Source organism: Ochrobactrum sp. Q0168 (assembly GCF_016427605.1).
Taxonomy (GTDB): domain Bacteria; phylum Pseudomonadota; class Alphaproteobacteria; order Rhizobiales; family Rhizobiaceae; genus Brucella.
In genome coordinates, this window is sequence record NZ_JAELXQ010000014.1 from 1 (window position 1) to 57671 (window position 57671).

Sequence of the window (57671 nt, forward strand, 5' to 3'; positions counted from 1 at the left end):
ACGTCTTCGCGTTCTCACCATGGGTCTATCGCCAGAGAAACCTGGTCGAACGCTTCTTTAACCGCATCAAGCACTATCGTGGTATTGCCACACGTTATGATAAGAACCCGGCCAATTTCCTCGCTGCTGTCAAACTCATCGCTATCCGCATCTGGTGCATCACTTTATGAGTCTACGACCTAGTAGGGTATGCGTGTTCGAAGAAAGATCTCTTTTCTGTTCAATCCCGATGGATATGACGACATAGGTTGTGACGTACTATGTCTAACGACAACGTCCTTCGCCGTAAACGGAGTGCCCTAGCCGCGGCCGTTGGTGATGTGCTGATTGCCAGTCAAGAATCAAGTTAATGACCTAGTCTTGCGATCCTTACAAAGCTCCTCAAGTCACTTAGCGTGAACTCGATTTCTAATGTAAATTTAAGATTCTTCAATATGGCGACGAATGTCCAATCGCTGTGATCTAATCACTAGTGTACTTTCAATTATTCTCTACAGCGTTGTGCTGTTCGCGGACGTCTCACCACCCCAAATTTGATCTCCTGGACTTTGCGAACTTGGCATGGTCCGGCCGCTCCGTTAATTTTGTTGATAGCCGTTTCATGACCATCAAATATTGCGCAACTTACATTGAAGGCTGGCGCACTTCTGCTCGGCGGACATCGAAAAGCGTTCCGTTATCATTCCAAAGATGAAGAAATATAATCTACTATTTTAATAGACAATAGAAAGACTGGTCATTCTCAATCTGCGGTATTTCGTTAAGCTCTCACAATCACTTTCAAGAGAGGGAAATGCCCAAAATGACTCGCGTAGTGAATGTTTCCGGCAGGCTGAAACTCAAACTGGCCGATGGTATAGTCGATGTCGAGAGAGCTAGCGATGGACGTTTTTCCTCCGACCCGCAACGTATCTACGAGCACTGGGACGCCTTCATTGACTGGGCTTCGTCGAATAAGCGAAAAGCTGATGAACCCCATCCTGAAGCAACATTGATAGGAACTCCTGTACCAAACCCTCGGCAGATCGTAGCAGTGGGATTGAACTATCATTCCCATCTTCAACATTCCGGCCTTGTGGCACCTGAAGAGCCGGGAGTTTTCGCCAAATTCATCACGTCGCTTTCTGGTCCATACTCGAATATAGAAGTGCCAAGCGATTTTGTCTTTACGGAAGCGGAGCTGGCAATCGTCCTGAAACGCGAAGCTTATCGTGTCAATAAAAGCGCCGCACTCGATTATATTGCTGGCATCACGGTGGCTCAGGATCTTTACGACCGCAACTCGGTCGTAAAGGTCGCCGCAGCTGACGGTTCCTCCGCAGTGGTTTATATCAACCCCTCGAAATCCCGCGCGAGCTTTACACCACTTGGTGCGGAGGTGGTGTCGCTCGATGAGGTCGGCGATCTGGCCAATCTTTCTATCGAACTCGACGTCAATGGAGTGCCGATCCAGCGCGGCCATACGTCCGATCAGGTGTTTTCTGTACCTGCGCTCATTTCGCGATTGTCCCATAAAATGCGTCTTTTACCGGGGGATGTCATTCTGACGGGCAGCCCAGCTCGCGTGGAGGGCACGGAAGCCCAAAATCTGCGCCCGGGCGATGTGGTTCGCGCATCCATCCCAGGCATCAGCGAACAGCGCACTGTCGCCGTCTTGCCGGATTTCGTGCAAGAATCTCTGGTGGCCTAACTCCTGCGCGAAGGGTTTGCCAATGAGCAATCTATACGACAGCAACAGGATCGGCGGTCTGTCAAAATTAGTGACGCTCATCTGGCCCTTGAGTGCGCCGGATACTGAATTGGCTCTCCAACTGAATGCGCGAGTGATCGCTCAATTGAATACGCCTTGGGGGTTGGGGCTCAACGCCTATCGGCAACCGCCGTTTCAGCCGGATGCAATCGCTGCTGCCGGCTGGCAAGACCCACGCAGCCCACGTGATTTCGTTGTCGAATTGCTGCGCGTGCTGGATCGTCATGCATTGACGATTACTTCGCGGTTCTTTTCCGATCTCGATAACGAAAACGCGCAGTCAGTTCTGCTTCAGGTGCTTGGCGACAAAACCGCGTCCGATGAGGTCGCTTCGACGGCCTTCGCACTAATCCGACAGCTCATCTATGACGCGCTTTTTGTGAGTACTGCCGAGCATAAAGCACTCGGTTGGCAATGGCTCGATCAATCGGACGCTCGCACGCAGCCAGACAATCGCGCGATTACCTCGGAGCTGACAGCATGAGCAGAGATTGCGATCTGATTGTTGTCGGGGGCGGCTGGACCGGCGCTGTCATTGCCACCGATGCCTGTCGCAACGGCTTAAAGACGCTCGTTCTCGAAAAAGGTGAGATCACCGGCCTTATAGGCACCGATATTTTTTACAAATCACGGTCGCCGGGCTTTCCGGCAAAGCGTCTGCCCGATCCTGTGCAGGAAACCTTCACGCTCAGACACGAACGGACCGGCCAATCCTTTCCGATGCGAACGCTGGGCACCTTTCTGGCCGGGCGCGGACTTGGCGGCGCAGGTCTGATGTGGGGCGGCATCAGTGCGCGCTTCCATCCTCATGGCTTTACCTCCAAGACCCATTATGGCGATCTCCTTCAACAACCTTGGGCTGAAGATCTCGACTACCGCGACTGGCCAATTGGCTACGATGACCTCGAACCGCACTATACTTGGGCCGAAGCCGTTCTCGGTGTCGCCTCAACCAGAGGTCTGCCGTCCGAAAATTACAAGCGCTCCCATTCTTTGCCCGGAAAGCCACTCGATCTTTCTCCGAAGCTGGCGCATCTGGCCAAGGCGGCATCGGAAATCGGCCTGACCGTAACGGAAATGCCAAATGCGCTCAGTCTGGAACCCTATACGAACCCGCTTGGCATTACACGCAACGTCAATCCGCAACACGGCTATTCACTTGCCACACCGTTGAATACCCTGTGGCCTGCCGCCGTTGCGACGGGCAACCTTGACCTGCGTTCGGGTCACGTTCATCGCGTCCTGCATTCCGGTGGCCGCGCAAACGGCGTCACCTATACCAACGAACATGGTGAGCGGCAGACAGTTCTTGCGCCGATGGTGGCCCTGTGCAGTTGGACATTGAACAACGTTCGGCTGCTGCTCTTATCCAGGATCGGCAAAGCTTATTCACCCGACGAAGGGGGGCTGGTCGGACGCCATTACGCCAATCATATTGGTGTATCGTCGCAAGGATTTCTACCCGAACCGATATTTGAAGAACCTTCCTCAAAAATCGCCGGATGGGCAAACTCGGATTTCGATCCGGGGCGTGACAAAACGGCGAACTATGTCGGCGGCACCCGTATACAGGTAACAGGTCTCTATAATCTCCAGCGCGAGCTCCCGACCGTACCTGACAATGCACCCCAATGGGGAACCGGATGGCAAAAATCTCTCAAGCAGCATGTGGGACGCGCTGTCAGTGTAGCGATGCTTGGGGAAGTGGCACCGCACAAGCATCGTTATCTGGATATCGACACTACCTATCGCGATGCATGGGGCGATCCGTTGCTACGGTTGAACTTCGACTGGCAGCCCAATGACCGCAACATGGTAAGCGCCGTTGGGACCACTCTGGACAATATCCTCAAACAGGCCGGAGCAGACGTTAGCAAAAGCGGCACACAACTGCCCGAACATTACGATACCGTTCATTATACCAATTCTCATGCGACCGGCGGCGCCATCATGGGCAGCGATCCAGCTTCATCCGTGGTCGATTCAAACCTCCAGTCCTGGGACGTGCGCGGGCTCTGGGTCGTAGGAGCTTCCGCCTTTCCGACCAGCCCTGCCCCAAACCCGACCTTAACCGTTATTGCGCTCGCTCAACGTGCCGCCCAATCCCTTGTGCGACAGTCAGGCAACCTCTCATCTTCAGTCACAGCATAGTTTACGCAGGAGATAGTCCATGCAGCTTTCCATGAACAGACGCCATTTCCTTATCGGCACAGCAATCGCAGGAGCAACGCTTTATATGGGATCGGCGGGCGCAGCGACAGGAACGATTTCACTGACCGATCCACTGCCGACGGATATTCCGAAGGGAACAAAACTTCGCATCGCCGATCAAAATGAAACCAATGTCACGCTGTTGCGGCTTTCGGGCGGGCTGGCCGAATTGGAAAAAGATGTTGAAATTGAATGGCAAAACTTCAATGGCAACAATTTCGTTCTTGAATCGTTGCGTGTGGGGGCTGCCGATGTCGGCTGGGGTGCGGATATCGCCACTGCTTTCGGTCGGGCACAGGGCACCGAACTCTACAATATCGGCTATACACGAAACACCCGCGACTATTATGGCTTCTACACCGCGCCCGGTCGCGGCGACATTACTTCCGTCAGCCAGTTGAAAGGCAAGAAGATTGCCTATCCAAAGGGCACGATGATGTCTGTCTATATTCTGAAGGTGCTCGACGTCGCCGGCCTGAAACCCAGCGATGTACAGCTCATCAATGTAGCAGTACCCGACATTGCCGATGCGTTTCGGGCAGGTGAAGTGGATGCAGCCGTACTTGTGGCGGCACTCCGCCTGAAGCTTGAAGCGGAACTGAAGGACGAAGGAGTTCATCTGCTGCCGGAAGGTATCAATCAGGGCAGCGGCCTCAGCCCGATTTATGCGGTCCGCAGCGCGCTTGAAGACCCCGGCAAAGCGGCAGCGATTGTCAAATTTGCCGGCTTGTGGACTGCCGCTCAGCTCTACAAGGACGACCATCTCGATGAGTATGCGGAAGCCGTCTATGTCAAGCTGCGCAATTACGATCCCGCGACGGCGCGCAAGCTGGCCGGACTGGAAGGCAAGACGGAAGTGCCGCATCTCGACGCCAATCTGGCCGCCGAACTGCAAAAGTCTGTCGATTTCATGATCGGAGCTGGTGAATTGCCGCAGGGCCTCAAGATCGCCGATTATTTCGACTATCGCTTCGACGCCATCAATCAGGCTGCCGCGAAGGAATATGCAGGCCTATGAGCGGTTGGGGTACGATCCGTGTCGAGACACAAAAGCCGATACCTTTCCTGAAACTGCTGGGCCCTGTGCTTCTGCTTCTGATATGGGCAGCAGCATCGGCGGCTGGGGTTCTGGATCCCAGAACCCTGCCCGCCCCCTGGGAGGTGGTGGCAAGAGCGTGGCAATTGCTGGCCGATGGCGTATTGCAGAAGGCGTTACGCGCCTCTCTCTACAGGTCGATCACCGGGCTCAGTCTGGGTGTGTTATTCGGCATCGTTTTCGCTCTCATTTCCGGGCTCAGCCGCTGGGGCGAAGCTCTCGTAGATGGGCCCTTGCAGATATGGCGGGCAACGCCGGTTCTGGCCGTGATTCCGCTTGCCATTTACTGGCTGGGTCTTGGCGAACAGATGAAGATTACCCTCATCTGCCTGACCACGATGATACCGGTCTATATCAACACGTCGGCTGCAATCGCAGGCGTCGACAAGCGCTATGTGGAGCTGGCCCATACGGTTCGGCTGACGCATTGGGAGTTTGTCTGGCAGGTCGTCTTGCCCGGTGCGTTGCCGGGATTTTTCACCGGTCTGCGCCTGTCAGCCGTCAGCGCATGGCTGGTTCTGGTCGTCGTCGAGCAATCCAACACCATCAGCGGCCTCGGATATATGGTCGGTGAAGCGCGTCAGAACGGTCAGGTCGATATCATCGCTGTCGGGCTGGTCGTCTATGCCTTGCTCGGCCTCACAACCGATACTGTTCTCAGACACATTGAAACGAAGGTGCTCTCATGGCGCAAGACTTTTCGCTGACAGCGCAGAAAAATGGCGTCAAGGTACGGGGGCTAACCAGACGTTTCGAAGGCCGAATTGTACTCGACAATATCGACCTGACAATCGCACCCGGCGAATTCGTTGCATTGCTCGGTCATAGCGGTTCCGGCAAGAGCACAATGCTGCGCGCTTTGGCTGGCCTCGACCCCGATATTGAAGGCGGGCTGACGGTTCCTGACGCCACCAGCGTGATCTTTCAGGATGCGCGCCTTTTGCCATGGCAGCGCGTGCTGCCGAACATCAAGCTTGGAGTCAGATCAGACAAGCGTCACGACCTTGCCCTGTCGGCTCTGCGCGAAGTTGGGCTTGCCGGGCGCGAACAAGCCTGGCCGGGCGATCTGTCGGGCGGTGAACAGCAACGCGTGGCGTTGGCGCGCGCACTGGTGCGGGAGCCGGAGCTTTTGCTGGCGGACGAACCTTTCGGAGCGCTCGATGCCTTGACCAAGATCGTGATGCACAAACTGCTTCGCGATCTGTGTGCAGCCCACGCGCCCGCAGTCCTGCTGGTCACACACGACGTCGATGAAGCCATTATTCTGGCCGACAGAACCATCGTGTTGCATGACGGGCGCATCGTGCTGGACGAGCCGGTCAAGCTGCCACCGTCCCGAAGCCGGGCCGAACCTGAGTTCATTCGTCACCGGTCAAGGCTTCTCGAAGCGCTCGGCGTTTCCGCTCATTGAGGCCGAAAACAAAATACCGGTGGATGACCTCCACCGGCACAGACCTGAGTTTTACAATTTCGATCAATTCGCGATTTCGAAGATCTTGCCCGGATTCATGATCCCGATTGGGTCAATCGACTGTTTGATAAGCGCCATGAGGTCTACGGCATCGCCATGTTCCTCTCGCAGATAGGCCATCTTGCCAGTACCGACACCATGTTCGCCAGTACAGGTTCCGCCAACGGCAATGGCCTTTCGCACCATCTTCTTGTTGATCTGTGCGACTTCCTCCAGTTCCGCCGCATTGTCGGGATCGACAGCGAAAACGACATGGAAGTTGCCGTCGCCCACATGCCCCAGAATCGCCGCAGGCACGCTGCAGTTCTCCAGTAGTTTACGTGTATCGAGAATGACATTACCGAGCTCCGAAACCGGCACGCACACATCCGACGACCAACCTTTGGCATTCGCGCGCTGCGACACGACCGCGTAAAAGGCATTGTGCCGCGCCTTCCAAAGCCGGTTGCGTTCCTCAGGCGAACTCGCCCATTCGAAATCGCGCCCGCCATTGTCCTTCACGATATCGCGCACGAGTTGCACCTGCTCTTCGACGCTTCCGGACGATCCGTGAAACTCAAAGGCAAGCGTATCCTCGACCTTCAAATCGAGACCCGAATAACGATTGACGGCAGCGATCAATCCACGGTCCATAAGCTCCATACGGGCAACCGGAATACCCAATTGGACAACGGCGATAGCCGTCTCCACCGCCTGCAAGACATCTTCGAAGGAGCAGAGTGCTGCCGATATACTTTCCGGAATACCGTGCAGGCGCAAAGTGACTTCGGTGATAATGCCAAGCGTGCCTTCCGAACCGACAAAAAGCCGCGTCAGGTCGTAACCTGCGGAGGATTTGCGGGCGCGGGTTCCGGTGTGGACAACCCGTCCGTCAGGCAGAACGACCGTCAGAGCCAGAACATTTTCGCGCATCGTGCCATAACAGACCGCGTTCGTGCCGGAAGCGCGTGTCGCCGCCATGCCGCCTATCGAGGCATTGGCACCCGGATCGATGGGAAAAAACAGTCCCTGATCGCGCAGATGGGCGTTCAGTTCTTCGCGTGTGACACCGGCTTGTACCACACAGTCGATATCAGACGGGCTGACCCGCACGATAGCGTTCATCCGCGACAGATCGAGCGAAATACCGCCGCGAACCGCAATCAGATGCCCTTCCAGCGATGTACCCGCTCCGAAAGCGATGATCGGCACATGATGCGCGGCGCACAGCTTGACGGCGAATGAGACCTCTTCCGTGCTCTGCGCGAAGACAACCCCATCAGGCACGACACCCGTATGGTGGGATTCACCGCGGCTATGCTGCTCGCGAACGGCTTTCGATAGCGAAAAACGGTCACCGAACCGCCTGGACAGCGCATCGGTGAATTCTTGTGGGAGCGCGCTCATAGGCTAGCCTCCGTGATATATAGGGGATGTATCTCGTTCAATCGCCGGGTGCATGGGCGCATCCCCGCGTTCGAAGATGGAAAGGGTTCTGGCGAGGCGGAACTCGCCGGTCAACCAGCCGCTTTTCAGGCCGCCGCTTTGATCTTCTCCAGATGGCGCTCCAGAAATGGCAGGCTGTCCTGCCCCCAATAGAGTTCGCCTTCGAAGCGAAATGTCGGCAGGCCGAAGACACCGCGCGACTTTGCTTCTTCGTAATTGGATTTCCATGTTGCCTGAATATCCGCAGCACCGGCCCGCTCTTCCAGAGCTGCCGCATCGAAGCCAGCCGCATCGAGAATATGACGCCGAACTTCCGCCCGACCGATGTCCAGACCGTCTTCCCAGAATGCCTTCTGAAGCACGGCGGTCAAGCGGGCCCAATCGCCGCCATCCAGAATATGCCCGATGACGAGAAAGCCCGCGGGCGTCGGATCGGACAGACCGGCACGATCCTGAAGTTTCAAGGTCTTGCCGCGCACCGCGGCCCAGCGGCTCAAATCGGTCAGCCAATAAGCACGACGCGCCGCTGGACGGTTACGGGAATAGATCGCCCCATTTTCTTCAATCAGGGAAATCGGTATCGGTCGGATACCGATATTGAACCGTCGGGAAATTTCCAGAAGGGGAGCAAGACCGAGATAAGCCCAGGGTGAACCGATCCCGAAGTAGAATTCAATGACAGCCATTTCAGTTGTTTCCATTCGCTTGCCTGAAGGACCAATCGAAGACATCGAGGGCAGCATCCTTGGCAGCAAGAACGTGGGTTGGGTTACGATTGACGGCGACCGTCGCCAGTGCCCCTTCGTAAAGTAGCGCGAGATGCGCGACCGGCGCGGTTTCGGAAATTCCGGCACCGGTGAGAATTCGGGCAAATATGTCCCGGACGGAACGCTTATGTTCGCGTGCGATGGAGACGACCCGTTCGGATTCTCCATGCTCGGCAACCGCCAGCGCAAAGGCACAACCCCGAAATTCAGGACTGTCGGCCTTTTCGTGCAGCCGCTCGAAAATGATGCGGAGCTGATCACGAGGTTCAGATATATCGACGAGCACATCTTCCAGGGATTGAAGAACGCGCTCATGTCGCTCGCTCAGATAAGCCGCGACGAGATGCTCCTTCGATGGAAAATGGCGATAAAGCGTTGCTTTGGCAACACTTGCTTCCTCGATGATACGGTCCACGCCGACGGCGCGAATACCCTCCTTGTAAAACAATGCGCCTGCTACATTTAGAATTTGGTCGCGAATTGAAGCTCTCATTCAGCTTTCCGAAAGTTCGGTTCCCTTTATTGATTGTAGCGAATCGTCCGCGTCAAAGTGGACCATTCCGGTTACACTCATGCAGCCCGAGCAACCTGACCGATAATCACATTGATATCATCGAGTGTGATCGAGCCCGGACGTTTGCCGCTTTGCGCCAAACGCGTCGCCGCTTCCTGCACAGCACTGTTATAGGGCGTATCCACAGTATGAATTCGTCCGAGCTGGACAATTTCGCCATTCAGGTAATCAACCTCATTGGGCACCCCACGCGCAAAACTCTGCCACGTCGATTGCTGGCCGGGTTTAATGCCACTGTCAGCCGCAAGCCCCCATCCGGCGAGGCTGACGCGACGCTCCGACGGATCGGCAATATCATAGCCCGCCGCCTTCAGAACCCTTGTCGCTTCCTGAGATAACCGATCAGCAAAGTTCGAGAGCGCCTCCACGTCGCCGGAGAAAATCTCCAGAACATTCTTCACATTGTAAACCAGCTTCGCTGCTTTCCAGCGTTGCACATCGGATCGAACCTCTGTGAGGTAGTTTGCGCGAGCAAGATCAGCGCCGATTTTTCTTGCTGTCTCGTTTTCGCCCGACGGATAAACACCAACGACGACCGCTCCCACCTGCGGCGAACCGCCAGCGACAACGGTGCCAATTTCAGTAAAGCGCGCCGGTGTCAGGATACTCGCGCCATAAACATGCGCGAAACGTCGACTTGCCACCGCCTCGGCAGCAAGACCGTTTTGAAGCGTAACCAGAGGCAGCCTGAAACCTGCTGTTTCAGAGCTGTTCTCCAGCGGCTGGCGGGACCAGAAAGCCGTCGCAGCCTCGACGTCCTGCGCCTTCACAGCGAGGATCAGCACATCGTCCGTGGTCAGAGCCGGCGGCTCCTGCGTGTCATAGGCATTCAATTTGACAGTCTGCGTTCCGGAAGGCCGCTGATAGGTCAGGCCATGCGCGCGGATATGACGGATCTGCTCGCCCCGGCCGACAAGAGCGTAATCGATGCCGACACTTTGAAACTGGGCGGCGAGGCTGGCGCCAACAGCGCCGGCGCCGATGATGACATAGCGGGTCATGACAGTGTCCTTATTGCGTGGCCAGCGAATCCTTGAGATTCGCTTCGAAATTGATCTTCTTCAACGTTTCGAGAATCGTATCACCATAACGGTTATCGTAGGCGAACGACGCGTCAATCGCCTTGCTCAGCGCGCCGAAGCCGTAAACGACCTCAGCGATGCTGCGCGCCTCATCGATCCGTGCCTCATCAATGGGCAGCGGTAGAACACGGGTGTAGGACCAGATGAAATCGGCATTTTCCGGCGTCAGCTTGCGAACCTTGACCAGCGCCTCCTTGGCTTCCTTCGGATGACGGTTGTACCAGTCCTGATATTCGACATAACGACGGACAAGATCGCGAATGGCCGCGTCTTTCGCCGGGTCGGCCAGCGATTTTGAATTGGCGAGCAAGCCGCCCGGACTTCCCGGACCGACATCGCCGCTCTTGGCAATCACCGTCGCACCGTTCTTGATTGCCGGACCGTAGGAATCGATTGCGCCCGAAACCAGATCGACTTCGCCGTGCAGCAAGGCCAGCGCGCCCGCTTCATTGTTCAGCGTCACCGGCACGACATCCTTGGGCGTCAGGCCGAGATGCTTCAACGACTGGAGATAGAGGAGATAGTTGGTTGCGCCCGGCGACGATGCCCAACGCTTGCCGCGCACGGCATCGGCGGTCAGCTTCGTTATGCCGGAGTCCTTGGATGCCACGGTGACGAAGCGTTCGTGATTAACCGGATCGGCAGTCGCGGCAACCACAATCGACTTGTAAGGCACCGTGTCCTTCGTCCAGTCGGGATTGGCCGCAGCCTGTGCCTGAATGGCCGTGAACTGCGCGAAGTAGCTGACATCGACCTTGCCTGCCGAAAGCGCGGTCGCGTTTTCGACCGCATTCGGGAAGGTTGCAAATTCGATCTTATAGGGCGCATCCTTCCAGATGCCCGACGCTTCCCATGTTGGTTGCAGTTCCTGACCGTTCTGGCCGATCACAAGCGTAATCTGCTTTGCCTCTTCGGCCTGACCGGGCTGCACTATAACGGCCGCCAGCGAGAATGCCGAAAGGCTTAATGTCACGGCGCGGAGAAGCTGGGCCTTCGCCCGCTGATCCCCACTGTTTTTCTTGGACAAGATAAAGTTCATATATCGAAATTCCTTATAATGGGGCTTTTAGCTGTCATTGTGTATCGTCAGTCGTTTTCCGGAACGGAAACGCCAAGCTCGCGGAGCAGCCGGTGCCGCAACGATGCAGTTTCCTCAGAGGCCCGTTCCTGCGCGGATCGGTTTCGGACGAGTTGTGGCGGCACGGCGATATCGAGCGAGAACCGGCCATTTTTCAGCACAAGAATGCGATCGGCCAGAAGAATGGCTTCGTCCACATCGTGCGTGACGATCAACACGGCAGGCTGATGTTCGCGCCAGAGACCCTCGACCAGCGCGTGCATCCGAATGCGGGTCAGCGCATCGAGTGCTGCAAAAGGTTCGTCCAGAAGCAACAAGGTCGGCGCCCGCACCAGCGCTCGGGCGAGAGCAACGCGTTGCGCCTCGCCGCCCGAAAGATGTTTCGGCCAGGAGTCGGCCTTGGCTTCGAGGCCGACTTCCGCCAGCGCCTTGCGAGCGACGGCGCGTGCATTACCCTTGATACGGGCACCAAGCAGCACATTGCGCCAGGCCCGGCGGAACGGCAGAAGACGGTGTTCCTGAAAGACGACCGAACGATTTTGCGCCACGCGAACATCGCCCTCATTGGCGTGGTCAAGGCCGGCGAGAATGCGCAGCAAGGTCGTCTTACCGGAACCGGAGGCCCCCAGCAGGGCGACGAACTCGCCCTGCCCGATTGTCAGATCGACATGATCCAGAATGGTTTGATCACCGAATTTCTTCGAGACCTGCCCAAGAGATGCAACCGGGGACGCCACAGGAGGTGCAATTGGCGCGCGGATTTTCTGAACAGCCTCTTCCACTGGCTGAAAAGCCAAGGCGCTGTCGTTTCTGACGAGGGGATGGACGTTGGCGGCAATGGTCATTCGATTATCTCCACGGCAGGACGAGCTTTTCGATGGCACGCATGATCAGGTCGATCAGAACGCCCAGCACGGCGTAGACGAGAACGCAGGCCACGATCAGGTCGATGCGCATGGCGCCGCTTGCGACAAATATCAGATAGCCGATGCCGGCACGGCTGTTGGTCTGCTCGGCAACGATGAGCGCCAGGAGCGAGACACCCATGGCATAGCGTATGCCCACCAGCACGCCGGGGAGCGCCGCCGGCAGCAGAACCTGCCAGGTAATCTCAAGGGGAGAAAGCCCGAACGTTCTCGCGGCTTCCACCAGCTTGCTGTCGACATTGCGAACACCCGCATAGGTATTGAGATAAGCGGGGAACACGCAGGCGAGCGTGATGAGCAAGATTTTCGGGGCTTCCCCGATCCCGAACCAGATGATGAAGAGCGGAACCAGCGAAATGAACGGCACGAGGCGAACAATCTGGAAAGAAGAGTCAAACACTTCTTCCGCCAGACGCGACAGCCCGGTCCACAAACCGAAGGCGATCCCGATAAGAAGTCCCAGTCCCAAGCCGGCACCGGCCCGAAGCAACGATGCCGGTAAAGCGGCCTGAAAATCACCCGTCTCGACGAGTTCGGCAAAGGCGCTGACGACCTCCCCCGGCGAGGGGAAGGTCTGTGAATGGATCAGGCCCGTAGCACTGCCGATCTGCCAGACAGCAAGTGCCACCACCGGCAATACGAACCGCAGCAGATTCCGGGGCGCGAGCAGGCGCGCAGGAGCCAGCGTTTGTTGCGGCCTGGTGTCGAGTTTCTGGAGAACGACCGTGCTCATGGACAACCTATCAGGCGGCTGCCGCGCGGACGACGGAAACGGCGACCGACTGCTGTTCGCCGAGACCGCTGACGGCGGCGCGAATACGGTCGCCGGATTTCAAGGCCAGCTTTTCGGTCCCGTGAACGCGATCCGGGCTACCCGTCAAGATCACGTCGCCCGGCAGCAGGCGCAGCTTGCGCGACAGACGGGCAATCAGTTCCGGCACGGCGAAGATCAGATCGTTGGTATTGCCACGCTGAACCGGCGTGCCGTTGAAGTCGAGTTCAATGCCCAGATTGCCAAGGTCGCCCGCTTCGTCGAGCGAAACGAGTTCCGGGCCAATCGGTGTGAAGGCGGCCAGCGACTTGGACGGGTTGAGATAGGTTGCGCCGGGATTGCCCTCAAGCGTCGGCACCCTCACTACCGATGCGGGATCGAGAAGGTCCTGCGCCACGGTTGCGCCGGCGAGATAATCCAGAGCATCGCGTTCGTTGATCTCAAAACCTTCGCGCTTGATCACGACAGCCAGTTCAGCCTCGGTGAAAACCGCTTCGCTCGGCAGCGGGATTTCGTCATTGGGACCGGCAAGCGAAGTCAGGAATTTTGCGAACACACCGGGTTCGGTCGGGGTCTTCAGCCCGGAATGGCGAACATGCGTGTGATAATTCAGGCCAACACCGATGATCTGGCGCGGAGCAGAAACCGGCGAGCCGATCCGCTTGCCCTGCGGGCGGGCTTCTTCCGCAGAACGGGTAGCCGATGTCGCCCATTCGACGAATGCATCCCACTGCGCATAGATTGCCTGCGGATCGGAGGCAAAGCGTCCATCGCTGGCCTTGGCGACATCGAGAATGCCATCGGCAAGAATAAGCTTGAGGCGGCCGGAGTCATTGAGAATACGGGTCATTGAGCAGTTCCTTTGTTTGGAGCGTACCGGTTCAGGCTTTCGGTACCGAGGGTGAGAAGGACGGAATCTTCCTGTGGCGAATGGATGCGAGAACACAGCACATCGCGGAAATGGCGTTCGATGGAATTGGCGCGGGAAATTCCCGGATTGCCGAGCGCCTTGGCAGCAAGCTCGACGGCACGGATGAGCGAGGCCGAGATCGCGGCCTTGGCCGCAATCACACGACGGAAAGCCGTCTCGTCGCCTGCATCCATCCGGTCCGCAAAATGAAACAGCAGCGATTCCGCCTGAATGATATTCAGCTCGATTTCGCCAGCAACCGTGCGAATACGTTCCGTGGTTGCAATGGGCCGACCGAGACCGGATGGCACGCGATGATGGGCAAAGCGCGCAAATGCATCCTGTGCGGCTCTGGCGACACCGAGATAAAGCGACTGGATCAGCAGCACGGTCGGTGCGACGGCGCGCGCGTCCTGCTTCGTCTCGGCAGTGATGACCTCCGGATTGACGATATGGTCATGCGGCACCAACACATCGTCATAGACCACATCGTGGCTCTGCGTCGCGCGCAGACCCAGATGATCCCAGGCCGGTATGATCTCAATGCCCGGTGCCTTGGCGGGAACCACAAATTCTGCAACGCGCGGCGTCGCTTCATCAGTCACCGCCCAGGGCAGATGATAGCTGAGACCTGTTGACCCCGTGCAAAACATCTTGCGCCCTGACAGTACCCAACCCTCGCTGCTATAGCGCGCCTTGGTTGCCGGAAGCCCGCCGCGTGCGGGCGCACCGAGGTCCGGCTCTGCCCGAAAAGCATTGATCAGCGTCGGTCGTTCGTAGGATTCGGCCAGAAGCCGACGGTACAAATGCGGAGCGACCGCCCGCTTGTTGCCACCGACCTGCGCGGCATGGAATTGCAGATTCATCAGCATGATCAACGCCGCCGACGGATCGCCATATCCAACCGTCGAAACGAGACGTACCAGTTCCGCGACGCCGACATGTCGTCCGCCATGTTCGGGCCGAACAGTCGCAGTCAGAATGCCGGCATCGTGCAGCAGGGCGATTGTTTCCGAGGGGAACGACCCCTCTGCATCGTGAACCGGCGCATATTCGGCAATTGCCTGGACAATTCCGTCCGGGGCATCGAGCCTGTCGAGTTGCAGCGGGCGCACGTCGGGCGTGGCCAGACTCACAACCCCGGGATGGGCTTGTGGAGGCGTCATGTCTTCGTCCTGTGAATGCTGAAATTTATATGCCAGCCGGTTTCGCTTATTCCGCCGCCACACTGGACGGGCCAAGGCCGCGTTCCGCCAGACCGGCTCTCACCAGCGGCAGGACATAACGCCCGTAATCGATGGCATCGTAGAGATTGTCATAACCGCGAATGGAGATGAGTTCGGCTCCAAGATCGACGTAATCGAGAATGACACGAGCAACCGTTTCGGGACTGCCGACCAGCGCTGTGGAAGCACCGCGCGCACCGGTGGCGACGACCGGAGCAAACCACAATGCCTTATCGTGCACCTCCGACTGAGAGGCGAGTTCGAGCAAACGCTGGGACCCGATGTTCTGCGGTTGCGGACGCTTTGCTCCACCATGATTGGCATTCAGGCGATCCAGAATGCGGTGCGCCTTGGCCCAGGCCAACTCATCCGTTTCCGCGATGATCGGACGGAAAGTAACCCAGATACGCGGGCGGTCGGAACGACCTGCCTTGACGGCTTCAGCGTTCACATTGTCGATCTGCTGGCGCGTCGCGGCAAGCGGCTCGCCCCACAGGCCAAAAATATTGCCTTCCTTGCCACCAATCCGGTAGGCGTCGGGCGACGAACCGCCAACCGAAACCGGAATGTTCGCCTGGACCGGGCGGACGGAGCTGCGGAAGTTCTTGAACTGGTAATATTTACCGTCAAAGTCGAAAGGCTCGGTGGTCGACCAGATTCTTTTGATAATGGTGATATATTCTTCCAATCGCTCATAGCGCTCCGTCTTGGACAGGAAATCGCCTTCCTGTGCCTGTTCGGCATCGCTGCCACCGGCGATGAAATGCACCACGACACGTCCGCCCGACAACTGATCGAGCGTCGCCAATGCCTTGGCTGCGACCGTCGGATAAATCGTGTTGGGACGAAGCGCGATGATAATCTTCAAGTGCGTCGTGTTCGCGGCGATTGTCGCGCCTATCGTGAAATTGTCGAATGAAGACGATTCATAAGGAATCAACGTATAATTAAATCCGGCATCTTCGAGCGCTCTAGCATAACGAACGAGATATCGAGGATCGACCGGAGACCCCGGAACAGGATTTATATCGGTCGAAGCGTTCGGATAGGTAATACTGATGAATTCCACGGACATGTTACACGCTCGCTAAAAACGCTTGTCGTTGATAGCGATACGTTAGAGGCGCAGACTCAAAAAGAGAACAACCTGTCTTTCTATATTATACAAATTTGGTAGATTATATTTCCAACCGAGCGTCCGTTAGCTTCAAACATATTATAATCGAAAGGATATGTGTGAATTGCAACCGCGGGCATGACGTGCCCTGTTAAAATGGTTCGGGATTTTAATGGCCTGCCCGGACCGCCAAACCAAGCACCTCAATATTAACACTCGGGTAGGAGGAGTCGCCTTAATTGGGGAGCGGACGCAGCTCTCTCCGTAGGCCGTCTTTCATGCGCTGATCGACATGGCGATGCCTCGCCATGTTACAATGGCGTGGGAGCGAAGCTCTCGATGATCTGCGGCGGAGAGATGTTTGTAGTGAAGAAGGAAGAGATTGGCGATCGGGCCATGGATTGAAACACGGTATTCCGCTACTGGTGGATTTTGTCATCCTGGCCGGAAACACCGGCTATACCAAGGCTTTGGAAACCAGCGCATGCAATTCGACGAGTACAAGGCTCTGGCTTCCTGTATTATCAGCGACTTCCTCAGCATCAGCTGCGGCGAGCGCAATGAGATCGGTCGTGCCTCAGAGTTGTATTTTTGTTTTCTCACGTAAATTCTAGCTGATTGGTCCCAGCATGTGATGGTGTAGAATTGTCACCGACACAGCGGAGGGAGCTATGGGCCAAATTCTCCACGGCAGCGCCAAGACCACCCACGCCATTCGAGCAGAACTACAGCGATCGAAAGCTTCGGCCGCGCAGCTCGCCGCGCGTTTCGGGATCAACGAGAAAACGGTCCTGAAGTGGCGCAAGAGGCGTTCCGTCGAAGATATGCCATGGGTCCGAAAGAGCGCTGCAGTACGGTTCTGGCGCCTGTTGAAAAGGCCGCGATCGTAGCGCTGCGGGTCCAGGCACTGTTACCGTTGGACGATGTCTATATTGCGCTCAAGGATGTCATCCCGCATTTGACCCGTTCTTCGCTGCACCGGTGCCTGCCACGCCACGGCATATCTCGTCTGCCTAAAGGCGACCGGGGAAAAGCCCAGGAAGTTCAAAGACTACGAGGTTCTCTACTTCCATATTGACATTGCCGAGCTCCGCTATGAGGGCGGTAAAGGCTTTCTCTTTGTCACGATTGATCGGACCAGCAAGCTGGTGTTCGCACGTATTTATCGTAAGGCCACAAAATGGGCGGCAGCCGGGTTCCTCAAGTCATTGATCAGAACAGTGCCTTACAGGATTCATACAATCCTGACGGATAATGGTGTGCAATTTGTCCAGCGAGAGCAAGGTACGAGCCTCACTTTCCCGCATATCTTCGGGCGGGTCGCTCTTGAAAACGACATTGAGCATCGGCTGACAAAACCATATCATCCGTGGACCAATGGTCAGGCCGAGCGGATGGTGCGGACGATCAAGGAGGGTGAAGCGGAACAGGAATTGATCCGGCGAATCAATTCCCCGCTGAACGTCAAATCTTTCCACTACAGCTCCATCAACGAAATGCGCCGGCATGTGCGTGATTGGCTGACTGCATACAACTTTGCCAAACAACTCAAAGCCTTGAAGTTCAAGACACCCTATGAAGCCATTCAGGAACTCTGGATCAAAGCCAGAGGCCTTTATCGTCAATCCGAACCATCACATGCTAGGACCAAACAGCTAGTGGAAGCTTTCGAGCGCTTTAACACTTTTGATTTTATTTCAACGTCCGAAAGCGCGCGCCGGGATGATAATCCGGCAAGCGGCTGCCGGCACCGAAGAGACGGTTGCGCAGACTGGATTTTTCGTAAGATGTCTTATAGCGACCACGTTCCTGCAAGACGGGCACAACCAAATCGACAAAATCGTCGTAACATTCCGGCGTGACCGTACGGGCGAGATTGAAACCGTCGATTTCCCCGTCGTCGATCCAGCTTTCCAACTCATCGGCGATGACGGATGGTGTGCCGGCAATCAACGGATAACGTCCGCCAAGCGCAAGTTCTTTGAGAAGGTCGCGCTTGGTCCAGCGTTTCGTCTGCGCCAATTCGGTGGCCGACTGAATCGCGTTCGACGTTCCATATTCGATTGCATCATCGAGATCGTATCGCGAGAAATCGATACCCGTGCTGGCCGAAAAATGCGCCAGTCCCGCTTCCGGGCTGGCATAGCTCAAATATTCCCGGCGCTTTTCCTGCGCTTCGTGCTCGGTTCGTCCTGGAATGATGGAAATTCCGATGAATATCTTGATGTCGTCTGGTTTGCGGCCTTCTGCAACAACCGCCTCGCGCAACGCCCTTGCCGTCGTACGGGCCGCGGCCTTGTCGGTAGCCGTGATGAAAATGCATTCGGCGTGCCGGGCGGCAAACCGCCGACCGCGCCCGGACGTTCCTGCCTGATAAAGAACAGGGGTCCGCTGAACGGACGGTTCCGAGAGGTGATAGCCTTCAATCTGATAGAACGCTCCCTGATGATGGATCGGTCGGACTTTGGCAAAATCGGCATAGATGCGCGCGGCCTTGTCGGCGCGAACGGCATCGTCATTCCAGCTTCCCTCCCAGAGCTTATAGAGCACTTCCAGATAGTCCTCAGCCCTGTCGTAGCGCGTGTCATGCGCGGTCAATGCGCCCTGCCCTACAGCACGTGCGGCGCTGTCGAGATATCCGGTGACGATATTCCAGCCTATGCGCCCATCGGTCAGTTGATCGAGCGTGGAAATGCGGCGTGCAAATGTGTAGGGAGGCTCGGCATTGGCGTTGACCGTGATGCCAAAGCCAAGATTTTCCGTTACTGCGGCCATGGCCGAAACCAGCAGCAACGGGTCATTGACCGGAAGCTGGATCGACTCCTTCAAAGTCAGCTCAACCGATCTCTGATAGACGTCATAGACACCGATAATGTCGGCAAGAAAAATCCCGTCGAACAATCCGCGTTCGAGCGTCTTTGCGAGCGACGTCCAATAACTGATCTTCTTGTAGTCGGTTGACCTGTCACGCGGATGCGTCCACAGGCCATGATTAATGTGCCCCACGCTGTTCATGTTGAACGCGTTGAGAAGTATCTGCTTTTTCATTGCTGTTGTCACTAATCGCTAGATCGCGCCATGGCGCGGTGGACGCTTGCCATTCAGGTGAAAGTTTCCGACCGCCTGATATTTCCAGCGCACCGGATCATGAAGCGTATGTGTGCGGGCATTTCGCCAATAACGATCAAGATTGTCTTCCGACTGCGTTGAAGAAGTGCCCGAAAGCTCGAACAGTTTGTTGGCTGCCAGCAAACTCGCTTTGGTCGTGAGGATGCGAGCCTTGGCCACAGCAATCGAAGCGCGGGCAACACTGTCTTCATCCGGAGCCTGCTGCGCTTCATCCACCGAAGCAGCGGCGCGCTCCACCAAGGCTTCGGCTGCCCGCAGCCGCACGCGAACATGGCCAATCTGGTGCAACAGGAGCGGATCGTCGGAAGCTTTCTCGACATTCGCATCCAGCCATGGGCGTGATCGTTCGCGAACAAAACGCAATGTTTCTTCAAATGCACCGAAGCCAATACCGAGATCGATTGCAGCGTGCATGATCTGGGCGTGGGGGCCAATGGTCGTCGCGCGATCGAACGAAGCCTTGAAAGGCACGATCCAGTCTGGCTCGACTTGCACATTCTCGAAAAGGACGGATCCGCTCCCCGTCACACGCTGCCCGAACCCGTCCCAGTCGTCGATAATCGTTACGCCCAGTGCATTGCGCGGGATAAATGCGAGATAGCTCACATCTTCGCCGCCTTCTTCGGCCACGACCAGGGTGGGAATCCAGTGGGCGTAAATTGCGCCGGTGCAATAGAATTTCTCGCCGCGAACGTACCAGCTCGTCCCATCGCGAACCAGACGGGTACGGCGCTTGAAATCGCGCTTACCGATTTCGGCAAGAGCGTTTCCAAAGCGATCTCCGGCCAGCACCCGCCCGAAGAAAAACCGTTTCTGCTCTTCCGAACCGCCGACGCGCAGCACCTCGAGCGCATAGAAATGGTTCTGGGGGATTTGTGCCAGCGAGCCGTCTGCCGCAGCAATGATCGCGATGATCCGCGCCAGGGTAACGGTAGAAACTTCGGCTCCGCCATAGGCCCTCGGCACCGTCACCCCCCAAAAGCCGCTGGCGCTATATGTTTCCAGTTCGCTCCAGGGCAGCAATCGCCCGGCATCACGCGCGCTTGCAGTGCGGGCAAATTCGACCGCCAATTGTCTGGCTGCGGCGATCGCCTCGCCATCGCTAGCTATCAAGGTGGGCCGTGCAGCGGCTTCTGGGGCTGCATGCGTGGCTGGTTGAGACCGTGCATTCATCGCTTCGTCCGCCTCTATCAGTTCCATTGATGGCGTACCGGAAGGGCACCATTCAGATAATAATTTCCGAGAAGATGATACTTCCAGCGCACCGGATCGTGCAGTGTATGCACCCGCGCATTGCGCCAATGCCGGTCGAGCCCATGCGCTGCACGCGTGGCGCTCGATCCGGCAAGGTCGAAAAGCTTTTCACTGGCTTCGAGCACGATTTCGGTCGTGAGGATTTTCGCCTCAGCCACAGCAACCGAGGCTTTTGCACTGGTTTCCGCAGTGACGGGCTGCACACTCAATGCGTCCAGAATACCGGCAGCATGATGCAGTAACGCCTGCGCTGCTTCCAGTTCCGTCTCCAGATGGCCGATTTCATGAATGATGGTCGGATCGTCCGCAGCTCTTTCCAGGCCCGAATCCATCCAGGGTCGCGCGCGGTCACGGACAAAAGCCATTGTTTCGTCGATGGCGGCACGCGCGATACCCGCGTCGATTGCCGCCTGAATAATCTGGGAAATCGGCCCCCACAGCCCCGGCTGATCGGCAGCGGGCCAGACGGGCACGACCTGTATCGGCTCTATCGGAACATCATCGAATTCCACCGTTCCACTCGCTGTCGTACGCTGACCGAAGGACGACCAGTCGTCAATGACAGTCAGCCCCGGGGCATCGAAACGAGCCCACACTTGCACGGGGCGACCTTCGTCATCGATAGCGCGCGTCGGAATCCAGTGTGCAAACAATGCGCCCGTCGAGTAAAATCGCTGTCCGGTGAGCCTTAATCCTCCAGGCTTGGCTGTTACACGTGTCGCGACATGGCTAATCGACTTGCGTCCCCGTTCAGGACCCGCATTACCGATCCGCTCTCCTTTAAGGACATCGGCATAGAAGCGCTGTTTTTGTTCTTCCGAACCGAGATCGCGCAAAAGCGCCAGCACGCCAAAATGGTTTTGCGGAATCTGCCCGAGCGAAGGATCTGCGGCGCAGAGAATTTCAAACACGCGAACCAGCGTTACGAAGGAAAGTTCGGGGCCGCCATAGGCTTTCGGCACGGTAATGGTTCCCAGGCCGCTTGCGCTATAGGCTTCGATTTCATCCCATGGCAGAATGCGGTGTTTATCGCGCAGGGCCGCATTCTTGGCAAAACGGCTTGCCAGCGTTTCGGCTGCGTCAATAGCCTCTTCGTCCGTTGCAATCGGGCGCACCGCCGTTGCCGGCGCGGGGCGTCTGGTATGATTGGCGCGACGCTCCGCGACGATGCTCTTCCTGCCCATTCAATTCTCCTCGTTCATCTATCGATTGCGCAATCGCTGTACCGCAAAGTCACCTGCGAACTGCACGATTGTGACCATGGCAATCAGCACTACGATAACGGCCAGCATGACGGTCGTATCGAACCGCTGATAGCCATAACGAATAGCCATGTCGCCCAGCCCGCCAGCTCCGACGGCGCCCGCCATCGCCGAAGCGCCGATCATGGTCACGACCGTTATGGTAAAACCGCCTACGATACCGGGAAGCGCTTCAGGAAGTAGCACATGACGCACGATGTGCCATTTGCGGCAGCCCATCGCCTGAGCAGCCTCGATCAGGCCCTTGTCCACTTCGCGCAGGCTGACTTCCGCGATACGCGCAAAGAATGGCGTCGCGCTGATCGACAGGGGAACAATGGCTGCCCACACGCCAATCGTAGTACCCGTCACAAGTCGGGTCAGCGGCAACAGCGCCACCAGAAGGACAATGAAAGGCGTGGCGCGAAATCCGTTGACGACAGCAGAAATGATCCGGTTCAACTTTGGCGCCTCGAAGAAGCCGCCGGGTGACGAAACAACCAGAAACACCGCGATGGGAATTCCGATCACCAGCGCAATCAATGCCGACACACCAACCATATGGACCGTATCGATAAATGCCAGCCAGAGGCGGCTATACATTGCGGCGGACATAACCGAGTATCCTCACGCTGCCGACCTGCCCGCGCAGGGCGTCGATATTTTCAGGCACAACATCCCTCGCCGCGATCAGAAGCGTTCCATGAGCATGTCCCTGGATACGGTCGATGGAACCGTGCAGCAGGCTGAGAGAGCAGCCTAGCACCGTTGCCAATTGCGAAAGGTCCGGTCCGGCTCGCTCCCCGCCCGTATAGCGAATTTCCAGAACCGTCTCACCGCCGCTTACGGGCGAGGTCTCAAGATCAGCCGCGATATCGTCGGGCACGTCATGCTTCAGCGGTTGCAGCAAGGCGCGCGTAGCCGCATGTTGCGGCGCACCGAAGACCTGCCAGACCGGCCCCTTCTCGGCAATGCGGCCCTCTTCCAGAACAAGAACATTGTCGCAAATCTCACGGATAACGCTCATTTCATGTGTGATGAGAACGACCGTTAATCCCAGCCTGCGATTGATATCCTTCAGCAGTTGCAGAATGGAAAGCGTTGTCTCCGGATCGAGTGCCGATGTTGCCTCGTCGCACAGCAAGATTTCGGGCTTGTGCACAAGCGCGCGGGCAATGCCGACGCGCTGTTTTTGCCCGCCGGAAAGACGAGACGGGTAGACGTTATGCTTGCCCTCCAAACCGACCAGAGCCAACACTTCGTCCACCCGTTCGTTGATTTGCGGTCTCGGCACCCCGGCGACTATCAGAGGAAGCGCCACGTTCTGCCAGACTGTCTTGGCGGACAGGAGATTGAAATGCTGGAAAATCATGCCGATACGGCGGCGCAACGCAACAAGTCCGTTTTCATCCAGACGCCCGATGTCCTGTCCATCGACGAGGACACGGCCTTCTGTCGGCTCCTCCAGGCGATTGATCGTTCGAAGCAGGCTGGATTTACCTGCCCCGCTTCGACCGATTATGCCGAATATGCCACCGGCGGGGATCGCAAGATCAATGGCTTCAAGTGCATTCACTGAACCGACGGATGAGACATAGGTTTTGCTCAGCCGTTCGAAACTGACCGAACCGGCGCGGATCGCAGGAGCGACGGCTGATGTCGCCACCGCCATTGCTGCGGAACGTATCGGCCTTGCCGTCGTCCCGAAAACCTCTCCGCTCAGTGCTGCCATGAGAGCGTGTAGAGATTGCCGTTGGAATGGTAGGCCTTGTCGGCAGCCTGACGGACAGCATCCGAATGCTGATAAAGCTCCACCAATTTCTTGAGTGTCGGGTCGTCCTTGCGATCTTCCTTAACCGCGAACAAAATCGCAAAACGACGGTCATCGATGCCCGAATAGAGCAGCCCTGAACCCGGATCGAACAGACCGGAAGCGGCGATGAAATGCGGATAACCGAGCGCCAGATCGACATCGCCGGTTACTCGCGCCAGTTGTGGACCCTCAACCTCGGTGAAGGTGAGGTTTTTCGGGTTCTCAACAATATCGTCAAGCGTGCCCTGAAAGCCGACGCCTTCCCGCAGCTTGATCAGACCGGCCTTCTCGATCAACAGCAGTCCGCGCCCCTGATTGACCGGGTCATTGGCAATCGCGACTTTTCCATTCTGCGGTATCTCATCGAAGCTTTTGTGCTTGAGCGAATAAAGTCCAATATTGGCAAGAATGCCCGTTCCGACGTCACTCAGCTTGTAACCACGGTCCTTGATCGCATTATCGAGAAACGGACGATGCTGGAAATAATTGACATCGATATCCCCGGCATCCAGCGCAACATTCGGCGTGGTCCAGTCGGTGAATTCGACAGGCTGGATTTCAATACCCGCTGCCTTCGCTTCGGGTAAAAGCGCCTCGACCGTTTCGGCGTAAGCTCCCGGCACGACCCCTATCTTCACCGTCTCGGCATGAGCCGCAGCCGTAACCGATAATGCAAGTGTCGCAACGACACTGAAAATCGCTAATTTCATCATAATCCCCTCGTCGGAGTGGCGATTTCGGACAGCGGTTGCAATCTCTGCTTCCGTTGATCGTCACACGGCCCTAAATAGCTTCGCCGAGCAGATTTTCAGGCCTAAACTCGCGCTTGATGGAAGGTTAATCGATATTTTCTATAAAAAAAGTATTCTATTTTCAAACTTGCGCTCAGCGAAGAAAATCCATTCCAAAAATGCAAGCCACCGAAACATTGGGTACAACAAGGAAGAAACGAAACAGTTATCCCGACAAGGAGAGCAAAGCTCGTGCCGGTTCCGCTTACGGGAAACAGCACGTTCAATCTAAATGGAGTACTGAACTTGCTGATAGAAAATCTCCATTTCGGCGACAAACCGGCCAAAAGAAATTAAATCTAAAATTTCTGACACCGCGCAGCGACGCATTTCTTTATGACGCCCCACCTCTCTGCAACGATAAGATATGGATAATATCAAGGTCATATATCTTATTATCGCTGCGCTGCCGTTTTTGTGCTGGGCGCTGATCCTGTGGGTAATTTCCTTACCTCAGACAGCAAAGCGATCGGAGGACAACAGAGGTCTGTTGGTGCCGAACAATGAATGTCCGATTGAGGTTATCGCCAATCCATACGGATTGGTTTTTCCCCTCGTCTTAGTAGAACCCGCCCGCAGTCAACCATACGTCTCCGGTAATAACTGGCGCTAGTGGACTAGAACTATCAATAAACCGACTGCAGCAATTGTGACGAAGCCGAAGCAGGGATCTTGAGTCTTGTCGTATCGGGTTGCGACCAGACGCCAGTTGTTGGGCTTATGGCAGTGTTTATTCTTTAATTGCAGCAACGCATTGGCCCTTGGACGAACTGATCCATCCTGAAATTCGGCGACATTGACGATATGGAGATCGCAGTCGAGATCATCGGCGGGAAGCGTAACGGGGTCTATTACCTGTAAATAGACTATCTATTCACTCAATTTCGTGCAAAAGCATGCGCGCCAACCATTGGCGACTATCGGTGGAGTGTTCATGCTGACGAAGAAGGGCAAATATGGTTTGAAAGCACTGGCGCATCTTGCCTTGCTTGAACCCGGCGAAAGCGCGTTCGTCGCCGAGATTGCTTCCAGGAACAATATCTCCAAAAAATTTCTCGACGCGATTCTTCTGGAACTGCGCAACGACGGCATCCTGCGTTCCAAAAAGGGCCCCGGTGGCGGCTATAGCCTTTCCAAACCGGCAGCCGATATCACGATAGGCCAGGTGGTCCGCGTTCTCGACGGACCGCTCGCACCCATCCGCTGCGCAAGCCGCATGGCGTATCAGCCCTGCGAAGATTGCGAAGATCACCGCGCCTGTCAGGTGCGCCGGTCAATGCTGCTCGTGCGCGAAGCCATCGCCGGCGTTCTTGATTCCATGACGCTGGAACAATTCGCCCGCAACGGTGGCCTCGAAGACGACAGCACCGCGCCGGAATGGGCCAAGTTAAGCGCCTAAACTCAGCCTGATATAATGCCTCAAAGCCTCTAGCAGTTGCGCTGTCGGCTAAATCGCGCATCTTTAGCGTCGAGTTTTTCAAATAATTACCGTGCGGCGCTTAGATGAAGCGTCAGTAGTTCAGGAGGGGCCAGCGCAATATTCGTACAAACCACCATTATCGACAGTGGCTGCCATCCTGACTACGCTCATGAATACCTTTATATTTTCTGACGTCGTTGACGGTACGCGCGCGCACTTGCCTGATCTCCACATGGAGACATGGCACACCAAACCCGATTACCTGCCCGTGATTTATCAACGAACATCACATGACAGCGGGGCGAAGCGCATTGTTTGATGCGCGTGCGATATGGCCCGGTGAAAACATCAATAGCATCGCGTGCGATAACGCCAAGAATTTCGTTCATTTCGGCTGGCTCGGGCGGCTCGGCACTACAGCCATCGCAAGCAATACGCAAAACCGGCATACCTGAACGGGCATGAGCGTTGATCAAGGCAATATCCGACACCGAAATCTCACTTTGATTGATACGATTGTCGGCCAGTCTGAATATTGCCTCTCGCAAAGATTTGGTCTTTGCAAGCTCCTCGTCCGTCACAGAACCTGCAAGCGGTGGTAACGCCGCTTCACAAAGCCATCGGTCGAGAAGTGAGGGCTCCGAAAGGCGGTCAATACCCTTGGTTCTGTCTTTTGACGCCGCGACTGTCGCAACAAGATTGAGCGCAACACTATCCGAGCGAAACAAGAAGCGCCAGCTTCCTTTTTTCCGGCGTTCTTTCGGATGCCTGGATTTTGCGTCAGTTATGTCCATCAGTTCGCTCTTTGCGTGACAGGCCGTCCAGCTTTGAAAGCTGGACGATACTTATGAGATAAGTGCTGACAAAATCAACTGTTCGCCGAAGGTGTCGCCAACTCCAGATCAACGGCATATCTGCCAATTTCCTGTATTTTTACAGCCACAGGATCATGCAGCGTGTAGATACGAGCATCACGCCAATAGCGATCCAGCCCTTGCTTCAAAGTCGCAGAACGCGCGCCAACGGCTTCAAAAATGCGCGATGTTACTGACAGCGCTGCTGCGTCCGAAGCAACCTTGGCCTGTGATATGAGATCAGCAATCTCGCCACGGCGTTCCGGTGTCAAACGGTTCTCATCAATGTCTGCAACCAGTTCGCCAAACGCCTTGTTGGCGACAGTTGAAAGCGCAAAAGATGCGTTGGCTGAGGTGATAGAATTGCCAATTGTATCGGCGATATAGTCCGGCACTGATGTGTTCTGGCCGTTTTTGCGCAAGTGCAATTGCGACAATGCAGTATCAATTGCCCCTAACGCCGTTCCATTGAGAAAATTGACGAACATGATCTGAAAAGCCAGCGAGCCTATCGATTCATTGAGGGGACGCTTTGTTGGATCGGCTGCCGATGTGCTGAAAATCGCGTCATCCGGAATAAATACATTTTCAAATACCAGACTGCCTGAAGCGGAGCGACGCGCACCAATGCCATCCCAGTCATCAGCATGGACAATGCCCGGTGTTGACGCATCAAGAACGAACGTCAAACGTTCCTCATGGCTATCGGGCGCGCGATAGCTTTCACCAACGACCAGCCGGTCAGCTGTGTGTGCGGCAGTTGCGAAGCTTTTCCTGCCATTGGCAAAATATCCGCCATCAACCCGCTTAAGGTCTGCGGCAGGACCACCTGGATTGTTGGCACCACCCCAAAGTGTCGGCGTCCGCAACGAATCTGCCACGGCTTTTGAGAACACCGGCCCACGCCCGGCAATCTCAATACGCAGAAGATGCATATAATTATAACCGAGAAGTGCTGCACTCGATAAATCGATGCGTGAAATTTCCCGGATTGCAAAAAGGGCATGTTGCCAGCGTGTGCCGATCGCTTCCCGACGGTCGTCAGCTTTGCGAAACAGCGCCAGACCATCATCAATGGTTAGTACTGCCAGACCGGACTGCCGAAGAAGTGCTGCTTCCTCAACGGGGGCGGAACCTTTACGGTCCCGCTCTACCACATGCGGCGCAAGCTCAGTTTTAACCTGCTCGACACGCGCCCGGATGTCCGCCTCGATTGGCGGATCAAACCATTGCTCATGTCGGAAAGATTGGGCATGTGCATTCATGGTTTCACATCCAAAACGGCCTTACCATGCAAACGCCGGTCAAGAAGGGCGGCGACAGCCTGGTCAAACTGGTTCCAGTCGCCGCGCCACTTAACTTCTGTCTTGAGCTTGCCCTCAGCCAGCCATCGCAGCAGTGCCGTGAGATAAGAGCCTACCCGATACTCGGAAATCAGGAAGCCATGAATGTGACGCCCAACCGGACCAACCGTGCCGAGATGACCAAACACTGCGTCTTCCCCTGAAGCCCAGCCGAGGCTCTGCACATTGCCATGACGGTTAAGAAGCTTGAAAGATTGCACGAGTTGCGCCCCGCCGACACTCTCGATCACCAGATCGATGCCTTCCTTCACATCATCAAGGCTGGTCACAACAAGGTCCGCACCAAGTTCTGTCAGACCCGCTGCACTGGCTTCCGATCCCACAGAGGCGATAACACGCGCACCACCCAGCCGTGCGAGCTGGATTGCAAAGCGGCCTACGCCGCCAGAAGCACCGGTGATCAGAACTGTCTTGCCGAGAATAGGCCCACCAAGCTGCAAGGTCGCCAGCGCCGTAACAGCTGCCGTTGGCAGGGTTGCAGCTTCTGCCGGATCGACACCCTCCGGAATGACCGCGATATCCTCAACATGCGCAATGCGCTTTTCAGCCCAGGCTCCAAGTGGGGCGCGTGTGACAACCAATGTTCCAATGGAAGGCGCTTTGGTTTGTGGGCCAACGGCTACAATCACACCGGACGCATCCCACCCAAGAACCGTACCATCAGCCTCAAGACCGCGCGCACCACGCCGGGTTTCACCGAAATTCAGCGAGGTGTGTGTGACATCGATAAGCACTTCCCCATAACCCGGCTCAGGGGTCGGTCGCGTGGCGAAACGCAGACCGCCGGACGTTGCCTTATCTGTCTCGATAACTCGAATGGTCATGCGGTCATCCTTTCCAGACGTCCTGCAATCGAAGCGCCGCGGGTAACGACGTTATAAACAAAGCTGTTAAGCTCAACACGCTGGCGCAGGTCTTCCAGCTCAGCGTCAGATGCGGGAGACTGGATTTTCGCGGTATAGCGAAGTTCCAGATCAACTGGCTCGCTTGAGCCTGTTCCGATTTGTCCCGGTTTGCTGACAGCTTCAGCGACAACTTCCAGCGCATCGATCTCGATATCGAGCAGGGAAGCCTGAATGAGAAAGCCATGATTGAGGCAACCAGCAACAGCGCCGATCAGCAATTCACCCGGGGCTGGACCAAGATCAAAGCCACCGCCAGCGGGCGATCCATCGGTGATAATCTGAAAATCACGAATGAAAAGACGACGGATACCGCTGCGTCCTTCGGCCACAACGCTGGCGGAAAGCTGGCCGGTGCCTGCAGGCTGTCCCTTTCGTGCGTCGTGCAGCTTTCTCTTGTGTCGGATATATTTCGTCAGACCACTGGTCATAAGTATTTCCTGTATTCTGTATATTGGAAGAGAGGCTTATTCAGCAGGTTTGATTTCGTATGGCAGCGTCCAGTCATCCCGGCGGATGTCCCATACGACTTTGTTGCTATAGGCATAGGTTTGCGGCAGATCCCAAAGGAAGACGGCAAGCGCTTCATCAGATGCCACTTCGGTCGCACGTTTGACTGATGCAAGCTCGGCGTCCTTGGTGAGTGCGCCTTTTGCCTGCTTCACTGCTTCGTCAAAGGCTGTTGGAACGGGTCCAATTGTCTGAAAATGCGTGCTGCCGAGATAGGTCAGTGTTTCGGCAGCGATGCTTGCCGTATCCGCGTAACCAAACCACGTCAGGCCAGCGGCTTTGTCAGACGCCGCGCGCTCGGCATGGGACGAGGCAGGCAGAATATTGAGCTGCACACGGACACCAACCGCTGCCAGCTGGGCCGCGACAATCTGCGCTGCCTGCTCTCCACCGACATAGGTGCCTTTGCCAAACACCATCTCGGCATCAAAGCCATCCGAATAGCCCGCTTCCGCAAGCAGTGCTTTGGCCTTCTTGGGATCATAAGGCCATGGCTTCAGGTCTGTGTTGTAGCCCTCGTGGAAGCTGGTGATAATCTGGCTGTTGGCGGGGCTTACCAATCCTTTGAACAGCGCCTTGGTAATGGCTTCCTTATCAATGGCGTAGTTCAAAGCCTGCCGCACGCGCACATCATCAAGCGGTTTGATATTGGTGTTGAAACGGATGATCTGTACGCGCGTGCTTGGGCGCGCACCTGCCACCAGATTACCATTACTTTCGAGCTGTGCGAGATCCTGCGGCGCGATAACCGCTGCGGCATCAATCTCGCCGGATTTCAGGCCGTTAATCTTGGCTGCAGCATCGACCACAACTCGGAACTGCGCCTTGGTGAAGGGTGCTGCCTTGCCGAAATAATGTTCATTGGCTTCAAGGCGAACTTCGCCCTCTGGATTATAGCTCGCCAGCTTATAGGGGCCGGTGCCAAGAGCTTCAATCGCTGGATTGTGTGACTTGGCCCATTCCGGTTCCAGATAGAAAATGCCTGCCAGACGTTTGGGAAACTCAATGTCGGGCGCTTTCAGCGTAAAGGCAACCTGATGCGGTGAAAGGACTTCAACCTTATCAACCGCCTTCATCGACGAGACGATCCAGCTTGGCTTTTCGGAAGATAGAATGCGCTCGATGTTCCACTTAATGACGTGAGCATCAAATGGCACATTGTTGGAGAAAACCACGTCGTCGCGCAGATCAAACACCCAACGTGTATCCGACTCCTGTTTCCAGTCCTTGGCCAAAACACCCACCAGTTTGCCTTCACCATCAAGGCGCGTCAGTGGCGAATAGATTGAGGCGATGATGCTCAGATCGCCGCGCAAATTGCCCCCGACGGCTGGATCAAGGGTCTGCAAGGCGTAAGGCAGCGCCACCACCAATTCATGGGTCTTGCCATAGTCCGCAGGTGCCTGCGCATGGGTTGCTGATAGCGTTGCAGACATGAGAAGCAGGCTTGCTCCCATCAGTCTCAATACGTGCAATGATCGTTTTACAATCATGTGTCTTTTCCAGTTTTTGTGTTCAGATTTAGAACTTGGGAGCGACAAACGGCTTTCTGCCGGGAATGGCCGCAAGCAACTGTTGAGTGTAAGGATCAGCAGGAGCCTCAAAGATGCGGCGGGTTTCGCCACGTTCGACGATTTCACCGCCACGCATCACAACGACCTCGCGACAAAGCCGTGCAATGACCGATAGATCGTGAGAAATGAGCAGTTGCGCAGTGCCATGCCGACGCTGCATGTCTTCCATCAAAGCAAGCACGCGCTCCCGCGATGTGGAGTCGAGTGCAGCAACTGGCTCATCGGCGATGAGAAGTTTGGGGCTGGGTGCAATCGCCCGCGCGAAACCTACGCGTTGGCGCTGTCCTCCCGATAGGCGTCCCGGCAAACGATGCCACAAAGCCGGATGGATACCGACTTCTCCGAGCAAGCCTTGCGCAATTCTCAAAGCTTCAGCTTTGCGAAGCCCTTTGGCAAACAAGGGTTCCGCCACTGTGTTCACGATGCTTATGCGTGGATCGAGAGACGAATATGGATCCTGAAACACATACTGTACGTGGCCTGAGCGTGTCCTTGGAGGTCGAACATTGCCATCAATCAGGATATGGCCGTTATCTGCGCGCTCCAGTCCGGCAATAATCCGCGCCAGCGTGGTTTTACCCGAACCGCTCTCGCCAACAATCCCCAGTGTCGTTCCAGCCTTCACCGAAATATCGACACCACCAAGCGCGCGCGGGCCATTGCGAAATGTCTTTTGAAGTGCTTTGACTTCAATAAGTGGAGGTTGGGAAGCAGCATCATGATGCGCACCACTCGCGGTCGCAAAAGTCAATTCACTTGCCTTCAGAAGTGATCCCGCAGCGCGGCTCTTGGGATTTGCAAAAAGATCGAGCGTAGCGCCGCTTTCAACGATCGCCCCGCCGTCCATGACAGCAACACAATCCGCTCGATCCCGGATCACGCCCATGTCGTGTGTAATCAGGAGAACACCGAACCCATGACGTTTTTGCAGCCGTGCAATGAGATCAAGAATTTGCGCCTGAACCGTTACATCAAGTGCAGTCGTCGGCTCATCCGCGATGAGCAGTTTCGGCTGCCGCGCTAAAGCCATCGCAATGACAACGCGCTGCGCCAGCCCGCCCGAAAGTTCATGTGGCCATGCGGTCAGCTTCTTCAGCGGCTCGCTGATGCCCACTTCTTCCAAAAGGTGCAAGCAGATATTCGCAGCCTTGGCTTTATCACGGCGCATGGCAGGCGACAGAGCTTCAAACAGCTGAGCGCCAACGCTCAACCGCGGATTAAGAGCTGTTGTCGGGTTTTGAAAAACCACACCAATTTGTGACGTTCTGAAGTCACGGCCACGGTCAGATATGCTAAGCGCGAGTGGTGCCCCATCGAGATAGCCCTGTCCATCAGCATGAAGGCCTTGCGGCAGAAGCCCGGCAACAGCCAGTGCCGTGAGTGTTTTACCGGAACCGGATTCGCCAACAATACCAAGCGTTTCGCCTTGTTTCAGCGTGAATGACACCGGACCTGCAAGTGCCGTTTCATTGGACCTGACAACCAGTCCTTCAACGGACAGAAGTGTCTTGATGAGTGTCATGCCGGCTCTCCTGTTTCGCGCGCGGAAAGCCTGCTTGAAAGGGCATCGCCCAAAAGCTGCACACCAAAGAGAAGGCTGAGCAGAGCGAGAGCTGGCATAAGCGACAGCCACCAGGCGGCGCCTAGCTGCGATTTTCCCTGGGCGATCATCAGACCCCAATCGGCAGTTGGCGGCTGAATACCCAAACCAATGAAGCTGAGACCGGCTTCTGTCATGATGATGAAGGCAGCGCTTATCGTTAACGTTGCAATCAGTAGCGGCAACAGTCCGGGCACGATATGGCGCAGAACGGACCTCCACAACGGAACACCTGCAAGCCATGCGGCTTCCATATAGCCCTGATTGCGCGCATTCAGCGTATAGGTACGCGCGACACGGAAATGCAGAGGCCAGCTTTCAAGAGCCAGAATAAGGATCAGGTTCTCAAGCCTTGAACCAAACAAGGCCAGTGCAAGAAGCGCCAAAACCAGACCGGGAATTGTCAGCTGAATCTCAGCGACCCGGGCAATAATCTGATCGAGCAAACGATTGCTCAATCCTGCAACAATACCCAGCAGACTTCCGATCAAAGCAGAAAGCAGCGTTGCAACGGTTGCAACCAGCAAAACAGGCCGTGCGCCGTAAAACACCCGGCTTAGAATATCTCGACCAAGATCATCGGTGCCGAGCCAATGCCCGCTATTGAATGACGGCTCTTGCAGAAACGCCATCAGATCACTGGAGTTGGGCTCGTAAGGTGCAATCAGTGGTGCAAAAATTGCAGTACCCACCCAGAGCAGGATGATCAGCAAACCGAACTTGCCTCTCAAAGCCAGTCTTGGCGTTGGAATTTCGCGCGGGATATCAACGATTTCAGAAATGGAAATTTCACTCATTTTGCCACCGCACTTCGCGGATCAACAATAGCGATGAAAAGATCGGCGAGCAGATTGCAGAGACTGACGGTCAGGGCGATCAGGACAATCGCCGCCAAAATGACCGGATAATCTTTCATGCCAACGGCGCTGACCAGAACCGTGCCAACACCCGGCCAACCAAAAACTGTTTCTGTCAGAACAGCGCCGCCCAACAGTGTCCCCGTTTGTGTGCCCACGAGTGCGATCACAGGAGCCAGGGCATTAATTGCGATGTGCCGGAAACGAACCCTACCAAGCGAAATCTGTTTCGATAAAGCAGTGCGCACATGCCCTGCGCCCTGTTGCTGTTTAAGACTGGTGCGAAACAACCGCGCAACGGGCGGAGCAATCAACAAAGACAAAGTCAACGCAGGTAAAACGAGATGACGTAAGCTACCGCTGCCTCCGGTCGGAAGCCAGCCGAGTGTCAGCGAAAAGAACAGAACCGCAAGGATGCCGGTTACGAAAACGGGCGTTGACTGCACAACAGTCAAAAGTGCCAGTGGTCCTTCACGGAGAATCCGGTTTGAGGACATAGCTGAAAGATAGCCGGCAGTCAGCCCTAGCGCCGTGCCGATCACAAGCGCCGTTAGGACCAGAACGAATGTCAGGGGTATGGCAGGCTCCAGAACATCAATCGCCGGGATGTCAAAACGCAGTGATTTTGGAAACTCGCCACGCAAGCTATTGAACAGAAATTGCCCATATTGCTCTATCATGGGACGATCAAAACCATAGCTCGCATTCAGTACCGCGATTTCTTCTTTCGTTGCCTGCCCGCCAGCGAGCAGAGTTGCCGGACTGCCGGTTGCAAAAACCAGGAAGAAAACCAGAGAAACTGAACCGAGTACGGAAATTGCCGTCGCACCAAGCCTTTGCAGAATAAAAGACGGGCGAATATCGCGCCGCCGGCGCGGTAGCTTGCGCAAAACACTCCGACGGGTCTGCCCTCTATGATCACCGTCTTCGGCTTGCAGCCAGAGCTTCTGTTCGCGCGATTTGATGGTCATAACGAGCCTTCTAAAATTAATTCTAGAGAATTTATAGATTATAGTGCATCAGCTGTTGAGCACCTGACGTTTCGTTTGAGACGCCAACACCGAAACAATTTCCTCCCAATGCTAAGCAGAGGAACTTAAAATCGTCATGGGCTTAGAGCCTGACGAAACTAGAAGCCGTTAGCCAATCAGAAAACTCCGACTCTGTTCTGGAGATATACGAACGCCAGAAGGCAAAGAGCCCTTCATAAGCAATGTGGGCTTCATGAAGCAGTACTACAATTTAGACCCACCGAGACCGACGCACAAAAATGATATTTCCCAAGCGAAACGTTAGTCCCCAGTCAGGAAACGCACCTGTCGATGACGCTTAGACCGCTACGCCTTGAAGGAATATGAACCTCAGGCCCTTGCCATCCGGGAGATGTGCTGATTGCCAGTCAATGATTCTTCGCACTCTCCTCAGCGATTGAAGCCTCTGGGCAGGTTGGGCCTGAAATGCAAACGCCAACTATGCACTGTTGAGTAATCCGGGATGATATCGCGTTCGGTCCACATTTTCTTCAGGTTGCGCAGATTCTGACTGTCGGCAATGCTCCGGACACACAGAAGAGAATGGCTCGCTCAGCGCCCAACTGGAACGGCACGGCATTGATGCTTCTTCACCCGGAAAAAAGATACCACATAAACGTGCATCGGGGCCAAATGCTTTATGCACTCTCGCGCTTCACGACATCATAACCGATATCGACGATTGCATGAGCCGCGCTCACTCCAGAGACACGATTAACGATCATTGTCATGCTCTTCACACCCATTTCGTAGGCATTTGGTTGGATCGTCGACAAGCCTGGCGTTATTTCCGATGCGATTTCGTAGTCACCCCATCCGGTGACGGCAAGACGCTCCGGTACTTTCCATCCTAGACGCGTGCATTCGAAGATCACACCAGCTGCCACGATATCCGTAGGACAAATCACACCATCGATCTCTGGATCTATACGGCACAGCGCTTCAAGCGCCTTGGGGCCTGCACCAAAACCATCTGCCTCCTCCACAATGCAGATGCGGTGATGTTCCAGACCGGCTGCTGCCATAGTCTCCTCGAAAGCTGGCAGACGGTCACTATATCGACGTGCGGATGCGCCACCATATCCGACAAACCCGATACGACGGCAACCTCTTTCGACGAGAAGACAAGCAATAGAACGTGTTGCATCTGCCATGGAATAGCCAACCGCCATATCGAGGACATTGTCAGTGACCCAGCCTTCTACGACAGGTGTCGCGGTCTTCCTGATAAGATCAATGGCTTCCTCGGAATGCTGATTTCCGACCAGCGAAATACCGGCGACGCGCAGACCGATGAATGTCTGAATCGCAGCCGTTTCATCTTGCCTGGTTTCCGCAAGTTTGAGTATCAACTCATGGCCGCTCTCGCTGGCGCGATCCTGCATTCCGCGCACATATTTATAAAAGCTTGAGTTCTTCATCGACGGAATGACCGCGCCAATGACCCGACTTTGTCCGGACGAAAGAATGCCTGCAGAATGGTTCGGAACATAGCCAAGTTCCGCCGCGACCTGAAACACGCGCAACCGCGTTTCCTCCAGTACCCGTTCGGGGTAACGGAACGCATTGGATACGGTCATAGGCGACACACCAGCGGCCTGCGCGACCGACTGCATCGTTATAATATTTTTACTGCGAACAAGGTTATTCATGGCTTGGTGCACCGAATTATTCTCATGATGCTACTTCTCAAGGTTTTTTATGCGGTCCAACAGGGTGTCTGTAGAAAACTCGTTCTTGACGAAATTAGCTTTGCAGTCGATTGTAGCGCTACAATATATTGTAATGCTGGAAATGCACATGATCTTTCTGACAGGCAGCAGGGCAAATCGCGAGAAGTGCTTATGAGTTTGCATTCGCAAAACGGAGCAAGCGCGCTCGTGCTTAAGGCCGTCACGAAGCGTTTTGGCTCGAACATTGCTGTCGACAGTCTCAATCTGACCATCGAGGCCGGAAAACTCGTTTCATTGCTCGGTCCTTCGGGGTGCGGCAAAACAACCACGCTGCGCATGGTTGCAGGATTTGAAAGCACGGATTCAGGCACGATCCTAATTGGCGGAACCAATGTAACCAATCTTCCGCCTCACCGGCGCCGTCTCGGCATGGTTTTTCAGAATTACAGCCTGTTTCCACACAGAACAGTCGCAGAAAATATCGGATTCGGCCTAAAGATGCAGGGTGCCGAAAAAGCAGAACGCGATGAACGCATCAAATCGATGCTCGATCTCATCCAGCTGTCTGGTCGTGGCGACGCTTTTCCCTCGCAGCTTTCGGGTGGTCAACAGCAGCGCGTGGCGCTTGCACGTTCACTGGTGGTCAATCCAAAAGTTTTGCTTCTCGATGAGCCCTTGAGCGCACTCGATAAATCTTTGCGCGAAAGCATGCAGTTTGAAATCCGCGCCATGCAGGCGCGACTTGGCATTACCACTCTTCTTGTCACGCACGATCAGGAAGAAGCGCTTTCCATGGCCGACCAAGTCGCAGTCATGAACAAGGGGCGCATTCTTCAGCTTGGAACGCCCGGGGAAATTTACGACAAACCGCAGAACCGTTTCGTTGCCGAATTTCTGGGAGCCTCCAACATTTTCGAGGGTAAGACATCCCCGGACGGCTCTTCACTCTTGATCGGCGGACGCAAGGGAAGTGTAACTATTCCCCTCGCCACCCGGTATCTCTCATCACAGCCGCTAACACTTTCTATAAGGCCAGAGAGGATTGTGCCGGTTGCAGATGGCAATGGCCAGTTGAATGGCCGGGTAGTCGGCGCGGTGTTTCGCGGAAATTATGCTGCCTATCAGATCGACGTTCCGGCGCTCGGCCGGGAAATATTCATCTACCGGCAAGCTGAAAGCCGCCTTGGCGAGCTCGCTTATCATCTCAATGAAGAAATCACACTCGGCTGGAACCCGCAGGATGCCGTCGTCGTAACATCAGATTGAACTGAAAGCTCCGAATATGCAGAAGAATGGCGCACGTATCGGCATCGACGTGGGCGGAACATTTACCGATTTTGTTCTGTTCGATCCCGACCGCAAAAGCCTTATCCATTACAAGGAACCATCGACGCCTGAAGATCCGTCTCAGGCGCTGATCGTGGGCCTGCAGTCATTGCTCAAGAAAGCGGATCTCGGAGCCGACCAGATCGACACGCTTATGCATGGCACGACAATCGGTCTCAATGCCATAATCCAGCGACGCGGTGCAAAGATCGCACTCATTGTCAGCGAAGGTTATCGCGACATTCTGGAAATCGCGCGCAGTCGTATGCCCTCTTCCTTTGATTTTCATGCAAGCAAGGAAGAGCCACTGGTGCCACGCCATCGCATCATCGAAGTCGGCGCGAGACTTTCGGCAAACGGCACGACAACCCAACTTCCCGACGATATAGCTCTTAAAGAAATTGCAGCACAACTAAATACACTGGATGTCGATGCGGCAGCACTTGTCTTGATCAATGGCTATACCAATCCTTCGGTTGAAAAAGAGCTGGCGCAGAAGATATCGGACAAGACGAATGGGCTTTCCATTACATCTGCCGCAGCGATCTGGCCAGAAATCCGCGAATATGAACGCACACTGATCGCCTGTCTCAACGCCTATATCCAGCCATTGATGCAGCGCTATTTTGAGGGGTTGAAAACGGGCCTTGCTCGCGATGGTGTTCATGCGCCGATCCTCGTCACAGCCTCTAATGGCGGTTCGCTAAGCATCGGCTCTGCACAGGAACGCCCGGTTGAAACGATCCTCTCCGGACCGGCCTCCGGTGTGATGGCAGCGGCACGTTTGGCCGCAACATCGGGCGTGCGCGCAATCATCACATTTGACATGGGAGGCACGTCGTCAGACATCGCCGTTGCACAGGATGGTTCAGCTGCGCTCGCCACCAAAACCGATATTGGCGGTCTACCTCTGGTGTTGCCTGTGGTGGATGTCTCGGCCATTGGTGCGGGTGGCGGCTCAATCGTATGGGTTGATGACCATGGCGTGCTGAAAGTCGGCCCTCGCAGTGCTGGCGCAATGCCAGGCCCCATCTCTTACGGTCGCGGCGGCACAGAGCCAACCGTCACCGATTGTTATCTGACGCTTGGCTATATCGACCCCACCGGCTTCCTGGGTGGACGTATGCAGCTTGAGAGCGCGCCTGCTGCTGCAGCGCTTGCACAGATTGGCAATCGCATCGGATTTCAGGATGAAAATGCTGCGGCTGAAGCCGCTCAGGGTTCGCTTGCAGTCACCACCGCTGGCATGGCGACCGAACTCTATAAGACACTCGCAGCACGCGGTCTTGATCCGGCATCCTTTGCGCTCGTTCCGTTTGGTGGCGCAGGCCCAACACACGCCAACCTTCTGGCAGAAGAAGTGGGTATCGCCCGCATCGTCGTACCTCCAGCGGCAGGAACGTTTTGTGCACTGGGTGCGGCGGCAGCAGATTTACGACGTGATTTCGTTCGCAGTTTGCGCAGAGAGCTTGATGAAGCAACCGCAGCGACTCTTGCCGAGACATTCGAAGCTCTCGCAGCAGAAGGAAATGACTGGTTGAATCAGGAAGGTGAACAAAGCACAGGGCGCCTTTTCGAAAAAGCTGCTGACATGCGTTATGTCGGACAGGCTTATGAATTGCGCGTTGCATTAAATGATGTCGATGCCGACGTTCATGCCATTTCCGAAGCTTTTCACCGCGAACATGAGCGCATCTATGGTTTCCGCGACAGCACAGCCGAAGTCGAGTTGGGGACGGCCCGTCTCGCGGTTATTGGCGTCACGCCGGACCTCGCCGCGCAGGAGTTTCCAACAGGCGACGGCAAACCAAAGATCAAAGGCAAACGCCGCTTGTTTCACAAGGGTGCATGGCTTGATGCAGATATCTACGACCGCCACAGTTTCCGGGCGAATGATCAGGTCAGTGGCCCTGCAATTATCGAGCAGGATGACACCACCACTATTCTGCTTCCCGGCTGGATAGCCAACTGCGACAAAGCCGGAAATCTGCATCTTGAAAGGTTGGCACAATGAAACTAAACCCAGTCACGCTTGCCATTCTCGGCAACAAGCTTGCAGCTATCAGCGAAGAAATGTGCCTGACACTTCAGCGCACCGGTCGCACGCTTTATGTCAAGGAAACTGCGGATTTTGCCTGCGCGCTTGCCGGGCTGGACGGACGCTTTTTCGCCTATCCGCGTTCTATCGGTGTTTCAGGATTTGTGGGCCTTGAATGCGGACCGACGATTGAAGCAGTGGGACCACTCGAACCCGGCGACGTCATCTTGACCAACGATCCCTATCGTTCAGAAGGTCTCGCCACACATCTGCCCGACCTTCATATGATTGAGCCCTACTTCCATGAGGGCCGCGTAATTGCTTATGGTTGGTGTTTCGTGCACTGCTCGGATGTCGGCGGACGCGTGCCATCCAGCATCTCCCCAATGAATACTGAAATCTTTCAGGAAGGCTTGCGCATCCCGCCCGTCAAGCTGTTGAAGCGCGGAGAGATGTCACCCGAAGTGCGCCTGTTTCTGGAAACAAACAGCCGCACGCCTGAAGCCAATATGGGTGATATCCGTGCCATGCTGGCAGCTCTTGCTGCCGGTCGTCGTCGCTTCGAACAGGCGATTGCCCAGCACGGAGCAGATGAGGTTTCGGCAGCCAGCACCGATCTTGTTACCTACGCAGCTGAAAAGGCACGTTCGGTTCTGCGCAAGGTTCCCGCTGGCTCCTATGCGTTTTCGGATTATCTTGATGATGACGCAGCCGGTAACTTGCCTGTTCGCATCGCACTGACCGTGACATTCGAAGACGGAGAAGTGCATCTGGATTTCACCGGAACTGATCCGCAAGTGGCCACCTCCATGAACATCCCTTCGCGCGGACGCCCCCATGCATGGCTGACACTCAGGGTACTCGCATTGGTCAACACGCTTGATCCAACAGCACCGTTAAATGTCGGCCTGCTTGATACGGTTCGGATAACTGCACCTGAGGGAAGTCTGGTCAACCCGCAGGAACCCGCTGCAACAGGTGTACGTCATGCAGCAGCCATTCGCGTCAATGACGTTTTGAACGGTGCCTTCGGAAAAGCATTGCCTGATGTCATGCCTGCCGCATCATCCGGCACAGTCATTCCCGTTGTCATGGCGGAACCAGATGGCAAAGGCGGGCGTCGCGTACAGGTCATCGAACCGATGATCGGTGGTACCGGCGCACGTTTTGGTCGCGATGGCGTTGACGGTCGAGACAGCGGCATCTCCAATCTCGCCAACAATCCCGTTGAAACGGTCGAAGCCGAGCTCGGCGTTGAAATCCTGCACTACAGCCTGCGTCCGGATTCCGGTGGCCCCGGCCAATGGCGCGGCGGGTGCGGCATGGAACTGACCTTTCGCGCATTGACCGATAATACCAATGTACTCGGTCGAGGCATGGAGCGCCTGCTGTTCCGTCCATGGGGTTCCTATGGTGGCCAGGCAGGTCTGCCCGGCGCCTTGATCGTTAATCGCGGACATCCTGATGAACGCAGGCTTGGCAAAATCGATGTGCTCAACGTCAATGCAGGCGATACGGTAACGTTTCTGACCCCCGGAGCGGGTGGTTGGGGCAATCCGCATAAACGAGATCCAAACGCCGTTTTGCGCGACGTTCTGGATGGTTTTGTCACGCGCGACGCCGCTCATACCGTTTATGGCGTGGTGATACACACTGGCGCGATCGATAAGGATGCCACCGAGGCCAAACGTCGATCACTGACAGACAACGGCGTCACCGACGGATTTGGCCCTGAGCGAAAGCACTGGGATGAAGTATTCGAACCCGCCTTGATGGACAGTCTGAACCGTGCGCTTGTGCAGCTTCCCGGATCCGTGCGGCAGCGCCAGCGTAAAGCTGTATTCGACGCCGTTTTGCCTGCTCTACCGGAAGGCTTTCCACGAACAAAGGCAGAAGCCTCGAACGCACATACAGCGGCTATCGCATTCCGGGCGGCAGTAGAGAAGCTCATCGCAATATCCAATTCCGCAAACGCCTGACTGTTCCAGATAAGGAGTATCGCAATGACACTGATTACCAGACGAAACTTCCTCGGCTCAGGCGCCATGCTTGGTCTGGGTCTTGCCGCAGGCGGATTCCCGCGCATCGCCAATGCGCAGGCCGCAAAAGAAATCACCGTGACTGCCTTTGGCGGCATATGGGAAGAAGCTGTTCGCAAGTGCTTTGTTGCACCATTTGAAGCCAAAACCGGCGCAAAAGCCAATGTCTCTCTCGGTGGCCCACCGCAATGGCTGGCGCAGGTTGAAGCGTCGCCAGCGAAACCGCCGGTCGATGTGCTCATCATGACGCCGGACCTTGCGTTGACTGCAGCAAGATCAGGCCTTGTTGACGACTTTACGGTCGAAAAGCTGCCGAACCTTGCAAAAATTCCACAGCAGCTGACGGACTCAGTCGAGGGAAAAGGGACACTGTTCGACTATGGTGTAGCTGGCATCACCTACAATAAAGACCGCGTGAAAAATCCGCCAAAGTCGTTTGCCGAATTTGTCGACAGGGTTGCAGCTGGTGAATTCGTGGCCTCTATCCCGTCCATCAGCTATGCCGTCACACCGATCATGCTAATCTGGGCCATGGCCAAGGCATTTGGTGGCGGTGCCGACAAAGTCGATCCGTTCTTCAAGGCCGTCGAGCGGATGAAGGACAACCTGGTCTATTGGGCTGGACCGAATGATTTCTTCAATCATCTTTCTTCCGGCGAAGCGGATATCGGTATTTATTTCGATGGCCGCACCTGGAACCATTACGATGCAGGCGCAACCTGGATCGACTTCATCAATCCGGAAGAAGGCGGTTCACTCAACGGTCTGGCAGTCCAGAAGGCGAAAAACGCCAACCCACTCGCCTGGGACTATATCAATGAAGTTCTCGACTCAGCCAACCAGACGCAATTTGCCGACATCATGAATTACGGCGTCACCAATGTGGATGTGGTGTACAGCGAAAAGCTCAAGCCCCGCATCACGCCATGGCAGAAAACCGCCTTCCCGCCATATGAGCAAATTGCTCAGGTTCGCAATGAATGGGTGGATCGCTGGAACCGGGAAATCGGTCAGTAAGATCCCGGAGTACGGACATGAGCCAGACAGAAACATCAAAGGCTACGGCAAGAAAGGGGCTGGCTCTACCTGGCTGGCTACTTGTCTTGCCTGCTCTGGCGTTCCTGCTGGCTTTTTTCGTCCTGCCACTGTTTGACAACAGCGTCCGCAGCTTTGTCGATACTGAAGGCGGTTTGACTTTGGCGCGTTACGCCACGCTGCTGACCGATCCCTTCTATCTGCGCGTCATCGGCGAGACGATATTGCTTTCTGGTGGCGTGACACTGATTTGCGTAATCATCGGATATCCGGTTGCCTATTTTCTGGTGCGCAAAGCAGGCCGATGGGCTGGCTTGATTGTCTTTCTGCTTATCGCTCCACTCCTGACTTCAATCATCATGCGCACCTTCGGCTGGCAGGTTCTATTTGCCCGCCGTGGCCTCATCAACAATCTGCTTGTCAATCAGCTCGGTCTCATCTCGGTGCCGTTGCGGTTCACCAACTCGCCGGAAATCACCATAGCCGCTCTCGTGCATGTGCTCGTTCCCTTCATGGTTCTTTCGATCAGCACGGTTTTACAAGGTATCGATCGCAGATTGGAAGAATCTGCAAAAATTCTCGGTGCCGGACGTCTGCGCACCTTCTGGGAGGTGACTTTGCCCCTCTCTCTCGACGGCATCGGAACCGGCGCGATACTTGTCTTCATGATTGCCAATGGAAGCTTCGTTACACTGGTAATGCTCGGCGGCGGTCTTCAGACATTGCCATTGCTCATTTACCAGCAATTCAACACCACACGTGATTTTGGCATGGCGAGTGCCATGAGTTCGATCCTTCTGGTGATCGCAGTTGCCTGTCTCTTCTTGCAATTGCGTCTCGTGCGCCGTCGGGGAGCTTAAACGATGAAACTCTTTGGCAAAGACTGGACAGACATTGCATTGACCGCCTTCGTGGTCGTGTTCTTCATTTTCATGCTGGCACCCATTCTTGTTGTGGTACTCGTGTCCTTCACGTCTGCCGGCTATGTGGCCTTTCCAATTCCCGGCTGGTCGCTCAAATGGTTTGCGAATATTTTCGCTTATCAGCCTTTCGTGGATGCCCTTATCGTCAGTTTTAAGATTGGAATCGGTGCGACCATTCTTTCCTGTCTGATCGGCATCCCCGCGTGCCTTTATCTGGCGCGTTCACGAACAGGCGGGGCAAGCGCCGTCATGGCGTTTCTGCTGTCACCTTTGTCGATGCCAATGATTGTGATTGGCTTCGCATCGCTTTTCTTCATGAGCAGGCTTGGGCTGGGCATTTCATTCAGCGCACTGTTGATCACCCATACTATCGTCTGCCTTCCTTATGTCGTCCGCACGGTTGCAGGCGTTTATGGCAGTCTGCCCAAAAGCTATGAAGAAGCCGCCGCCATTCTGGGTGCCAATCCCTTGCAGGTCTTCGGGCATGTCACATTGCCGCTCATCCGCCCCGGCATCATGGCTGGATCGCTGTTTTCATTTCTCACCTCGTTCGACAACTTGCCTGTGAGTTATTTCTTTGCCAGCGCAAGCACAAACACCTTGCCGGTTGTGATGCTCAGCTATCTCGAACATCAGTTCGACCCGACAATCGCTGCTCTCAGTACGTTGCAACTGCTTATGGCGGTTGCAACGCTCATCATTGTCGACCGCATCTATGGCATCAGAAAAATGACGGTGGCCGCATGACTTTTCACTTACCCATCGACCGTGTTGTGGTTCTCACAGGCGATCTGGATACTGCCGGAACCGCCTTTGAAAAAGCCGGATTCCATGTCACACCAATCGCAAAACACAGCGCTGCCATGGGTACGGCCAATCGCTGTGTCATGCTCAATGACACTTATATCGAAATCCTTGCAATCGTTGAGAACACCGAAGCCAATGCCAAATGGCGCAAACTTCTCGAAAATGGTTCTGGATTGCATGGGATAGCGCTGCGCAGCAAAGATGTAGAGGCGGACGCTCAGGCTTTCAAAGATAAGAACATCAAGACTGAAGCGGTAAGGCACTTTTCACGACAAACCGACGCTGGCGAGTTGCGGTTTTCGATAAGCCGTTTCAAAGATAGCGTTACCCCAGCCTATCAATGTTTACTCTGCCAGCACTACACACCTGAACTTCTCTGGACATCTGGCGTAATAGAACACCCCAACGGTGCGCGGAGTCTGATATCTGTCGCCACACCGAACGTCTCGGAACTTGAGGTGCTATCCAGCGACAGCTTCGCAGATATACCGATATCGGCTGGAAGGGGTCGCCTGACGATCAGCGGAAACAGTGATGCTGTTTTCGATTAACGGGAAAGTTGCAGATTGGAAATCGCGATGGTTCGCGCATGAAATCCTGGCCATCGAATAAACCTTCATCCTTGTGGATGTCGCTCTCACGCGAACAGTTTGAAGGTAATGTTCTTGAAGGTATTGTAAAAACCGAGATCGCGATCATTGGCGGCGGCATTGCTGGTCTTGCTGCAGCCATCGAGCTCGCGAGGCGTGGTCGCAAAGTCACCGTACTTGAAGCAACCAAGGTCGGCTATGGCGCTTCCGGACGCGCCAACGGGCAAGTCATTTCGGCGCTGACACGCCATGGGCCTAATGCTTTAAGGAATGTTTGGCTGGGAGAACAGGCGGAACGTTTTATCGAGCTTGTGAGGGGCGCTGCCGACAAGCTTTATGAACTCGCCAACCGTTATGGGATCGATTGCGATTTGCGCCGTGCTGGATGGCTGCAACCCGCGCACAGCCCTGGGCGTTTTAAGCGCGTTTCCGCTCTTGCTGCACAATGGGCTGAAGCTGGTGCACCAACTGCCGTTGTTTCTTCAGATGATCTGGCAACCCGGCTAGGCACCGATACTTACCATGGCGGATGGGAGCATCGTGGCGGTGGGCACATAAATCCTTATGCTTTCACGGTGGGCCTTGCACGTGCCGCTACCTCAGAAGGTGTTGTAGTCTTTGAGCAAAGTCCAGCACTTAATCTCACGCGAGCGTCGACAGATTGGCAGATCAAAACCCCGAACGGCGAACTTTACGCAGAAAAAGTCGTGCTCGCGACCGCCGGCCACACCGGCAATCTCTGGCCCGAACTGCGTCGCTCTATTGTGCCGGTGACATCCTATCAAGCGGCAACCGAGCCGCTGGGGGATTTGGCAGATACAATCCTGCCCGGCAATGAAGCATCGTCAGACACCCGATTTGACCTTCGTTATTTCCGCAAGGATCGTGAGGGGCGATTGGTTTCTGGCGGCGCACTCGCCATTCAGGCAGGTGCGGCGTATCGTCTGCCTGCGATGGTGGAGGGTCGGTTGCGCGAGCTCTTCCCTGACCTGCCAAACGGAACAGTGAAAACGTTCTGGGGCGGGCGCATCGCTATGACGGTGGATCGCCTGCCGCATCTGCATAGACGCGACGACGGTCTTTACGGCTGGATTGGTTGCAATGGGCGCGGCCTTGCACTCTCATGCGCTATGGCGGATGTAGTTGCCGATGCCGTTTGCGGCGTAGCGGATGACCGGCTCGCCTTGCGTCCAACACCTGTGCCACAGGTCGCTTTTCACCCCATTGTTAGCCGAACGGCGCGCTTCATCCTGCCTTATATGCGGTGGCAGGATGGCCGCGAAGTCTGACCAAAATTCCAAGGAAGTCCCATGCCCCGCGCCGCCGTTATTCAGCTCTTTCACGAAGCCAACGCGTTTACGCCGGTCAAGGCGAATTACGATGGATTTCTCTCAGCACAGTATTTTCGTGGCGAAGATGTGCGGCGAGAATTCGGCTCAACCAGCAACTGGCTGGGCGGTGTAACGGAAGCGCTTGATGAAGCCGGCTATGACATTGCTTACGGCGTTTGCACCGGATGCCTTCCGGGTGGAACGCTCGAGGCAGAAGGTTATCACCGTCTTGTGGCAGAAATTATTCGGTCGCTAGAAGACATTGTAGCAACGGGCCCCGTAGACGTCGCAGCGCTTCTGTTGCACGGCGCTCTGGTGGTTGAGAGCGTCTCCACACCTGAGACAGATCTTGCCCGAAAGGTACGTGCAATTGTTGGCCCTCATGTCCGCATAGCCGTACCGCTCGATTTTCATGCCAATGTCGAACCGACGCTGCCGCATGTTGTCGATGTGGTGATAGGCGGCAAACTGTACCCACATTCTGACACTCATGCGCGCGGCAAAAAATTAATGCAGTTGGCGCTTGACCCTGTGAGCTGGCGGACACGGCGCTTCCGCTTGCCAGTAGCAGCACCCATGAGCGCCCAGACCAGCGATGCAGAGCCATTCAAAAGCCTGATCGCACTATCCAATGACATCGAACACCGTGACGGGCTTGCCGATGTCGTTGTAATGGGCGGCTTTCCCTATGTGGATTCCGATGATGTTGGAAGCTCTGTTCTTGTAACAGGCACCGACGAAGAAGCCATGAAGCAGGCCTATCGCGACATGGCGGATGTCATCTGGCAAAAGCGCGAGGCCATAACCCGACCAGCGCCTGCATTCAATGCCATAGCACCGGAAATCTATGATCGTGCCACCAAAGGGCGTGTGGTCATTGGTGACGCCGGCGATAACCCCGGTTCAGGCGGGATTGCTAATGTCGCCGATATTTTTGCAAGTCTTTCTGCGCAGGACCTGCCATTCGCAGCTGGTTTCATGGTTGATGGCGAAGCGGTCTTGGCGGCAGAGGCGATTGGTGAGGGCAATCGCGGCAAAATTGCCATGGGGCGTTTGCAAGGCGGGGAACCGTTTGTTGTTGATGCGCTTGTGGAGCGCGTCACGGATGTTCGTTATCGCAACGAAGGGGCCAATCTGCACGGCGAACTGCTGGAGGGCGGTCTGGGCGCTGTTCTTCGTGTCCGCGATCACGGTCATATCGTTCTCGTCACCGAGCGCATTCAGGCCTATGACACACAGGCTTTCCGTAGTCTGGGTATCAATCTCGAAAGCAAGGCGATCATTCACGTCAAATCGAGCAACCATTTCCGCACGTCATTTACGCCGCTTGCAGAACAAGGTGTTTTTGTCGTCGACAGCGGCGGTTATGCTTCGACGGATGCGACCAAGTTCCCTTTCACAAAACGTGCTACCCGCATTCTTCCGCTTGCGTCATTCGACAAGAGCGAATGGGACCGTCAGGTAGCAGAAGAATGCGAGATTGCATTTCAGATCTTATGAAGAATAGCTTTTAACGATTTCACCACCTTTAATTACGAACTGGAGATGCTTGGCAAAGCTTTCCAGAACACCCTTATCCAGCGGATTGGCTGAGAGGACATTGAGATCGGCGCGGTAATTTTCCTTAACGTGGCCGATTTCATTCTCAAGCCGCACCAATTCCGCCGCCGTACTCGTTGCCGCACGAAGCAGGTCAAGCGGTGGTACAACGTCGGCACGCAAGGCAAACTCATGCAGCTGGCGCGAATGCATTGGCCCGATCAGATCGGTGCCATATGCCATCGGCACCCCCGCGCGATAGGCAAGTTCGACAGCATAAAGGCCAGAATCGAGCACCAGCCTGATCTTGTCCATCCGGTCTTTTGGGAAACCGCTTTCCGCGCCCACTTCCGCCAGCGCCCGGAAGCAAGAGAGCGTCGGCGTCAGGAAACTCCCAGCCTGCTTCATCAGCACGACAGTCTCTTCATCAAGAAGATTACCATGCTCGATTGAACGCACACCGTTACGTACAGCGCGTGCAACCGAACGGGCGGTATAGGTATGTGACACGACATAAAGATCAGCCATATTGGCTTCATCGACGATTGCCGCAATTTCCTCTTCCGAAAACTGATCCGAAGTGATGCGGTCGGTTGGGGAAGAAATACCACCATTAGCCATAATCTTGATGTGGTGTGCGCCGCGCCTGATCTCATCACGCGCTGCTCGGCGAACCTCATCAACACCATCGCAGCGCCGACCAAGGCTGACCTGCGCATAGGTTTCGTCAGTCCGATCCACACCCATGGCGCGATGATCGCCATGACCACCACTGGCTGAAAGCGCCTTGCCCCCGTAAAGAAGTCGCGGTCCCGAAATCAACCCTTCCTCGACCGATTGTGCGAGACCAAAATCAGCACCACCGACATCACGCACAGTCGTGAAGCCACGAGAGAGCATTCCGTCCAGCACCTTTGCGGCACGTGCTGCCACATACATCGGCGATTGACGCGGCAGCTCGCCCAAATTGGCAGTGTAGGCCGTTGCATGGACATGGGCATCAATCAGCCCCGGAATAACGAATGCGCCCTTAAGATCAACCCGGCTTGCCTCGGAGTGTGGCACTTTTTCTTCGCTCACCTCGCGAATGAACCCATTCTCCAGAACAAGGCGCTGATCGGGGAGCACCTTGCCATTTTCAACGTCGACGACATTGGCATTTTCGATAATCGTAATCACTGCAATCTGTTCCTGTGATGAGACCTGGAAACTGCAAAAGCCGGACTGCACGACAGTCCGGCTTCAGGGCTTCTTCGACCCGTTTACTTTTCCGACCAGCCGACGCGGTTAAGGAAGAGGTTCTCATTTGGCAGGGGCGCGAATTCCACATTCTTTGCCGCACCGTAAAGCACTGATGCCTGATAAAGCGGAATGATATAGTTCTCTGCGGCTACGATCTCGTGGACGGACTTGTAGAGTTCGAGACGACGTTCTGGGTTGATGACTGTTCGCGCCTCATCCAGTGCTTTGTCGAGACGCTCATCCTTGATCGTCGACCAGCTGCTCGAAGAATGCAGAAGCGGATAGAGCGTGCCATCGGCATCCTGACAGCCACAGCTCCAGCGGCCAAAGGCCGCCGAAGGAATCGTATCGGCACCAGATTGCATCTGTTGCATCCAGTTGCCCATATCAGTGGTGGCAATCTTGACGTTCAGGCCGACATCATTCAGCATCTGTTGGATGGCCTGCACGACACGCTGATCATAGGTCGGCGTGGTGAGCAGAGTGATTTCGGTTTTGGCCGCATCACCAACTTCCGCCACCAGCTCCCTGGCTTTCTCAGGGTTATATTCTGGAGCCTTTATACCCTCAACAAACCCAAATGAAACCGGGGACGTGAGCTCGTCAATCGGAGCATCATAACCACCCAGAATGCCCTCGACGATGCCCTGTTTATCAATGGCATGGGCAATTGCCAGACGAATGCGAGGATCATCAAGCGGTGCTTTGTTGATGTTGAGCGAGAAGAAAGCAATGCGTTCACCGCGAACCGGCAATACCTTGCCCTGCCCCGATGCTTCCAGTTGAGCGGCAAGATCATTATCGAGATTGCTTGCGAGATCAGCCGTTCCGGCCTGTAAGTTAGCAATGCGGGTTGAACCATCTGGAACGGCTCGGAAGGCCACTTTCGGGAATTCACCCTTCGTGCCCCAATACTCGTCATTGCGCGCGAGCAGCACTTCAACGCCACGGTTCCAGTTCTCGAGCTTGTAAGGACCAGAGCCCACAGGCTTGACGTTGAACTCATCCTTGCTGACCTTCTCCACCACATGCTTTGGTACGATGGAAAGCTTCGTCAACTGTGCAAGCAGAACAGGATAAGGGCCCTTGGTGGTAACAACGACAGTCGTATCATCCTTGGCAACCGCATCACTGATTTGATTGAACTGGCCAATCTGTGGGCTGGCGAACGCCGGGTCGATAACACGTTTGATGCTGAAGGCAACGTCCGCAGCGGTCAGTAGTGTGCCATCGTGGAACTTCACATCGTTGCGGATTTTGAATTCGACTTCCGCATCGGAAAGATATTTCCACTCAGTGGCGATTTGCGGAGCGATCTCGCCTTTATCGTCACGCGTCAGCAGATTGTCGAAAATATTGCGATAGACATTGAAGCTGTCGGTATTCCACTGCACATGCGGATCAAGCGAGCTCGGCTCAGCAATGAAATCCACCGCCAGCAGGTCCTTCGCGCTAGCACTATGTGGCTGAACAGCGAGTGCTGTCGCGGCAAGCAGCGCGGCGAAGAGTGCGTTTTTAAAGCGCATCGAATTTTCTCCCGTAGGGTTCCCCGGTTTTTCCGATTGAACGATAAGCAGATTGCAACTCAAAAATACAATTTGACATCTCAGTTTTTTGTTTTGCAATATTAATATCAAATACTGTCACTTTACGGGAAATCGTGCAACCAGCGCATTTTCTAAATCTGCATGCAATTGAAAAATGCCATTTCAATTTTGTGCATCGAAGAGAAACAGTTGATTTATGGGAATCGTAGAGGCAACATGCTCCTGTTTCCTCTGCAGAGCGATACGGAGATAAATTCTTCACTCCGGTGATCCGGAAAAGAAAATCTGTTCTTTTCTTTAGCATAAAGAAATTTCAAAATATGAAACTGAGAGGTCAGTTATAAATGTTGGATAACGATGCCTATACATCGCCTGTATCGCTCGAGGGCAAGGGAGATCTGGCGGAAAAGGCACTGCGAAATGCGATTGTAAACTGCGTTCTCGCGCCGGGTGAACGGCTGTCGGAATCCGCACTTGCAGCCGAATTCGCACTGGGACGCGGTGCACTGCGTTCGGCACTCGCGCGCCTTAAAGCGAGCGGGTTGGTATCGTCGTCAGCGCGAAGCGGCTGGGTTGTCACTCCAATTTCTGCGGGCGAAATCCGCGAATTGAGTGCGGCGCGGCGACATCTGGAGCCATTGCTTTTCGCAGCGGTACTGGATGAGGCGTCTATTCAGCGGCTGAATGCGCTGGGTGAAATGCATCTTGCGCTCACACAGCGCAATGAACTTGGGGGTGACATCCTTCCGACCATTCGCCGCTATGAGCGCGAAATTTTGGAATTGCTCGCCAACCGGCTCAATATGCCGATTGTTGCGGGCTGGCTGACCGACCTTTGGGATCGTGCCGTGCGTCTGGTCAACTTCTTCGAGAAGACCGGGCGCGTCAGACTGATCCCCGCCAACCGTTCGCTGTTGATCCGTGCGATTATCGAGGGGCGAAAGAGCGAAGCGCTGGAACTGTTTGGCGCGGCTAACACAGCGCTCGAAACCTATCTGCTCGACCGCTTCCTTGAATCGGAAGCAATGGTCAGCGCCAAACCCGCCCGCCGCAACGCGGGCAAAAGCAAAACCGGGAAACAACCTCGTCCAGAATCACATTTGGATAAACCAGGGGCATTATAAATATGGAAGTAGTGAGCCGTTCGATCCGTTCCGTCATTGCAGGCCTCGTTCTGGCCTGTTCACCGCTTACAATGACTGCAGCCTTTGCCAAGGATCAGCTCGTCATTGATCTTGTGAACGAGCCATCGTCGCTTGATCCGCATAAGCAGTGGAACCCGGACAGTTACTACGTTTATCGCAATATCTTCGACAATCTGGTCACGCGCACTGATGTCGGCGAAATCGCGCCGCAGATTGCCACTGAATGGAAATATAATTCCGACACGGAAATCGTCTTCAAGCTGCGCGATGATGTAAAATTTCATGATGGCTCGCCACTGACGGCGAAGGATGTAGCGTTCAGCATCAACCGCATCATCAACCCGGCCTTCGCAAGCCCACAGCTTGGCCAGTTTAATAAGATCGTATCGGCAGAAGCCACCGGCGATAACGAAGTCACTGTGAAGACCGACGGTGCTTATCCAGCGCTTCTGGCACAACTCGTCAAACTCTCCATCGTTCCGGAAAAGGTTGTTGAAGCAAAAGGCGACGACGCCTTCAATGCGGCTCCTGTCGGCTCCGGCCCTTATAAGTTCGTGAACTGGCAGCGCGGCGTTGCGGTTACGCTGGAACGCAATGACGACTATTGGGGCGAAAAGGGCGCGTTCAAAACTGCCGAATTCCGTGCTGTTCCCGATGCGGCCACCCGCATCGCCAATCTGCAATCGGGCACAACCGATCTTGCGGTTGGACTTGATGCAGATCTCGCAGCACAGATCGAAGGTTCTACCAATGCCAAGCCATTGTCAGTGCTTACAGAGCGTGTGGGCTATGTAAAGCTTAACCCGAACCTTCCTCCATTCGATGATAAGCGGGTCCGCGAAGCCGTTGCTCGTGCAATCGATAAGGAAGCGATTACCGAAGGGCTGCTTGGAGGCGTTGATAAACCAGTCGCACAAATGGCGACGCCCGCACATTTTGGCTATGTCGAAGGCATTGAGGGCTACGCTTACGATCTGGAAAAGGCCAAGCAGCTTATCAAGGATGCAGGCGCAACCGGTAAGGTAGTGAATTTTGCTACCGCCCCTACATTCGACCAGCGCATCGTGCAGGCAGTGGCGCAGATGATCGGCGAAACGGGGCTTACCGTCAATATCGAGATGACCGATATGGCGACCTATCTGAAGAGCGCGCAGAGTGAACCGAAAAGCCAGCCTGCCATCGCTTTCGGTCGTTGGTCTTGCGCCTGTCAGGATGCGGACGGAGTGCTCTTCCCGCTGCTTCATTCATCAAGCTCGTGGTCGTCCACAAACAATCCGGAAATCAACAAGGCGCTGGAAGCCGCACGCGGCACGCTGGACGAAAAGACCCGCCTTGAGAATTATAAGACCGTCAGCACTTTCGTAGCCGAGGAAGTGCCGCTTGTGCCGCTTTATCAGGCCGCGATCATCTATGGCGCAGCAAAACAGCTTCAGTGGAAACCGACGGCCAATGAAAGCCTCTTCCTGAACCGGATGAGCTGGCAGGACTAGAGCACCAAAGGTCGGCGCATAACTGCGCCGACCTGCAATAAAAATAACAAGGGAACGATACACGCAGTGCCAGCCTTTTTTCTGACCCGCATTGTGCAGGCATTGATCGCCATTCTTGGCGTCATGACGCTTATTTTCTTTCTGCAACGCCTTGCGGGAGACCCCGTTCTGTTGCTCGTTCCGCAGAATGCAACTCAGGCTGATATCGAAGCGATGCGCACAGCGCTCGGCTTTGATCGGCCGCTTGCCGTTCAGTATCTCGAATATCTGCGCGGCTTGCTGACGTTCGATCTCGGTCGTTCCTATGTACAGAATGTTTCGGTCTGGACACTGATTGCGAGTCGCCTGCCCTATACGCTCATGCTCGCCGGAGGCGCGCTTCTGGTTGCCGTGGGACTTGGCATTCCGCTTGGTGTCATTATGGCCGTGCGCCGTGGAAGAGCGGAATCAAAGGCCATTATGGGTTTTGTACTTGCGGGCCAATCCATGCCAACATTCTGGAGCGCGATCCTGATGATCATGGTCTTCGCAGTCCGGCTCGGATGGCTGCCGCCTTCCGGTGCGCGTGACTGGCCGAGCCTAATCATGCCGTCCGTGGCACTCGGCCTCCTCTCCATGGCGACATTTGCCCGTGTGGCGCGCACCGCCGTGCTCGATGAACTTGAAAAAGATTATGTGCGCACCGCTCATGCCAAGGGCGTACCGATAACGCGCATCGTCATACGTCATCTGCTGCGCAACGCATCCATTCCGGTTGTGACCGTTGCAGCACTTGAGATTGCCAACCTTCTGGCAGGTGCGGTGATCGTCGAAACCGTATTCGCATGGCCCGGTCTGGGGCAGTTAACCGTGCAGGCGATTGCTGCACGCGATTTCATGCTGGTGCAGGGGGTTGTTCTGCTCGGCGCGGTCACCGCAATTGCACTCAATCTCATCGCCGACGTGCTCTATAGTATTATCGACCCACGCATTCGCATGGGAGGTCATCCATGACGTCCCTCACCTCATCGACCTGCACATTCATCAAATGGTCGAAGAAACTGCCATTATCGGTTTCACCTTTTCTGGCGATATTGATCCTCCTGATCCTGATAGCGATTTTTGCGCCATTCTTCGCACCGATGGACCCCAACAAGCAGAACCTGCTTGCGCGCCTCAAAGCGCCGGGCTTTGAGAGCCGTGGCATCGTCTATTATCTTGGTTCCGATGAGCTGGGGCGCGATGTTTTAAGCCGGCTGATTTACGGTGCACGTATTTCGCTGCTGGTGGCTATTTCCTCAGTCGTTCTTTCCGGAATCCTGGGAAGCATCCTTGGTATGGTTGCAGCCTTTTATCGCGGCTGGACAGAAACCATCATCATGCGGCTGGTCGATATGGTCTTGTCGGTCCCAGCCATTCTTCTGGCAATCATCACGGTTGCGATCCTCGGGCCGAGTCTCGCCAATGTCGTCATCGTCCTCGCCCTCACCCGCTGGCCGCGCTATGCGCGTGTTGCCTATGGACAGACACTTTCGGTGGCCAATATGCCCTATGTCCGCATGTCACGTTTCATGGGAGCTGGATGGTTACGCCTTTTGTGGCGGCATATTCTGCCCAATATCGCTGGCGCGCTTATTGTCGTTGCCACGCTTGAATTCGGGTTGATGGTCCTGTTTGAGGCCGGATTGTCTTTCCTTGGATTAGGCGTGCAGCCACCGACCGCAAGCTGGGGAGCGATGCTTTCGACCGGACGCAACTACGTCGCTTCCGCATGGTGGATCGCGACTTTTCCGGGCCTCGCTTTGTTCCTGCTTGTCCTCTCCATCAACCTTATCGGCGATCATATCCGCGACCGGCTCGATCCGCGCGGCAGATAGGAGTTTTATCCGTGAATTTCGAGAATGAATTCAAAGGCAAAAAAGTTATCGTAACAGGCGCTGGCGGCATTATTGGCGGATGGATCGCTGCGGCTTTTGCGCAGGAAGGCGCAATCCTCTGCCTTACCGATCAGGATCAGACAAAGCTTGATGCCCGCATCGCGGAACTGCCCGGCGAGGGCCATTTCGGCACTGTCTCAGACCTTGCTGATGCAGCTTCTATCACGAGCTTTGCGGACGCGGTTGCGACACGCTGGGGCGCGCCGGATATTCTCATCAACAATGCGGGCATATATCCTTCAGGATTCCTGCTCGATATTTCGCTGGAAGACTGGGACCGCATCATGGGCGTCAACCTGCGCGCTCCATTCCTGCTGTCTCAACTTTTCGCAAAACAGATGGTCGACACCGAAACTGCGGGTTCCATCGTCAATATATCGTCAGGTGCGGCACGCAAGATGCGTACCACGGTCGTCCCTTATTGCACCTCCAAGACAGCACTTGATCGCCTGACCAAAGGCTTTGCGCTTGAGCTTGCCGAATATGGCATTCGCGTCAATGCGGTCGAACCGGGTTTTGCCGCCGGAAGCGATGTCAGCGCTTTGTCCGATGAGCATGTGAAGACTGTGACTTCGTCGATACCGCTTGGGCGTGCTTCTTCCGCACCCGATGTCGCATCTGCAGTCCTCTATGTGACATCATCGGCCGCCGCTTATGTCACTGGCGCCACCCTGACTGTGGACGGCGGCAACTCCATCGGTTCGCTTGCCGTATTTCAGCAGAAGAAGAAGGCGCTATGACCGAAGGATTAAACGTCAAATCACCCTGGCCCAACTATCAGTGGCCAGCAGGCAAGCAGTCAGCAACGCTCCTGTCCGTCGATGTGGATGCGCAGGTGCCGTTCATGTGGGCGCATCGCGATGACCTTCCAGATCGACTGGCTACGCTCGAAATCCGCAACTTTGGACCGCGCACCGGGCTTTATCGGCTGATTGACCTTTTCGCACGCTACCACGTGAAAGCCAGTTTTTATGTCCCGGGATTAACCGCAGAAACCAATCCGGAAATCCTGCCCGCACTCATAGAGGCGGGGCATGAAGTTGGCCTTCACGGCTATTTTCATGAGATTGTCGCCGATGTGACGGATGCAGAATTCACCGGCGCGCTGGAAGCAAGCATAGAACTGTTCGTCAAACAGACTGGCAAGAAACCAGTCGGCTTTCGTTCCCCTGCATGGGAAATCACACCGCATATGCTGCGCGAGATCAAGCGGGTGGGATTGGCTTATGACTCCTCACTCTCCGGCTTCGATCACCCCTATGAGATCGACGGCGTCACGGAAATTCCAGTCCAGTGGGCGACCGACGATGCCATTTTCTTCAAGTTTGAAGGTGGCGGACGCGACAAGTGGCCGTTTCAATCCGGGCAAGCAATATTGCGCGACTGGATTTCTGAATGGCGCACACTTCATCGCTTTGGCGGGTTGTTTACGCTGACTGTGCATGACTGGATTTCAGGTCGCGCGCAGCGCATCGCCCTTCTGGAGGAACTGCTGGACAACATCACCAGCCAAAAAGACGCGTGGGTCACAACGGCGGCAGAAATTGCGGCACACCATGCATCATCCGCCAATGTAGGGCGCTTTGCTGTCGAAGCGAAAATACCCGACTCTATCGGAAACCGTAGATTTGGACAGACGAATGGCTGAGAGCTGGGCAATCCAGAAAAAGCAAATCCGTAGCGAAGGCGGCATGGTCGCCTGCCAGAACTGGGTCGCAGCTGAGGCGGGTGCTGCGGTCTTGCGTCGTGGTGGCAATGCCATGGATGCCGCAGTCACGACGGCGCTTGTCTTGAGTGTAGTAGAGCCCTGGCTTTCCGGTATCGGCGGTGGAGGTTTTCTCTTGCACGCTGATGGCAAAGACGGAAGCGTCGATGCGCTTGATTTCAACGTCACGTCGCCACGCAATATTGATCCAAACGACTATCCGCTTGCCCCGGGCAGCGATGGCGACTGGTTCAACTGGCCCAAAGTTGTCGACGACCAAAATCTCATAGGCTACAGCTCCATATGTGTGCCGGGCGCAATTGCGGGGTTGTCATCTGCACTTGAACGCTTTGGCTCAATCAGCTTCGCCGATGCGTTGGTGCCTGCAATCGATCATGCCCGGCATGGATTGCAAATCGACTGGTTCACCACGCTTTGCCTCGCCATCGACACCGAAGGACTGAACCGCTTTCCCGCATCAAGCGCACTGTTTCTTGACAATGGCCGTGCGCCGCGCGTCCCTGAAACCGGTTCGCCGCGTAGCATTCCAATGCCCAAAAAAGCCGCGATGCTGGAGCGG

50 protein-coding genes and 3 pseudogenes (1 of these 53 running past the window's edge) are annotated in these 57671 nt (G+C 55.3%); 26 read left to right on the plus strand and 27 right to left on the minus strand.

Features of this window, described 5'->3' with window-relative positions; genetic code table 11:
* The 7 genes and pseudogenes from JAU75_RS18685 to JAU75_RS18715 all read left to right on the plus strand — a co-directional run.
* Nucleotides 1-170: pseudogene (locus JAU75_RS18685) on the plus strand (IS5/IS1182 family transposase); the annotation flags it as partial.
* 632 nt (nt 171-802) lie between these two features.
* Nucleotides 803-1690: a fumarylacetoacetate hydrolase family protein gene (locus JAU75_RS18690; RefSeq protein WP_199057970.1), complete on the plus strand. Its 888-nt coding sequence runs from the start codon at nt 803-805 to the stop codon at nt 1688-1690.
* A 22-nt stretch (nt 1691-1712) separates the two neighbouring features.
* The gene (locus tag JAU75_RS18695) at nt 1713-2234 is read left to right on the plus strand and encodes a hypothetical protein (RefSeq protein ID WP_210339352.1); all 522 of its coding nucleotides are present in this window, start codon (nt 1713-1715) and stop codon (nt 2232-2234) included.
* The gene (locus JAU75_RS18700) at nt 2231-3901 is read left to right on the plus strand and encodes a GMC family oxidoreductase (protein ID WP_199057972.1); all 1671 of its coding nucleotides are present in this window, start codon (nt 2231-2233) and stop codon (nt 3899-3901) included. Before JAU75_RS18695 ends, JAU75_RS18700 begins: the two co-directional genes overlap by 4 nt.
* 19 nt (nt 3902-3920) lie before the next feature.
* Nucleotides 3921-4979, plus strand: a complete 1059-nt coding sequence (locus JAU75_RS18705; RefSeq protein ID WP_199057973.1) for an ABC transporter substrate-binding protein — start codon at nt 3921-3923, stop codon at nt 4977-4979.
* Nucleotides 4976-5764 carry an ABC transporter permease gene (locus JAU75_RS18710; protein WP_199057974.1) on the plus strand — a complete coding sequence of 263 codons (789 nt, stop codon included), beginning with the start codon at nt 4976-4978 and terminating at the stop codon, nt 5762-5764. Before JAU75_RS18705 ends, JAU75_RS18710 begins: the two co-directional genes overlap by 4 nt.
* The gene (locus JAU75_RS18715) at nt 5743-6468 is read left to right on the plus strand and encodes an ABC transporter ATP-binding protein (RefSeq protein ID WP_199057975.1); all 726 of its coding nucleotides are present in this window, start codon (nt 5743-5745) and stop codon (nt 6466-6468) included. The genes JAU75_RS18710 and JAU75_RS18715 overlap by 22 nt, the downstream gene beginning before the upstream one ends.
* 63 nt (nt 6469-6531) lie before the next feature.
* Here the strand turns inward: JAU75_RS18715 and JAU75_RS18720 are convergent, their stop codons facing one another.
* From JAU75_RS18720 to JAU75_RS18765, 10 genes are all read right to left on the minus strand, one after another.
* Nucleotides 6532-7914, minus strand: coding sequence for an FAD-linked oxidase C-terminal domain-containing protein (locus JAU75_RS18720; RefSeq protein WP_199057976.1), 1383 nt, complete (start codon nt 7912-7914; stop codon nt 6532-6534).
* 125 nt (nt 7915-8039) lie between these two features.
* Nucleotides 8040-8639 carry a DsbA family protein gene (locus JAU75_RS18725; RefSeq protein ID WP_199057977.1) on the minus strand — a complete coding sequence of 200 codons (600 nt, stop codon included), beginning with the start codon at nt 8637-8639 and terminating at the stop codon, nt 8040-8042.
* Nucleotide 8640: 1 nt separating this feature from the next.
* Complete coding sequence (locus JAU75_RS18730) at nt 8641-9213, minus strand: TetR/AcrR family transcriptional regulator (protein WP_199057978.1); 573 nt, start codon at nt 9211-9213, stop codon at nt 8641-8643.
* Nucleotides 9214-9290: 77 nt separating this feature from the next.
* Nucleotides 9291-10295 carry a ketopantoate reductase family protein gene (locus JAU75_RS18735; protein WP_199057979.1) on the minus strand — a complete coding sequence of 335 codons (1005 nt, stop codon included), beginning with the start codon at nt 10293-10295 and terminating at the stop codon, nt 9291-9293.
* Between the two features lie 10 nt (nt 10296-10305).
* The gene (locus tag JAU75_RS18740) at nt 10306-11415 is read right to left on the minus strand and encodes a PhnD/SsuA/transferrin family substrate-binding protein (protein ID WP_199057980.1); all 1110 of its coding nucleotides are present in this window, start codon (nt 11413-11415) and stop codon (nt 10306-10308) included.
* 47 nt (nt 11416-11462) lie between these two features.
* On the minus strand, nt 11463-12215 hold the full coding sequence (locus JAU75_RS18745) for an ABC transporter ATP-binding protein (protein ID WP_371836212.1): 753 nt from the start codon (nt 12213-12215) through the stop codon (nt 11463-11465).
* 88 nt (nt 12216-12303) lie between these two features.
* A complete protein-coding gene (locus JAU75_RS18750; protein ID WP_199057982.1) occupies nt 12304-13113 on the minus strand; it encodes an ABC transporter permease in 810 nt (269 codons plus the stop codon).
* A gap of 10 nt (nt 13114-13123) precedes the next feature.
* Complete coding sequence (locus JAU75_RS18755) at nt 13124-14002, minus strand: fumarylacetoacetate hydrolase family protein (RefSeq protein WP_199057983.1); 879 nt, start codon at nt 14000-14002, stop codon at nt 13124-13126.
* On the minus strand, nt 13999-15228 hold the full coding sequence (locus JAU75_RS18760; RefSeq protein ID WP_199057984.1) for an acyl-CoA dehydrogenase family protein: 1230 nt from the start codon (nt 15226-15228) through the stop codon (nt 13999-14001). The genes JAU75_RS18755 and JAU75_RS18760 overlap by 4 nt, the downstream gene beginning before the upstream one ends.
* A gap of 46 nt (nt 15229-15274) precedes the next feature.
* Complete coding sequence (locus JAU75_RS18765) at nt 15275-16363, minus strand: LLM class flavin-dependent oxidoreductase (protein WP_199057985.1); 1089 nt, start codon at nt 16361-16363, stop codon at nt 15275-15277.
* Nucleotides 16364-17076: 713 nt separating this feature from the next.
* Here JAU75_RS18765 and JAU75_RS18770 point away from each other — a divergent pair.
* Nucleotides 17077-18064, plus strand: a pseudogene (locus JAU75_RS18770) (IS481 family transposase).
* 33 nt (nt 18065-18097) lie between these two features.
* On the opposite strand, the gene JAU75_RS18775 reads toward JAU75_RS18770, so the two are convergent.
* From JAU75_RS18775 to JAU75_RS18800, 6 genes are read right to left on the minus strand one after another with little or no spacing between them, the layout of a single operon-like run.
* The gene (locus tag JAU75_RS18775) at nt 18098-19453 is read right to left on the minus strand and encodes an LLM class flavin-dependent oxidoreductase (protein WP_199057986.1); all 1356 of its coding nucleotides are present in this window, start codon (nt 19451-19453) and stop codon (nt 18098-18100) included.
* Between the two features lie 18 nt (nt 19454-19471).
* The gene (locus JAU75_RS18780) at nt 19472-20734 is read right to left on the minus strand and encodes an SfnB family sulfur acquisition oxidoreductase (protein WP_371836207.1); all 1263 of its coding nucleotides are present in this window, start codon (nt 20732-20734) and stop codon (nt 19472-19474) included.
* Nucleotides 20725-21972 (minus strand): SfnB family sulfur acquisition oxidoreductase, encoded by a 1248-nt coding sequence (locus JAU75_RS18785; protein ID WP_199057987.1) that lies wholly within the window; start codon nt 21970-21972, stop codon nt 20725-20727. Before JAU75_RS18785 ends, JAU75_RS18780 begins: the two co-directional genes overlap by 10 nt.
* Before the next feature lie 18 nt (nt 21973-21990).
* A complete protein-coding gene (locus JAU75_RS18790) occupies nt 21991-22644 on the minus strand; it encodes a methionine ABC transporter permease (protein WP_199057988.1) in 654 nt (217 codons plus the stop codon).
* Nucleotides 22625-23701: an ATP-binding cassette domain-containing protein gene (locus tag JAU75_RS18795; RefSeq protein ID WP_247880545.1), complete on the minus strand. Its 1077-nt coding sequence runs from the start codon at nt 23699-23701 to the stop codon at nt 22625-22627. The genes JAU75_RS18790 and JAU75_RS18795 overlap by 20 nt, the downstream gene beginning before the upstream one ends.
* Before the next feature lie 47 nt (nt 23702-23748).
* Nucleotides 23749-24552: a MetQ/NlpA family ABC transporter substrate-binding protein gene (locus tag JAU75_RS18800; protein WP_199057990.1), complete on the minus strand. Its 804-nt coding sequence runs from the start codon at nt 24550-24552 to the stop codon at nt 23749-23751.
* Between the two features lie 845 nt (nt 24553-25397).
* Here JAU75_RS18800 and JAU75_RS18805 point away from each other — a divergent pair.
* Nucleotides 25398-25494: pseudogene (locus JAU75_RS18805) on the plus strand (iron ABC transporter ATP-binding protein); the annotation flags it as partial.
* Between the two features lie 73 nt (nt 25495-25567).
* Nucleotides 25568-26032: an Rrf2 family transcriptional regulator gene (locus tag JAU75_RS18810; protein ID WP_199057991.1), complete on the plus strand. Its 465-nt coding sequence runs from the start codon at nt 25568-25570 to the stop codon at nt 26030-26032.
* Between the two features lie 200 nt (nt 26033-26232).
* Here the strand turns inward: JAU75_RS18810 and JAU75_RS18815 are convergent, their stop codons facing one another.
* From JAU75_RS18815 to JAU75_RS18855, 9 genes are all read right to left on the minus strand, one after another.
* Nucleotides 26233-26847, minus strand: coding sequence for an ABATE domain-containing protein (locus tag JAU75_RS18815; RefSeq protein ID WP_199057992.1), 615 nt, complete (start codon nt 26845-26847; stop codon nt 26233-26235).
* 74 nt (nt 26848-26921) lie between these two features.
* The gene (locus tag JAU75_RS18820; protein WP_199057993.1) at nt 26922-28172 is read right to left on the minus strand and encodes a hypothetical protein; all 1251 of its coding nucleotides are present in this window, start codon (nt 28170-28172) and stop codon (nt 26922-26924) included.
* Complete coding sequence (locus tag JAU75_RS18825) at nt 28169-29095, minus strand: zinc-binding dehydrogenase (protein WP_199057994.1); 927 nt, start codon at nt 29093-29095, stop codon at nt 28169-28171. Before JAU75_RS18825 ends, JAU75_RS18820 begins: the two co-directional genes overlap by 4 nt.
* Entirely contained in the window at nt 29092-29604 is a 513-nt protein-coding gene (locus tag JAU75_RS18830; RefSeq protein ID WP_199057995.1) for an OsmC family protein, read from the minus strand. The genes JAU75_RS18825 and JAU75_RS18830 overlap by 4 nt, the downstream gene beginning before the upstream one ends.
* A gap of 36 nt (nt 29605-29640) precedes the next feature.
* Nucleotides 29641-31176 carry an ABC transporter substrate-binding protein gene (locus tag JAU75_RS18835; RefSeq protein WP_199057996.1) on the minus strand — a complete coding sequence of 512 codons (1536 nt, stop codon included), beginning with the start codon at nt 31174-31176 and terminating at the stop codon, nt 29641-29643.
* A 28-nt stretch (nt 31177-31204) separates the two neighbouring features.
* On the minus strand, nt 31205-32779 hold the full coding sequence (locus JAU75_RS18840) for an ABC transporter ATP-binding protein (RefSeq protein ID WP_199057997.1): 1575 nt from the start codon (nt 32777-32779) through the stop codon (nt 31205-31207).
* On the minus strand, nt 32776-33654 hold the full coding sequence (locus JAU75_RS18845; RefSeq protein WP_199057998.1) for an ABC transporter permease: 879 nt from the start codon (nt 33652-33654) through the stop codon (nt 32776-32778). The genes JAU75_RS18840 and JAU75_RS18845 overlap by 4 nt, the downstream gene beginning before the upstream one ends.
* Nucleotides 33651-34685 carry an ABC transporter permease gene (locus JAU75_RS18850; protein ID WP_199057999.1) on the minus strand — a complete coding sequence of 345 codons (1035 nt, stop codon included), beginning with the start codon at nt 34683-34685 and terminating at the stop codon, nt 33651-33653. The genes JAU75_RS18845 and JAU75_RS18850 overlap by 4 nt, the downstream gene beginning before the upstream one ends.
* A 698-nt stretch (nt 34686-35383) precedes the next feature.
* Nucleotides 35384-36397 (minus strand): LacI family DNA-binding transcriptional regulator, encoded by a 1014-nt coding sequence (locus tag JAU75_RS18855; protein WP_371836208.1) that lies wholly within the window; start codon nt 36395-36397, stop codon nt 35384-35386.
* A gap of 192 nt (nt 36398-36589) precedes the next feature.
* Between JAU75_RS18855 and JAU75_RS18860 the strand changes: the two genes are divergently transcribed.
* Genes JAU75_RS18860 through JAU75_RS18900 form a run of 9 tightly spaced genes read left to right on the plus strand, consistent with a single transcriptional unit; the run spans nt 36590 to nt 48007 of the window.
* Nucleotides 36590-37684, plus strand: a complete 1095-nt coding sequence (locus JAU75_RS18860) for an ABC transporter ATP-binding protein (RefSeq protein WP_199058000.1) — start codon at nt 36590-36592, stop codon at nt 37682-37684.
* A 16-nt stretch (nt 37685-37700) separates the two neighbouring features.
* Nucleotides 37701-39758: a hydantoinase/oxoprolinase family protein gene (locus tag JAU75_RS18865; protein ID WP_199058001.1), complete on the plus strand. Its 2058-nt coding sequence runs from the start codon at nt 37701-37703 to the stop codon at nt 39756-39758.
* Nucleotides 39755-41761 carry a hydantoinase B/oxoprolinase family protein gene (locus JAU75_RS18870; protein ID WP_199058002.1) on the plus strand — a complete coding sequence of 669 codons (2007 nt, stop codon included), beginning with the start codon at nt 39755-39757 and terminating at the stop codon, nt 41759-41761. Before JAU75_RS18865 ends, JAU75_RS18870 begins: the two co-directional genes overlap by 4 nt.
* A gap of 24 nt (nt 41762-41785) precedes the next feature.
* Complete coding sequence (locus tag JAU75_RS18875) at nt 41786-42838, plus strand: extracellular solute-binding protein (RefSeq protein WP_199058003.1); 1053 nt, start codon at nt 41786-41788, stop codon at nt 42836-42838.
* A gap of 17 nt (nt 42839-42855) precedes the next feature.
* The gene (locus JAU75_RS18880) at nt 42856-43716 is read left to right on the plus strand and encodes an ABC transporter permease (protein WP_199058004.1); all 861 of its coding nucleotides are present in this window, start codon (nt 42856-42858) and stop codon (nt 43714-43716) included.
* A 3-nt stretch (nt 43717-43719) separates the two neighbouring features.
* The gene (locus JAU75_RS18885) at nt 43720-44526 is read left to right on the plus strand and encodes an ABC transporter permease (RefSeq protein WP_199058005.1); all 807 of its coding nucleotides are present in this window, start codon (nt 43720-43722) and stop codon (nt 44524-44526) included.
* Complete coding sequence (locus JAU75_RS18890; RefSeq protein WP_152850343.1) at nt 44523-45137, plus strand: VOC family protein; 615 nt, start codon at nt 44523-44525, stop codon at nt 45135-45137. The genes JAU75_RS18885 and JAU75_RS18890 overlap by 4 nt, the downstream gene beginning before the upstream one ends.
* Before the next feature lie 38 nt (nt 45138-45175).
* Nucleotides 45176-46465, plus strand: coding sequence for an FAD-dependent oxidoreductase (locus JAU75_RS18895; protein ID WP_199058006.1), 1290 nt, complete (start codon nt 45176-45178; stop codon nt 46463-46465).
* 21 nt (nt 46466-46486) lie between these two features.
* Nucleotides 46487-48007 (plus strand): M81 family metallopeptidase, encoded by a 1521-nt coding sequence (locus JAU75_RS18900; protein ID WP_199058007.1) that lies wholly within the window; start codon nt 46487-46489, stop codon nt 48005-48007.
* On the opposite strand, the gene JAU75_RS18905 is transcribed toward JAU75_RS18900, so the two are convergent.
* Together JAU75_RS18905 and JAU75_RS18910 are read right to left on the minus strand one after the other, a co-directional pair.
* Nucleotides 48002-49225: an amidohydrolase family protein gene (locus tag JAU75_RS18905; protein ID WP_199058008.1), complete on the minus strand. Its 1224-nt coding sequence runs from the start codon at nt 49223-49225 to the stop codon at nt 48002-48004. The genes JAU75_RS18900 and JAU75_RS18905 overlap by 6 nt on opposite strands.
* A gap of 83 nt (nt 49226-49308) precedes the next feature.
* On the minus strand, nt 49309-50814 hold the full coding sequence (locus tag JAU75_RS18910) for an ABC transporter substrate-binding protein (protein WP_152850373.1): 1506 nt from the start codon (nt 50812-50814) through the stop codon (nt 49309-49311).
* Between the two features lie 365 nt (nt 50815-51179).
* Here JAU75_RS18910 and JAU75_RS18915 point away from each other — a divergent pair, with 365 nt between their 5' ends.
* From JAU75_RS18915 to JAU75_RS18945, 7 genes are all read left to right on the plus strand, one after another.
* A complete protein-coding gene (locus tag JAU75_RS18915; protein ID WP_199058009.1) occupies nt 51180-51959 on the plus strand; it encodes a GntR family transcriptional regulator in 780 nt (259 codons plus the stop codon).
* A gap of 2 nt (nt 51960-51961) precedes the next feature.
* Nucleotides 51962-53470 carry an ABC transporter substrate-binding protein gene (locus JAU75_RS18920; protein ID WP_199058010.1) on the plus strand — a complete coding sequence of 503 codons (1509 nt, stop codon included), beginning with the start codon at nt 51962-51964 and terminating at the stop codon, nt 53468-53470.
* Nucleotides 53471-53536: 66 nt separating this feature from the next.
* Nucleotides 53537-54463, plus strand: coding sequence for an ABC transporter permease (locus JAU75_RS18925; RefSeq protein ID WP_199058011.1), 927 nt, complete (start codon nt 53537-53539; stop codon nt 54461-54463).
* On the plus strand, nt 54460-55326 hold the full coding sequence (locus tag JAU75_RS18930) for an ABC transporter permease (RefSeq protein ID WP_152850333.1): 867 nt from the start codon (nt 54460-54462) through the stop codon (nt 55324-55326). Before JAU75_RS18925 ends, JAU75_RS18930 begins: the two co-directional genes overlap by 4 nt.
* An 11-nt stretch (nt 55327-55337) precedes the next feature.
* Nucleotides 55338-56126 (plus strand): SDR family oxidoreductase, encoded by a 789-nt coding sequence (locus tag JAU75_RS18935; protein ID WP_113534084.1) that lies wholly within the window; start codon nt 55338-55340, stop codon nt 56124-56126.
* Nucleotides 56123-57034: a polysaccharide deacetylase gene (locus tag JAU75_RS18940; protein WP_199058012.1), complete on the plus strand. Its 912-nt coding sequence runs from the start codon at nt 56123-56125 to the stop codon at nt 57032-57034. Before JAU75_RS18935 ends, JAU75_RS18940 begins: the two co-directional genes overlap by 4 nt.
* Nucleotides 57027-57671 carry the start of a gamma-glutamyltransferase gene (locus tag JAU75_RS18945; protein ID WP_199058013.1) on the plus strand. The gene runs 900 nt beyond the window's last position, so only the first 645 of its 1545 coding nucleotides appear in the window; the start codon lies at nt 57027-57029; its stop codon lies off the right edge, out of view. Before JAU75_RS18940 ends, JAU75_RS18945 begins: the two co-directional genes overlap by 8 nt.

Bases quoted from the DNA above. Each gene is read 5' to 3' on its own strand.
- JAU75_RS18900 (WP_199058007.1), top strand. From the start codon at position 46,487: ATGCCCCGCGCCGCCGTTATTCAGCTCTTTCACGAAGCCAACGCGTTT.
- JAU75_RS18860 (WP_199058000.1), top strand. From the start codon at position 36,590: ATGAGTTTGCATTCGCAAAACGGAGCAAGCGCGCTCGTGCTTAAGGCC.
- JAU75_RS18815 (WP_199057992.1), bottom strand. From the start codon at position 26,847: ATGGACATAACTGACGCAAAATCCAGGCATCCGAAAGAACGCCGGAAA.
- JAU75_RS18780 (WP_371836207.1), bottom strand. From the start codon at position 20,734: ATGGAACTGATAGAGGCGGACGAAGCGATGAATGCACGGTCTCAACCA.
- JAU75_RS18800 (WP_199057990.1), bottom strand. From the start codon at position 24,552: ATGAAATTAGCGATTTTCAGTGTCGTTGCGACACTTGCATTATCGGTT.
- JAU75_RS18700 (WP_199057972.1), top strand. From the start codon at position 2,231: ATGAGCAGAGATTGCGATCTGATTGTTGTCGGGGGCGGCTGGACCGGC.
- JAU75_RS18930 (WP_152850333.1), top strand. From the start codon at position 54,460: ATGACGTCCCTCACCTCATCGACCTGCACATTCATCAAATGGTCGAAG.
- JAU75_RS18830 (WP_199057995.1), bottom strand. From the start codon at position 29,604: ATGACCAGTGGTCTGACGAAATATATCCGACACAAGAGAAAGCTGCAC.
- JAU75_RS18790 (WP_199057988.1), bottom strand. From the start codon at position 22,644: ATGTCCGCCGCAATGTATAGCCGCCTCTGGCTGGCATTTATCGATACG.
- JAU75_RS18730 (WP_199057978.1), bottom strand. From the start codon at position 9,213: ATGAGAGCTTCAATTCGCGACCAAATTCTAAATGTAGCAGGCGCATTG.
- JAU75_RS18785 (WP_199057987.1), bottom strand. From the start codon at position 21,972: ATGGGCAGGAAGAGCATCGTCGCGGAGCGTCGCGCCAATCATACCAGA.
- JAU75_RS18910 (WP_152850373.1), bottom strand. From the start codon at position 50,814: ATGCGCTTTAAAAACGCACTCTTCGCCGCGCTGCTTGCCGCGACAGCA.
- JAU75_RS18725 (WP_199057977.1), bottom strand. From the start codon at position 8,639: ATGGCTGTCATTGAATTCTACTTCGGGATCGGTTCACCCTGGGCTTAT.
- JAU75_RS18915 (WP_199058009.1), top strand. From the start codon at position 51,180: ATGTTGGATAACGATGCCTATACATCGCCTGTATCGCTCGAGGGCAAG.
- JAU75_RS18765 (WP_199057985.1), bottom strand. From the start codon at position 16,363: ATGTCCGTGGAATTCATCAGTATTACCTATCCGAACGCTTCGACCGAT.
- JAU75_RS18740 (WP_199057980.1), bottom strand. From the start codon at position 11,415: ATGAACTTTATCTTGTCCAAGAAAAACAGTGGGGATCAGCGGGCGAAG.
- JAU75_RS18850 (WP_199057999.1), bottom strand. From the start codon at position 34,685: ATGACCATCAAATCGCGCGAACAGAAGCTCTGGCTGCAAGCCGAAGAC.
- JAU75_RS18865 (WP_199058001.1), top strand. From the start codon at position 37,701: ATGCAGAAGAATGGCGCACGTATCGGCATCGACGTGGGCGGAACATTT.
- JAU75_RS18885 (WP_199058005.1), top strand. From the start codon at position 43,720: ATGAAACTCTTTGGCAAAGACTGGACAGACATTGCATTGACCGCCTTC.
- JAU75_RS18715 (WP_199057975.1), top strand. From the start codon at position 5,743: ATGGCGCAAGACTTTTCGCTGACAGCGCAGAAAAATGGCGTCAAGGTA.
- JAU75_RS18690 (WP_199057970.1), top strand. From the start codon at position 803: ATGACTCGCGTAGTGAATGTTTCCGGCAGGCTGAAACTCAAACTGGCC.
- JAU75_RS18750 (WP_199057982.1), bottom strand. From the start codon at position 13,113: ATGAGCACGGTCGTTCTCCAGAAACTCGACACCAGGCCGCAACAAACG.
- JAU75_RS18825 (WP_199057994.1), bottom strand. From the start codon at position 29,095: ATGACCATTCGAGTTATCGAGACAGATAAGGCAACGTCCGGCGGTCTG.
- JAU75_RS18880 (WP_199058004.1), top strand. From the start codon at position 42,856: ATGAGCCAGACAGAAACATCAAAGGCTACGGCAAGAAAGGGGCTGGCT.
- JAU75_RS18795 (WP_247880545.1), bottom strand. From the start codon at position 23,701: ATGGCGGTGGCGACATCAGCCGTCGCTCCTGCGATCCGCGCCGGTTCG.
- JAU75_RS18920 (WP_199058010.1), top strand. From the start codon at position 51,962: ATGGAAGTAGTGAGCCGTTCGATCCGTTCCGTCATTGCAGGCCTCGTT.
- JAU75_RS18895 (WP_199058006.1), top strand. From the start codon at position 45,176: ATGAAATCCTGGCCATCGAATAAACCTTCATCCTTGTGGATGTCGCTC.
- JAU75_RS18840 (WP_199057997.1), bottom strand. From the start codon at position 32,779: ATGACACTCATCAAGACACTTCTGTCCGTTGAAGGACTGGTTGTCAGG.
- JAU75_RS18890 (WP_152850343.1), top strand. From the start codon at position 44,523: ATGACTTTTCACTTACCCATCGACCGTGTTGTGGTTCTCACAGGCGAT.
- JAU75_RS18940 (WP_199058012.1), top strand. From the start codon at position 56,123: ATGACCGAAGGATTAAACGTCAAATCACCCTGGCCCAACTATCAGTGG.
- JAU75_RS18875 (WP_199058003.1), top strand. From the start codon at position 41,786: ATGACACTGATTACCAGACGAAACTTCCTCGGCTCAGGCGCCATGCTT.
- JAU75_RS18695 (WP_210339352.1), top strand. From the start codon at position 1,713: ATGAGCAATCTATACGACAGCAACAGGATCGGCGGTCTGTCAAAATTA.
- JAU75_RS18855 (WP_371836208.1), bottom strand. From the start codon at position 36,397: ATGAATAACCTTGTTCGCAGTAAAAATATTATAACGATGCAGTCGGTC.
- JAU75_RS18775 (WP_199057986.1), bottom strand. From the start codon at position 19,453: ATGAAAAAGCAGATACTTCTCAACGCGTTCAACATGAACAGCGTGGGG.
- JAU75_RS18835 (WP_199057996.1), bottom strand. From the start codon at position 31,176: ATGATTGTAAAACGATCATTGCACGTATTGAGACTGATGGGAGCAAGC.
- JAU75_RS18710 (WP_199057974.1), top strand. From the start codon at position 4,976: ATGAGCGGTTGGGGTACGATCCGTGTCGAGACACAAAAGCCGATACCT.
- JAU75_RS18720 (WP_199057976.1), bottom strand. From the start codon at position 7,914: ATGAGCGCGCTCCCACAAGAATTCACCGATGCGCTGTCCAGGCGGTTC.
- JAU75_RS18820 (WP_199057993.1), bottom strand. From the start codon at position 28,172: ATGAATGCACATGCCCAATCTTTCCGACATGAGCAATGGTTTGATCCG.
- JAU75_RS18870 (WP_199058002.1), top strand. From the start codon at position 39,755: ATGAAACTAAACCCAGTCACGCTTGCCATTCTCGGCAACAAGCTTGCA.
- JAU75_RS18735 (WP_199057979.1), bottom strand. From the start codon at position 10,295: ATGACCCGCTATGTCATCATCGGCGCCGGCGCTGTTGGCGCCAGCCTC.
- JAU75_RS18755 (WP_199057983.1), bottom strand. From the start codon at position 14,002: ATGACCCGTATTCTCAATGACTCCGGCCGCCTCAAGCTTATTCTTGCC.
- JAU75_RS18760 (WP_199057984.1), bottom strand. From the start codon at position 15,228: ATGACGCCTCCACAAGCCCATCCCGGGGTTGTGAGTCTGGCCACGCCC.
- JAU75_RS18705 (WP_199057973.1), top strand. From the start codon at position 3,921: ATGCAGCTTTCCATGAACAGACGCCATTTCCTTATCGGCACAGCAATC.
- JAU75_RS18810 (WP_199057991.1), top strand. From the start codon at position 25,568: ATGCTGACGAAGAAGGGCAAATATGGTTTGAAAGCACTGGCGCATCTT.
- JAU75_RS18845 (WP_199057998.1), bottom strand. From the start codon at position 33,654: ATGAGTGAAATTTCCATTTCTGAAATCGTTGATATCCCGCGCGAAATT.